Annotated in this window: 69 protein-coding genes, 1 other RNA gene and 1 pseudogene (1 of these 71 running past the window's edge); 49 read left to right on the forward strand and 22 right to left on the reverse strand. The window is 56.5% G+C overall.

Annotated elements, in window-relative coordinates; all coding sequences use genetic code 11:
* Positions 1-141 precede the first annotated feature (141 nt).
* Both KF767_00270 and KF767_00275 read right to left on the reverse strand, forming a co-directional pair.
* The gene (locus KF767_00270; protein ID MBX3016292.1) at positions 142-879 is read right to left on the reverse strand and encodes a matrixin family metalloprotease; all 738 of its coding nucleotides are present in this window, start codon (positions 877-879) and stop codon (positions 142-144) included.
* A gap of 3 nt (positions 880-882) precedes the next feature.
* Positions 883-1494, reverse strand: a complete 612-nt coding sequence (locus tag KF767_00275) for a hypothetical protein (GenBank protein ID MBX3016293.1) — start codon at positions 1492-1494, stop codon at positions 883-885.
* Between the two features lie 160 nt (positions 1495-1654).
* On the opposite strand from KF767_00275, the gene ssrA reads away from it, so the two are divergent.
* Positions 1655-2010, forward strand: a transfer-messenger RNA (tmRNA) gene (gene ssrA / locus KF767_00280).
* Between the two features lie 131 nt (positions 2011-2141).
* Here ssrA and KF767_00285 read toward each other — a convergent pair.
* Genes KF767_00285 through KF767_00295 form a run of 3 tightly spaced genes read right to left on the reverse strand, consistent with a single transcriptional unit; the run spans position 2142 to position 5904 of the window.
* Positions 2142-4631 carry a cation-transporting P-type ATPase gene (locus KF767_00285; GenBank protein MBX3016294.1) on the reverse strand — a complete coding sequence of 830 codons (2490 nt, stop codon included), beginning with the start codon at positions 4629-4631 and terminating at the stop codon, positions 2142-2144.
* Positions 4609-5151, reverse strand: coding sequence for a hypothetical protein (locus tag KF767_00290; GenBank protein ID MBX3016295.1), 543 nt, complete (start codon positions 5149-5151; stop codon positions 4609-4611). Before KF767_00290 ends, KF767_00285 begins: the two co-directional genes overlap by 23 nt.
* A 12-nt stretch (positions 5152-5163) precedes the next feature.
* A complete protein-coding gene (locus tag KF767_00295; GenBank protein ID MBX3016296.1) occupies positions 5164-5904 on the reverse strand; it encodes a cytochrome b/b6 domain-containing protein in 741 nt (246 codons plus the stop codon).
* A gap of 176 nt (positions 5905-6080) precedes the next feature.
* On the opposite strand from KF767_00295, the gene KF767_00300 reads away from it, so the two are divergent.
* Together KF767_00300 and KF767_00305 are read left to right on the forward strand one after the other, a co-directional pair.
* Positions 6081-6341 carry a PepSY domain-containing protein gene (locus tag KF767_00300; protein MBX3016297.1) on the forward strand — a complete coding sequence of 87 codons (261 nt, stop codon included), beginning with the start codon at positions 6081-6083 and terminating at the stop codon, positions 6339-6341.
* A gap of 50 nt (positions 6342-6391) precedes the next feature.
* On the forward strand, positions 6392-6619 hold the full coding sequence (locus tag KF767_00305; protein MBX3016298.1) for a hypothetical protein: 228 nt from the start codon (positions 6392-6394) through the stop codon (positions 6617-6619).
* Positions 6620-6777: 158 nt separating this feature from the next.
* On the opposite strand, the gene KF767_00310 is transcribed toward KF767_00305, so the two are convergent.
* The gene (locus tag KF767_00310; GenBank protein ID MBX3016299.1) at positions 6778-7041 is read right to left on the reverse strand and encodes a recombinase family protein; all 264 of its coding nucleotides are present in this window, start codon (positions 7039-7041) and stop codon (positions 6778-6780) included.
* Between the two features lie 215 nt (positions 7042-7256).
* Here KF767_00310 and KF767_00315 point away from each other — a divergent pair, with 215 nt between their 5' ends.
* From KF767_00315 to KF767_00325, 3 genes and pseudogenes are all read left to right on the forward strand, one after another.
* On the forward strand, positions 7257-7700 hold the full coding sequence (locus tag KF767_00315) for a hypothetical protein (protein ID MBX3016300.1): 444 nt from the start codon (positions 7257-7259) through the stop codon (positions 7698-7700).
* Positions 7701-7773: 73 nt separating this feature from the next.
* Positions 7774-8010, forward strand: a complete 237-nt coding sequence (locus KF767_00320) for a hypothetical protein (protein ID MBX3016301.1) — start codon at positions 7774-7776, stop codon at positions 8008-8010.
* 36 nt (positions 8011-8046) lie between these two features.
* A pseudogene (locus KF767_00325) lies at positions 8047-8328 on the forward strand (DUF5519 family protein).
* A gap of 44 nt (positions 8329-8372) precedes the next feature.
* Here KF767_00325 and KF767_00330 read toward each other — a convergent pair.
* Positions 8373-8912: a carboxymuconolactone decarboxylase family protein gene (locus KF767_00330; protein ID MBX3016302.1), complete on the reverse strand. Its 540-nt coding sequence runs from the start codon at positions 8910-8912 to the stop codon at positions 8373-8375.
* Positions 8913-8922: 10 nt separating this feature from the next.
* Positions 8923-9399, reverse strand: a complete 477-nt coding sequence (locus tag KF767_00335) for a TlpA family protein disulfide reductase (protein ID MBX3016303.1) — start codon at positions 9397-9399, stop codon at positions 8923-8925.
* Positions 9400-9504: 105 nt separating this feature from the next.
* Between KF767_00335 and KF767_00340 the strand changes: the two genes are divergently transcribed.
* From KF767_00340 to KF767_00365, 6 genes are read left to right on the forward strand one after another with little or no spacing between them, the layout of a single operon-like run.
* A complete protein-coding gene (locus KF767_00340; protein MBX3016304.1) occupies positions 9505-9837 on the forward strand; it encodes a helix-turn-helix transcriptional regulator in 333 nt (110 codons plus the stop codon).
* Positions 9834-10481 carry a dihydrofolate reductase gene (locus KF767_00345; GenBank protein MBX3016305.1) on the forward strand — a complete coding sequence of 216 codons (648 nt, stop codon included), beginning with the start codon at positions 9834-9836 and terminating at the stop codon, positions 10479-10481. Before KF767_00340 ends, KF767_00345 begins: the two co-directional genes overlap by 4 nt.
* A complete protein-coding gene (locus tag KF767_00350; protein MBX3016306.1) occupies positions 10478-10834 on the forward strand; it encodes a VOC family protein in 357 nt (118 codons plus the stop codon). The genes KF767_00345 and KF767_00350 overlap by 4 nt, the downstream gene beginning before the upstream one ends.
* A gap of 33 nt (positions 10835-10867) precedes the next feature.
* Positions 10868-11350, forward strand: coding sequence for a tetratricopeptide repeat protein (locus tag KF767_00355; protein ID MBX3016307.1), 483 nt, complete (start codon positions 10868-10870; stop codon positions 11348-11350).
* A gap of 19 nt (positions 11351-11369) precedes the next feature.
* A complete protein-coding gene (locus KF767_00360; GenBank protein MBX3016308.1) occupies positions 11370-11978 on the forward strand; it encodes an NAD(P)H-binding protein in 609 nt (202 codons plus the stop codon).
* A gap of 42 nt (positions 11979-12020) precedes the next feature.
* Positions 12021-12497, forward strand: a complete 477-nt coding sequence (locus KF767_00365) for a VOC family protein (GenBank protein ID MBX3016309.1) — start codon at positions 12021-12023, stop codon at positions 12495-12497.
* Positions 12498-12543: 46 nt separating this feature from the next.
* On the opposite strand, the gene KF767_00370 is transcribed toward KF767_00365, so the two are convergent.
* Both KF767_00370 and KF767_00375 read right to left on the reverse strand, forming a co-directional pair.
* Positions 12544-12846 carry a helix-turn-helix transcriptional regulator gene (locus KF767_00370; protein ID MBX3016310.1) on the reverse strand — a complete coding sequence of 101 codons (303 nt, stop codon included), beginning with the start codon at positions 12844-12846 and terminating at the stop codon, positions 12544-12546.
* Entirely contained in the window at positions 12836-13117 is a 282-nt protein-coding gene (locus KF767_00375; GenBank protein ID MBX3016311.1) for a type II toxin-antitoxin system mRNA interferase toxin, RelE/StbE family, read from the reverse strand. Before KF767_00375 ends, KF767_00370 begins: the two co-directional genes overlap by 11 nt.
* Before the next feature lie 239 nt (positions 13118-13356).
* Between KF767_00375 and KF767_00380 the strand changes: the two genes are divergently transcribed.
* From KF767_00380 to KF767_00415, 8 genes are all read left to right on the forward strand, one after another.
* Entirely contained in the window at positions 13357-14010 is a 654-nt protein-coding gene (locus KF767_00380) for a TetR/AcrR family transcriptional regulator (protein MBX3016312.1), read from the forward strand.
* Positions 13991-14407, forward strand: coding sequence for an SRPBCC family protein (locus KF767_00385; GenBank protein MBX3016313.1), 417 nt, complete (start codon positions 13991-13993; stop codon positions 14405-14407). The genes KF767_00380 and KF767_00385 overlap by 20 nt, the downstream gene beginning before the upstream one ends.
* A complete protein-coding gene (locus KF767_00390; protein MBX3016314.1) occupies positions 14407-15057 on the forward strand; it encodes a glutathione S-transferase family protein in 651 nt (216 codons plus the stop codon). The genes KF767_00385 and KF767_00390 overlap by 1 nt, the downstream gene beginning before the upstream one ends.
* A 62-nt stretch (positions 15058-15119) precedes the next feature.
* Complete coding sequence (locus KF767_00395) at positions 15120-15563, forward strand: SRPBCC family protein (GenBank protein MBX3016315.1); 444 nt, start codon at positions 15120-15122, stop codon at positions 15561-15563.
* Between the two features lie 218 nt (positions 15564-15781).
* Positions 15782-17428 carry a microtubule-binding protein gene (locus KF767_00400; protein ID MBX3016316.1) on the forward strand — a complete coding sequence of 549 codons (1647 nt, stop codon included), beginning with the start codon at positions 15782-15784 and terminating at the stop codon, positions 17426-17428.
* Between the two features lie 87 nt (positions 17429-17515).
* Positions 17516-18400 (forward strand): hypothetical protein, encoded by an 885-nt coding sequence (locus tag KF767_00405; GenBank protein ID MBX3016317.1) that lies wholly within the window; start codon positions 17516-17518, stop codon positions 18398-18400.
* Positions 18401-18407: 7 nt separating this feature from the next.
* The gene (locus tag KF767_00410) at positions 18408-20945 is read left to right on the forward strand and encodes an FHA domain-containing protein (GenBank protein ID MBX3016318.1); all 2538 of its coding nucleotides are present in this window, start codon (positions 18408-18410) and stop codon (positions 20943-20945) included.
* A gap of 31 nt (positions 20946-20976) precedes the next feature.
* A complete protein-coding gene (locus KF767_00415; GenBank protein ID MBX3016319.1) occupies positions 20977-21351 on the forward strand; it encodes a DUF2200 domain-containing protein in 375 nt (124 codons plus the stop codon).
* Here the strand turns inward: KF767_00415 and KF767_00420 are convergent.
* Both KF767_00420 and KF767_00425 read right to left on the reverse strand, forming a co-directional pair.
* Positions 21338-22423: a metallophosphoesterase gene (locus KF767_00420; protein MBX3016320.1), complete on the reverse strand. Its 1086-nt coding sequence runs from the start codon at positions 22421-22423 to the stop codon at positions 21338-21340. The genes KF767_00415 and KF767_00420 overlap by 14 nt on opposite strands.
* A gap of 61 nt (positions 22424-22484) precedes the next feature.
* Positions 22485-23099: a rhomboid family intramembrane serine protease gene (locus tag KF767_00425; protein MBX3016321.1), complete on the reverse strand. Its 615-nt coding sequence runs from the start codon at positions 23097-23099 to the stop codon at positions 22485-22487.
* A gap of 98 nt (positions 23100-23197) precedes the next feature.
* Here KF767_00425 and KF767_00430 point away from each other — a divergent pair, with 98 nt between their 5' ends.
* From KF767_00430 to KF767_00440, 3 genes are all read left to right on the forward strand, one after another.
* Positions 23198-23392, forward strand: a complete 195-nt coding sequence (locus KF767_00430; protein MBX3016322.1) for a hypothetical protein — start codon at positions 23198-23200, stop codon at positions 23390-23392.
* A gap of 70 nt (positions 23393-23462) precedes the next feature.
* Entirely contained in the window at positions 23463-26264 is a 2802-nt protein-coding gene (locus KF767_00435; protein ID MBX3016323.1) for a response regulator, read from the forward strand.
* Positions 26265-26858: 594 nt separating this feature from the next.
* Entirely contained in the window at positions 26859-27479 is a 621-nt protein-coding gene (locus KF767_00440) for a heme-binding protein (protein ID MBX3016324.1), read from the forward strand.
* 27 nt (positions 27480-27506) lie between these two features.
* On the opposite strand, the gene KF767_00445 is transcribed toward KF767_00440, so the two are convergent.
* From KF767_00445 to KF767_00460, 4 genes are all read right to left on the reverse strand, one after another.
* Positions 27507-27890, reverse strand: a complete 384-nt coding sequence (locus KF767_00445) for a hypothetical protein (GenBank protein MBX3016325.1) — start codon at positions 27888-27890, stop codon at positions 27507-27509.
* A gap of 8 nt (positions 27891-27898) precedes the next feature.
* Complete coding sequence (locus tag KF767_00450; GenBank protein ID MBX3016326.1) at positions 27899-28966, reverse strand: NAD(P)H-dependent oxidoreductase; 1068 nt, start codon at positions 28964-28966, stop codon at positions 27899-27901.
* Complete coding sequence (locus KF767_00455) at positions 28963-29784, reverse strand: ion transporter (GenBank protein MBX3016327.1); 822 nt, start codon at positions 29782-29784, stop codon at positions 28963-28965. Before KF767_00455 ends, KF767_00450 begins: the two co-directional genes overlap by 4 nt.
* 173 nt (positions 29785-29957) lie before the next feature.
* Positions 29958-31055 carry an FAD-dependent monooxygenase gene (locus KF767_00460; GenBank protein ID MBX3016328.1) on the reverse strand — a complete coding sequence of 366 codons (1098 nt, stop codon included), beginning with the start codon at positions 31053-31055 and terminating at the stop codon, positions 29958-29960.
* Positions 31056-31184: 129 nt separating this feature from the next.
* Here KF767_00460 and KF767_00465 point away from each other — a divergent pair, with 129 nt between their 5' ends.
* From KF767_00465 to KF767_00475, 3 genes are read left to right on the forward strand one after another with little or no spacing between them, the layout of a single operon-like run.
* The gene (locus tag KF767_00465) at positions 31185-31751 is read left to right on the forward strand and encodes a TetR/AcrR family transcriptional regulator (GenBank protein ID MBX3016329.1); all 567 of its coding nucleotides are present in this window, start codon (positions 31185-31187) and stop codon (positions 31749-31751) included.
* On the forward strand, positions 31748-32827 hold the full coding sequence (locus tag KF767_00470; GenBank protein MBX3016330.1) for a Pr6Pr family membrane protein: 1080 nt from the start codon (positions 31748-31750) through the stop codon (positions 32825-32827). Before KF767_00465 ends, KF767_00470 begins: the two co-directional genes overlap by 4 nt.
* A 57-nt stretch (positions 32828-32884) precedes the next feature.
* Entirely contained in the window at positions 32885-33382 is a 498-nt protein-coding gene (locus KF767_00475; protein ID MBX3016331.1) for a cation:proton antiporter, read from the forward strand.
* Between the two features lie 194 nt (positions 33383-33576).
* Here KF767_00475 and KF767_00480 read toward each other — a convergent pair whose 3' ends face one another.
* Positions 33577-34053 carry a GyrI-like domain-containing protein gene (locus KF767_00480; protein MBX3016332.1) on the reverse strand — a complete coding sequence of 159 codons (477 nt, stop codon included), beginning with the start codon at positions 34051-34053 and terminating at the stop codon, positions 33577-33579.
* A gap of 192 nt (positions 34054-34245) precedes the next feature.
* On the opposite strand from KF767_00480, the gene KF767_00485 reads away from it, so the two are divergent.
* The 3 genes from KF767_00485 to KF767_00495 are packed head-to-tail and all read left to right on the forward strand — an operon-like array spanning position 34246 to position 35619.
* On the forward strand, positions 34246-34746 hold the full coding sequence (locus KF767_00485; GenBank protein ID MBX3016333.1) for an FBP domain-containing protein: 501 nt from the start codon (positions 34246-34248) through the stop codon (positions 34744-34746).
* A gap of 23 nt (positions 34747-34769) precedes the next feature.
* Complete coding sequence (locus KF767_00490) at positions 34770-35186, forward strand: DUF3617 family protein (GenBank protein ID MBX3016334.1); 417 nt, start codon at positions 34770-34772, stop codon at positions 35184-35186.
* A gap of 31 nt (positions 35187-35217) precedes the next feature.
* Complete coding sequence (locus KF767_00495) at positions 35218-35619, forward strand: hypothetical protein (GenBank protein ID MBX3016335.1); 402 nt, start codon at positions 35218-35220, stop codon at positions 35617-35619.
* Here KF767_00495 and KF767_00500 read toward each other — a convergent pair.
* A complete protein-coding gene (locus KF767_00500; protein ID MBX3016336.1) occupies positions 35616-36758 on the reverse strand; it encodes a hypothetical protein in 1143 nt (380 codons plus the stop codon). The two genes, KF767_00495 and KF767_00500, sit on opposite strands and share 4 nt — an antisense overlap.
* Positions 36759-36931: 173 nt before the next feature.
* Here KF767_00500 and KF767_00505 point away from each other — a divergent pair, with 173 nt between their 5' ends.
* From KF767_00505 to KF767_00535, 7 genes are all read left to right on the forward strand, one after another.
* On the forward strand, positions 36932-37159 hold the full coding sequence (locus tag KF767_00505) for a DUF2945 domain-containing protein (GenBank protein MBX3016337.1): 228 nt from the start codon (positions 36932-36934) through the stop codon (positions 37157-37159).
* A 75-nt stretch (positions 37160-37234) separates the two neighbouring features.
* The gene (locus KF767_00510; GenBank protein ID MBX3016338.1) at positions 37235-37459 is read left to right on the forward strand and encodes a hypothetical protein; all 225 of its coding nucleotides are present in this window, start codon (positions 37235-37237) and stop codon (positions 37457-37459) included.
* Positions 37460-37574: 115 nt separating this feature from the next.
* Complete coding sequence (locus tag KF767_00515; GenBank protein ID MBX3016339.1) at positions 37575-38174, forward strand: BON domain-containing protein; 600 nt, start codon at positions 37575-37577, stop codon at positions 38172-38174.
* Positions 38175-38206: 32 nt separating this feature from the next.
* Positions 38207-38698, forward strand: a complete 492-nt coding sequence (locus KF767_00520; GenBank protein ID MBX3016340.1) for a BON domain-containing protein — start codon at positions 38207-38209, stop codon at positions 38696-38698.
* A 46-nt stretch (positions 38699-38744) separates the two neighbouring features.
* The gene (locus tag KF767_00525; GenBank protein ID MBX3016341.1) at positions 38745-39116 is read left to right on the forward strand and encodes a hypothetical protein; all 372 of its coding nucleotides are present in this window, start codon (positions 38745-38747) and stop codon (positions 39114-39116) included.
* Positions 39113-39727, forward strand: coding sequence for an FMN-binding negative transcriptional regulator (locus KF767_00530; GenBank protein MBX3016342.1), 615 nt, complete (start codon positions 39113-39115; stop codon positions 39725-39727). Before KF767_00525 ends, KF767_00530 begins: the two co-directional genes overlap by 4 nt.
* A 27-nt stretch (positions 39728-39754) precedes the next feature.
* A complete protein-coding gene (locus KF767_00535) occupies positions 39755-40489 on the forward strand; it encodes a DUF4097 family beta strand repeat protein (GenBank protein ID MBX3016343.1) in 735 nt (244 codons plus the stop codon).
* An 11-nt stretch (positions 40490-40500) separates the two neighbouring features.
* Here the strand turns inward: KF767_00535 and KF767_00540 are convergent, their stop codons facing one another.
* Positions 40501-40890, reverse strand: a complete 390-nt coding sequence (locus tag KF767_00540) for an STAS/SEC14 domain-containing protein (protein MBX3016344.1) — start codon at positions 40888-40890, stop codon at positions 40501-40503.
* 146 nt (positions 40891-41036) lie between these two features.
* Between KF767_00540 and KF767_00545 the strand changes: the two genes are divergently transcribed.
* The 4 genes from KF767_00545 (at position 41037) to KF767_00560 (ending at position 44665) form a co-directional block, all read left to right on the forward strand.
* Entirely contained in the window at positions 41037-41354 is a 318-nt protein-coding gene (locus KF767_00545) for an HPF/RaiA family ribosome-associated protein (protein ID MBX3016345.1), read from the forward strand.
* Between the two features lie 74 nt (positions 41355-41428).
* Positions 41429-43396 carry a response regulator gene (locus KF767_00550; GenBank protein MBX3016346.1) on the forward strand — a complete coding sequence of 656 codons (1968 nt, stop codon included), beginning with the start codon at positions 41429-41431 and terminating at the stop codon, positions 43394-43396.
* Positions 43397-43450: 54 nt separating this feature from the next.
* The gene (locus KF767_00555) at positions 43451-44206 is read left to right on the forward strand and encodes a hypothetical protein (protein MBX3016347.1); all 756 of its coding nucleotides are present in this window, start codon (positions 43451-43453) and stop codon (positions 44204-44206) included.
* Positions 44207-44272: 66 nt separating this feature from the next.
* A complete protein-coding gene (locus tag KF767_00560; protein MBX3016348.1) occupies positions 44273-44665 on the forward strand; it encodes a DUF1801 domain-containing protein in 393 nt (130 codons plus the stop codon).
* 18 nt (positions 44666-44683) lie between these two features.
* On the opposite strand, the gene KF767_00565 is transcribed toward KF767_00560, so the two are convergent.
* A complete protein-coding gene (locus KF767_00565; protein MBX3016349.1) occupies positions 44684-45034 on the reverse strand; it encodes an alkylphosphonate utilization protein in 351 nt (116 codons plus the stop codon).
* Positions 45035-45127: 93 nt separating this feature from the next.
* On the opposite strand from KF767_00565, the gene KF767_00570 reads away from it, so the two are divergent.
* The 3 genes from KF767_00570 to KF767_00580 all read left to right on the forward strand — a co-directional run bounded on the left by KF767_00570 (position 45128) and on the right by KF767_00580 (position 49138).
* The gene (locus tag KF767_00570; GenBank protein ID MBX3016350.1) at positions 45128-46000 is read left to right on the forward strand and encodes an alpha/beta hydrolase; all 873 of its coding nucleotides are present in this window, start codon (positions 45128-45130) and stop codon (positions 45998-46000) included.
* Positions 46001-46072: 72 nt separating this feature from the next.
* Positions 46073-48385 carry a phosphoenolpyruvate carboxylase gene (locus KF767_00575; GenBank protein ID MBX3016351.1) on the forward strand — a complete coding sequence of 771 codons (2313 nt, stop codon included), beginning with the start codon at positions 46073-46075 and terminating at the stop codon, positions 48383-48385.
* 3 nt (positions 48386-48388) lie between these two features.
* Complete coding sequence (locus KF767_00580) at positions 48389-49138, forward strand: DUF481 domain-containing protein (GenBank protein ID MBX3016352.1); 750 nt, start codon at positions 48389-48391, stop codon at positions 49136-49138.
* On the opposite strand, the gene KF767_00585 is transcribed toward KF767_00580, so the two are convergent.
* Complete coding sequence (locus KF767_00585; protein MBX3016353.1) at positions 49132-49677, reverse strand: SRPBCC domain-containing protein; 546 nt, start codon at positions 49675-49677, stop codon at positions 49132-49134. The two genes, KF767_00580 and KF767_00585, sit on opposite strands and share 7 nt — an antisense overlap.
* Before the next feature lie 47 nt (positions 49678-49724).
* Between KF767_00585 and KF767_00590 the strand changes: the two genes are divergently transcribed.
* Positions 49725-50276: a glutathione peroxidase gene (locus KF767_00590; GenBank protein MBX3016354.1), complete on the forward strand. Its 552-nt coding sequence runs from the start codon at positions 49725-49727 to the stop codon at positions 50274-50276.
* A 71-nt stretch (positions 50277-50347) separates the two neighbouring features.
* On the forward strand, positions 50348-50902 hold the full coding sequence (locus tag KF767_00595) for a hypothetical protein (protein MBX3016355.1): 555 nt from the start codon (positions 50348-50350) through the stop codon (positions 50900-50902).
* On the opposite strand, the gene KF767_00600 is transcribed toward KF767_00595, so the two are convergent.
* Complete coding sequence (locus tag KF767_00600) at positions 50855-51655, reverse strand: DUF72 domain-containing protein (GenBank protein MBX3016356.1); 801 nt, start codon at positions 51653-51655, stop codon at positions 50855-50857. The two genes, KF767_00595 and KF767_00600, sit on opposite strands and share 48 nt — an antisense overlap.
* Positions 51656-51788: 133 nt before the next feature.
* Between KF767_00600 and KF767_00605 the strand changes: the two genes are divergently transcribed.
* The 4 genes from KF767_00605 to KF767_00620 all read left to right on the forward strand — a co-directional run.
* Positions 51789-52901, forward strand: a complete 1113-nt coding sequence (locus KF767_00605) for a mechanosensitive ion channel family protein (protein ID MBX3016357.1) — start codon at positions 51789-51791, stop codon at positions 52899-52901.
* Positions 52902-52992: 91 nt separating this feature from the next.
* The gene (locus KF767_00610) at positions 52993-53196 is read left to right on the forward strand and encodes a hypothetical protein (protein MBX3016358.1); all 204 of its coding nucleotides are present in this window, start codon (positions 52993-52995) and stop codon (positions 53194-53196) included.
* 18 nt (positions 53197-53214) lie between these two features.
* Positions 53215-53445, forward strand: coding sequence for a hypothetical protein (locus KF767_00615; protein MBX3016359.1), 231 nt, complete (start codon positions 53215-53217; stop codon positions 53443-53445).
* 35 nt (positions 53446-53480) lie between these two features.
* On the forward strand, positions 53481-53749 hold the 5' portion of the coding sequence (locus tag KF767_00620) for a DUF1440 domain-containing protein (GenBank protein MBX3016360.1). 88 nt of this gene lie beyond the right edge of the window; the window shows 269 of its 357 coding nt (coding positions 1-269); the start codon lies at positions 53481-53483; its stop codon lies off the right edge, out of view.

Here is a 53749-nt window from a genome sequence, read left to right on the forward strand (position 1 = left end):
CTTCCCTTTGGTGTCGCAGCTGCGTTACGGAAGGTACCTTCTTCCTTTTGGTGTCGCAACCGCGTTATCGGACGGGCTGGACGAGCTGGGCGGCTTGGGGGAGGGCGGTGGTGGCCGCTCTGCGTTTCGAGAAGTGAGCGGCTACCTTTTGGCGGTCTTGAGTCTTTGCGCGACGGCGAGCGGGAGCAGCATCAGGAACAGGAGCGCGATCATCTGCCCGGCCGAGGGCGGCTTCGGGAGTGTCATCGAGTGCACGGTGCCGCAACCGCCGAGCATGGGATCTTTCCCGAGCTCGTTGCGCGGATAAAGATAGGCGATCCCGTCGATGTCGTCCTGGCCCAGGGTGAAGTTCGTTTTGTAAGCGACGTTGTAGTACATCAGCGCGTCCATGTCCTGCGAGTGGCCGAGGCCGATGGCGTGCCCCATCTCGTGAGCGAGAACGACCTTCACTTTATCGAGGCTGAGACGCGCGATATTCGCATTGCCGGCCGAGGCGTTGAGCGAGATGAGTGCGCTCGTGATGTACTCGCCGGAGCCGGGCGCGGTCGACGCCACACCGGGTGAGGAGTCCTGCGCGGGCCCGCCGCTCGCGTAGTTCGTGTCGCAGATGATCGGGATGGGGTATCCGCGCGTGGTGGCGGAGGTGTCTTCATCCAGAACGAGTTTCAGTCCCGAGTTCGAGATCGAATTCCAAAGCGCGATCGAGTCCTCGATCAGTCCGCGCACGTTCACGCCGTTCGGACAGTTCGCGGGGTTGAAGGTGAGTTTGATTTCGTTCGTCTGCCAGCCCTTGAAGCCGGGGGTGGTCCACACGAGCGTGTAGGCGTGGGCCGTGAAACTCGAAAACAGAAGGGCGAAGGTGAGGATCAGTTTGCTCATGATTTAGTCCCGCAGGTTGTAGCCGTAGGCCAGGAAAAGGTTGAAGCTGCGACGGCTCGAGGCGAGCCCCTCCGTGATCAGGTCAAACGAGACGCGATGGGCTTTCTTCGAGTAGCCGACTCCGCCGGTGAGCGTGAGGGTTTTCGTTTCCACGCTGCGATCCGGAAGCCCGAAGGTGGACATGCCGCTGCCGTTGTTGAGCTGAACGGTGCCGCCCTTGCCTTTCGAGGAGCGGCTCAGAATCCCGGGCCCGAAGGACCAGTCCCAACCACCGCGCCCCATGTTCGAGCCGTAGGGAAGGCTCAGGTGCCAGGTCGTGATGTCGGCGGCCTCGCCTTGGGCTTTGCGCGGGACGAGCGTGTAGGCGAGCGAGGGCGAAACGTAGCTGTCGCGCCCGAACTCCCAATCGTATTTCAGAAAAAGGGGATAACTGGAGGTGCCAAGGACCGAAGGTTTGCCGTCGATGGTGTTCGTGATCTTGCCGATGGAGTTTTCGGAAAGCAGTCCGAAGCCGAGGTAGAAGGCGCTCCGCTGAAACGCATGCGCTGGGGGCGCGAAGGCCGTGGTGGAGGCGAGCAGAAGGAGCGCGGCGAGGGCCGAGAGGTGGTGAGTCATTGAAACTCCCATTCTCCGGGAGTCTGGGGAGGGCGCAAGGCCAGGGCGGCCGAAGGTCGAGGCTTGCGTTTCGCCGAAAAGCCCCTATATTCAGCGGAGTTCACTGGTTGAGCGGCGGAACGAAGTGCCCGCGCCGGCAAGACTGGGGAACGCACACGGTGGGGGCGACATGGCTTCGACGTGGGTGTTGAAACATCAGGAGCATTCCGGGGAGTATGAGGACCTCGTTAAAAACATGCACACTGTAATTGGCAACGATTACGCACTTGCTGCTTAATTAGTTTTAAGCGCACGGAGCCCACAGATTCGGACTGTGATTTGTGAAGCACCGTCATTATGCAGTCTCGGGTTCAGTTGCTCTCTGAAGGGCTGAACCTTAAATACACTTTGGGGAGGGTCCTCACAGATTTTGTCTGTGGAAGCTGAGGGGACTAACTATCAAAACATAGACTAAGAATGTAGCGCCTGATCGCGGATCGCTTGCGGACGCGGGTTCGATTCCCGCCGCCTCCACCAATTTTTTAAACGCATTTTCGTCCGCAGTTTGTCCGCCAGCTCCAAAAGAAAAGGAGCTGGCGGTGATTATTGCTTGTGCGTCTGATGTTGCTCCGCCTGTTGAGTTGGCGAGAGTCGAACAAGAACGGGTTCTACCTAGAAGAGACTCTCCTTCGCAGAATGAAGAAAATCGCCATCGCGGCAGCCACCGTGCCGCATACTTTTAACCAATCCAGGCCGCGCAGAGGCGTTAAATGAAGCGGCTCTGCCAGCCACTTGGTTTGAATGAGCAGTACGGAGCACAGGAGCGATACGGCAGCGACGATGTTGGCCGTTCGTGATTTTCCTTTGGTTAGAAAAACGGCAAGCCCCGCGCTCCAAAGGGGCAGAAGGGCCATTATCTTGGCTCGTCCATGATTTGCGTCAGAGTTTTCCGAGAGTCCCGTCACGAATGAAATGATGAGTGCGGTCGTTACAGCCAATCCGACAAGTAAAACAAGTAGTGCATCCCTCCTATCGAAAAATGAAACTCGCCGCTCCGGCGCGCCGTCGTTCTCGGAGGTGGCTGCCTGCTGGAACGCGAACAGTGCCGTCGGATGAATTATCAATTCTAACCAGACAATGTGCGCGGGCCGATATAGGAGCGGATAACCCAATAGAGGAACAATTGCAGCCGACAGCACGAAGGGGATATGGAACAGCAAAAGATACTCGAAGCTCAAACGTAGATTCGAGAAAAGCTGACGGCCCTCTCGAATCGCATTGACGATCGTGCTGAAGTTGTCGTCGCTCAAGATTATGGAAGAAACTTCTTTTGCGCTCCTCGATCCTCTGACTCCCATCGCGATCCCAATGTCCGCAGCCTTGAGAGCCGGAACATCGTTCACACCGTCGCCCGTTACGGCGACGATCTCGCCGAACGACTTTAGGGCTTCGACGACCCGAAGCTTTTGAATTGGATTGCAGCGAGCAATAACATCCGCGCTCCGGAGGAAGTCGGGGTTTGCCTTGAGCCAATCCGCCTCAAACTTTTCAGGATCAGATTCCGCTGAAATCACGATAGGCTGACCTTTTCCTAGCCCGATATCCTTGGCGATTGCAGCTGCTGTTTGAGGGTGGTCGCCGGTAATCATCAAAACTCTGATTCCATTTTTCCCGCAGTATTCGATAGCCGGGTGAACCTCGGGGCGCGCAGGGTCCTCGAAGGCAAGGAGACCCGCGAACTGAAACCCGGAATCTGGCTCTTTCCCGTTACGCAGCTCTGTGGCCGTCACTTCACAAAATCCGACCGCTAAAAGCTTATGCCCATCCCGCGCCCAACTCGAAGTTCGGTCGAGCCACTTGTTTCTTTCTTCGCTCAAAAGCGTGCACTTCGACAAGATCGTTTCCGGCGAGCCTTTCATGGCGCAAAAAGCGCGGCCTTGATTTTCGAAGAAGGCCGTTTCCCTCTTGCGGTCTTCAGTGAATGGAATCACGCGCGTTCGCAGCGGAGTTTTTAGTTCTCGTTCCTTTGATAGGGCAAAAATCGCCTGATCAACTGGATCAGTTCCGTCAGGGTTCGATGCCGCGCCCGCATAGAAAAGGACTTCTGGCTCCGAGAGTGGACTGGCTGCATCGACATGGGTCAGCTTGAGCTGGCCAGCAGTAATCGTTCCAGTTTTATCGGTACAAATTTGAGTGATTCGCCCGATATTCTCGACGGAGACTGCGCGCCGAACTAAGGCTCCTCGTTTCGCTAGCCGGTAAACACCGACTCCGAGGAAGAAGGAGAAGACGACTGGAAACTCCTCCGGGATTGCGGCCACCGCGAGGGTGGCGGCACTTAAGAGAGCATCCAGCCATCCGTGTCCCTGATAAACTCTGATAAAGGCGAGAATCAGGCAGAATGCGGCAGCGGCGTAGATCAGCCCTTTGGTTAACTTCGCGATGGAATGCTGGAGGGCAGTGCGTTCGTGAGTGATGGCGGAGACCGACTGCACGATTTCGCCATAGGAGGTCTCTTTTCCCGTGAACAGGACGCGGAGGAGGCCGCTTCCCGTAAGTACCCGCGTTCCGGCAAAGCCCAGCGAATCGGAATCAATGAGTGCCTCTTGTGCGGATCGAAAAGCATCGAAGGGAATCGTTCTCTTGGTGATCGGAAACGCTTCTCCGGTAAGCACCGACTCATCCACTTGAAGCGATTCAACGCGTTCCCAGAATCCATCCGCAGGTAGAAAATGATTCTCTGAATCCAGGACAACCAAATCGCCAGGAACGATATCGTGCGAGTCAATCCGCAGGCGTTTCCCGTCACGGATCACCACGGCTTCCGCAGCTAACTGGCCCTTGAGGGAGGCGGTGGATGCCTGGGTTCTCCAGTGGAGAAAGGCATCCATGAAAAGCAAAGGAATGGTCGCCACGAAAAGAATGATCGCCTCCTGGCGATCGCCGACAAAAAAGAAAGCCGTGCCGATACCAACCAGGAACCAGATCATCGGGTCCTTGATGGTATCCAGTAAAAGCTCAAGCCAGGGATTTCCAGTGCGTTCAATGATCGCATTGGGTCCGAAGCGCGAACGTTGGGAAGAAACTTCAGCAACGCTCAGGCCAGTGGGCGCGCCGTTCAGCCCGCCTAAATTCTCAAGAGAGATTTTCTTTTTCACGGCCTTCCCTCTCCTCGCTAGGTCCTAAAAGATCTTCCAGGAAAAATGCCGCGAGTTCGGAGCGGCCCGATAGGCCCGACTTCTCGTAGATGGCGGTGGACTGCGTCCGCGCGGTTTTTTCTGATGTCTTTCGAATCTCCGCGATTTCTTTGAGGCTCAATCCTTTCAAGAGAAGAAAGGCGACTTCCTTCTCGGAGATTGTCAGTTTCCAAGACGTCAGTTGACGCTCGATTTCTTGGGAGAGGCCTTCAATGTGGACTCGGGCTTGTTTTCGCCACTGTTCGGCTTCCGCTTGGAGGCCGCTCGACTTGAGAACTTCAGCAGCCAAGGACCGCTTCAGTGCGAATGAGCCTCGAAGAAGGAAAACAACGCCTGCGAGAGCCGCTAGAGCAACAAATCCTTCCGCAGCCAAATGCCACCAACGGACGCCTTCCCTGGAGTCAGTGAAGAGGTCGGTCCCAACAAAGATGGCGGTTCCCAGGAGGATCGTGATTATGACCCAGCGTTCTCGGTTGCTCATGCGGGCGCCTTTCTAGTCGTCATCGTCTTCGTGCTCGGCGCCTTCCTTCGTATTTCCCTGATGCTCCTCGGACTCATTCTCTCCAAGTTGGAGTTTCACACCAAAGACGCTGGTCGTTGCCTGGGCGGCATCGTAGTTCTTATAGATGTGAAAGGCAAATAAGCCAATGATTCCCGCCATTCCCATGGCCACAAATCTGTGGGAACTTGCGATAGGTGACGCTCCCTCTTCGTTGTCTTTCCTTCCGTGAATCATACTGAGGGCGATTCCATCCCGGTGGCGAAGGCTGTGCAGAACAAGGCCGGCAACGTGCGCCACCACGACAAAGGCAAAGGCGTTGGCCATGAGCTCGTGGATGTCTTCAAAGGCCTCCTTTTGACCCGAAGCCATCAGGTAGCCGGTGACGCCGAGCCCGAGCGCGAGGCCCATCATGGCGACCGCGGCCCAGGCCGAGGCCGGATTGTGCGCGAAGTAGGTTCGCCCTTTCGTGCTCAAAATCTCGCGGAAGTACCCCATCAGCCGCAGGGGATTCAGCGGGAACGAGGAAAAGCGGGCGTAGCGAGATCCAAAGATTCCCCAAACTACGCGAAGCAGCGTTGTGACGAACAGGATCATTCCCAGCAGCATGTGCTGGGAAAACCAGGGGGATTCGTCATCGGTCAGTTGTGCGATCGCATAAGCAGCGACGAATAGACCGGCAAAAAGCCAGTGAAAGAGTCTTGTAGGTAGATCGTAAACTTTTGATTTGTTCATGGAGCCTCCCTTTACCTGTCTCAATCATGGGCCTGACTCAGGGTTCTGGCCATGGGACAAATGCCCAATGGCCAGTAAAAACAAAAGCTTAGGGCTTTTGCCCTATGGCTAGATCGAGCCATCGGAAGCATCTTTGGTAAAGGGCAACGGTGCCCCAATAAACCAAGGAGTGATCCATGAAAATCGTAACCTTACTGACCGCCCTGCCGCTTCTGCTGAGCTCCCCGGCCTTCGCCAAGAAGAACTGCACGGAAGAGCCCCAATCCAAGTGGATGACCGAGGAGGCCTTCAAGAAGAAGGTCACGGGGGAGGGCTACAAGATCAGAAAGTTCAAGCAGCCCGGCACCTGCTACGAAATCTACGGCACCGACAAAGAGGGCAACGAGGTTGAGATCTATTTCAATCCCGTAGACGGCAGCATCGCGAAGAAAAAGTGAAATCATCGGCGGGGGCATTGCCCCCGCCATTCTCCTAAGGAGGGAACGCTATGTTGATTGCGATTTTTTTAGGTGTGTTTGGAATCTGGATGGCCATTCTGACTGCGATTCGGATCTCTCTTGAAGGTGGTTGGAGCCGCAGAAAAGAGGGCGATGAACCTCGTGGTCAAGCGATGCCGACGAAAGAGCGGGCTGGCTTGAACTTGCATCTCGCCGCGAAGCCCTCTGTTAGGCAGGCATTCAGCGATCTCTGGCAGGAGATCCTGAAAGGCGCGTAGCGGAGGGTTTTTCCCGAAGCAAAAATGCCTGACCCCATTTGGAGGACTGCGAGTCCTTGATGAGCTGAAGTTGCGCGATTCTGACCGTCTGGACAAGGCGCGGGAGGTGCCCTGCCGCTGCGGCGATCAAGACGATGATAAGAGCTGCTTCTACAAGTTTATTGAACCCCATTGGGACCTCCTTCGGTTTGTTGGTTTTCTTCTAGATGGCGTTTGACGATTGCTCCGATGGAGCTGTGAAACCATTTCTTGCCATTTCGTGTAGGCACCCGTTGGTCATTTAGTGCGCGAGCAATGGCTGTGAAGCTCTTCCCTGCCTGCCAGAGGCAGATGACCTTGAGGACGTTTTTGTATTCGCGGGGTTCCTTGACGAGCTTGCCTTCGAGCCAAGCGAAGCCATACGGGATGATCGGGGAGCGCATTTTCACTGGCGGTTTGATTTTGGACGCTTTGGTTTTTGAGGCGTTTCTAAGTGGCAGGCCCCGGCGGTTCAGTGCCTCGCGAATCGAGGATTTTGCGAAGCCAGTTTTCTCTTCGATCTCGCGTAAGGAGTATCCGGCCTCGTAAAGAGGGGCACAAACGTCAAAGATGCGGTCTTTCGTCTTTGGGAAAAATCGAATAATATCGTGAGGGATAGGTGGCCGCCGGCATGGTGTACTTAGCCGTGCTCCGCCTCCACCAGTTTTGTTTTCGCCCGCTAGAAAACCCTAAAAGGCTTTCATCCGACGAGGTTTCCTCCAGAGGAAATGGGCGTTTTGAGTTAGAGTGTTGCCTCATGAAAAAGACATTTAGCCTCAGATCTGAAGTTCACCGCCCGGACCGGGTCGTCGAATCCGTCAAAGCCGAAATCAATAAGTACCTCGCTCGCGAGCGCCGCAAGAATTTGCCCGAGGGAGCCGATGTCTGGGACTTCGACTGCAAGTGCGGAGTCTCGGCCGAGACCGCCGAAACTGTGTTTGTCGGCGAACTTGGAAAATCGGTGGATGCAGTTTTCGCGACGGATTCTGAAAAGGTCTACGTCGAGATTCTCGCAAAACCTGCGGTTCGCACCAGAAAATCTTCAGCTCAACGAGATGAGTAAGGATCATTCCGTGCAACAAGTAAAAGACGAGAGCGCAAAGCTCATCAGAGCGCATCTCCAAGAACTCCAAAAAATGAATGAAGAACTCGGCGGAGTCCACATCGCGCGCCTCGACGGATCCGTCGCGGTCATCGGGATCAAGGGTGGCGAGAAGAACATCATCTTCAAAACGAGTTTTGTGAGCGACGTTGAGGGTAAACTTCTCGATGCGCAGATCCTGATTCAAGACTTGCTGGAAGAAGAAGGAATCGAGGCACTCTCGGAGTTCGACCTCAATTTGGCTTTGAACGACACCGGAAGAAAAAGCTGATTCCATGTCCAAACTGCGCAAGGAGCTCGTCAAAAAGTTAGAGCGTATCCCGGGCCTGGAAGATCGGCCACCGAAAGTCCCTGGGGCTCAGCGGTTCTTTATAAAGACAAAGAGATCGCCCACTTTCACGACGACAACGAGATCGATGTCCGCCTGACCAAACAACTCATTCGCAGCGAAGGTCTGATCCATCCCACCGATTCCAAGATCCACAAGAAAAGGGCACCGAGCTCGCAATGGATGGAGCTTCGATTCCTCAAAGCCAAAGATGTGGATGAGGTCGTAAAACTCTTCAAATTGGCTCTCGAGCAGTATTGATTCGCATAGGCGAACTCCGTGGAGGAGTCCGCCCTCTATCTCTACTAGTTGCGTAGAGGAACTTGCGGGAAGTCAACCGGCACTCCGAATGCGTTGTTCGTGTAGTTCGTGAACACGTTCAGTGCCACATGCGCCAAGATCTCTGCGACTTCTTCATCATTGAAGCCAGCTGATTTCACCGACGCAACATCAGCATCAGAAATTTGACCGCGTGTTTGAACCAAGCGGCCTGCGAAAGTCAGCGCCGCCTGAGTGCGGGCATCGCTTGCCTCGCCGGCTTGGGCGGCCTTTATCTCGGTCGGAGTTGCACCTGCTTTGCCGCCCAGGACCGTATGGGCCGCCAAGCAGTACTCGCAGCGGTTTAGGTCCGCCACGTACACCGCGATTTTTTCGCCCAGCTTCGCTCCTAATTTGCCTTTGCTGAGTGCGCCGAATGCGCCCCACATGCTTTCCAGTGCCGCCGAGGAATTGCCGATGGCCAGGAACATGTTCGGCACTTTGCCGAACGCCTTTTCGATTTGCTCGAACGTCTTTTTGTGACTGCCTGTCGTCTCTTGCGGGTTTTTCAAATTGATTCTGCCCATATGCTGCCTCCTAGGCTTGTTTTTGGGTTTGTGTTCTTTCAGAAAGTTTCGTGACGATTTCGACCAGTTGTTCCGTTTGGATGATCCCGAAGTGCTTCACCACGAGCTCGCCCTCGCGATCGATCACGAGCGTGCTCGGTGTGCCCTGCAGGTCGTAGGACTTCATCGTTTCTGGGAGGCGTTCGCCCGCTCGCGGTTTGTCGATCGCGACCGGAAACGGAAGGCGCCACTCATCGATGAAAACTTGCAGCGCGGCCTCGGTCATCACGTCGTGATGTTCGAAAACCGTGTGCAGTCCCACCACCTCGACATCCGTTCCGCGGAATCGATCAAACAGCTCCACCGTCTGTGGAATTCCGTAGTACACGCAGCCGGGGCACAGCATCTGGAACGCATGGATCACCTTGACCTTCTCCGACGCCAAATCGAGGTCGTATCCCGCCGGAGCGTTCAGCCATTTCTCTATTTTCAGTGGAAGTGCTTTCATGTTTACTCCTCTCCACGGCTTCGATTATTGTGAAATCGCCCGCGAGAACAAGTGGCTACAAAACGGTAGGGTAGGCACCAAACGGTGCATCTTGGGGATTCGACAGTGGATAAAAAATTTGAGGTCAAATTTCTGGTCGAGGACATCGTTGGATGCAAGTGGTCGATGTCGATCCTCGATATGGTCGACAAAGGTATCAACCGGCCCGGCGCCATGGTGCGCGAGCAGGACGGACTCACCACGAAAGTTCTTAACGAGCGACTACGCAAACTGCAGAAATATCAAATTCTCGATAAGATCGAGCATCCCGAAGTTCCGCCGCGCGTGGAATATGTCTACACCGACTTCGGACGGAAGTTTCTAGACATCGTGATCGCCATTCGTAAACTCGAAGACGAGATCGCCCCCAAGAAAACCTCAGCCGGAGAAGCCCCATGAGTCGTTTGCGCGTCGAGAGTTTTGCGATATCCATGGACGGATACGGGGCCGGTCCCGACCAGTCCCTGGAAAATCCGCTCGGCATCAACGGCAAAAACTTGCACGAATGGGTTTTTCCGACCCAACACTTCCGGAAAATGATCGGTCAGCCCGATGGCACCACCGGTATCGACAATCAGTTCGCCTCGCGTGGATTCGATAACATCGGCGCGAACATCATGGGGCGCAATATGTTCGGTCCCATCCGCGGCGATTGGCCCAATCACGAATGGGAAGGGTGGTGGGGCGACAACCCTCCTTACCACTCTCCGGTTTTCGTACTGACCCACCACGCGCGTCCGCCGCTGGAGATGGACGGGGGAACGACCTTCCACTTCGTGACCGACGGTATCGAATCCGCACTCGCGCAGGCGCGCAAAGCCGCCGGGGGGAAAGACATTCGCCTGAACGGCGGCACCTCCACCGTTCGTCAGTACCTGCAGAAGGGGCTCGTCGACTACATGCACTTGGCGGTGTCCGCGAAGCTTCTGGGCGCCGGCGAAAACCTTTTTCACGGACTGGATTTGCCGAAGCTCGGCTACGCGGTCAAAGAGCGCGTCCACGGCGAAAACGCGACCCACGTGATCATCGAGAAGACGTCATGACGCTCAACCACGTTCATCTCGGCACGAAGGATCTTTCGCGGATCTGCCGCTTCTACGAAAGCTACTTCGGCTTCACGAAGAAATTCGATCACGGCTCCGGCGTCTTTCTGACTGACGCCAAAGGTCTTCTGATCGCCATCGACCCCGTCGCGGAACTGCCGCAACTTCCCGAATGGTACCACCTCGGATTCTGCCTCGACTCTGCGGAGCAGGTTTTTTCGATCTACGAGAAAATGAAATCATCCCGGGAAAACATCGTCCGCGACATGCGCGCCGAGGACGGGGAGTTCGCCTCTTTCTTTGTCAAAGATCCCGACGGCAACAAACTCGAAATCAGCTGGCATAATGAGTAGACCCGTTGAATGAGTTCCGGCCAACGAGGATTTATGGAAAAGAAAATCGAAGAAGCGAAACGACTCCGCGAAAACAAACAGCCGGAAGAAGCGATGCGACTTCTGGAAACGCTTCTGCAATCCCACCCGAACGACCCCGATTTGAACTACCAAATGGCATGGACCTGCGACTCGATGGGAAAAGAGTCCGCGGCCGCGCCCTATTACGAAAAGGCCATCGCGAACGGACTGACCGAAGATCGCAAAGGCTGCTTCCTCGGTTTGGGCAGCACTTACCGCTGCCTCGGCGCGTACCAAAAGTCTTTGGACGTCTTCGACCAAGCGCTCAAAGAATTTCCGGAGGAGCGCTCATTCAAGGTCTTTCGGGCTTTGACCCTCTACAATCTCGGCAAAGCGGAAGAGTCCGTCCGCGAGCTCCTACTTCAGCTGATCGACACGACCACGGACGACTCGATCAAGTCCTACGACAAGGCCCTGAGATTCTATTCCGACAAGCTCAATCAAACCTGGACGTAACCCGGAGGGAACGTAAACGATGCGAATTTTTCTCGCCGGAGCCACCGGGCGTACGGGACGACAGATCTTGCAACAGGCGAGGCCTCGCGGCCACCAAATCACCGCGCTCGTTCGGGGCGGCGCGGATCGTCTGGAGCCCGCGGAGTCTTGGTTGCGGATTCTCAAAGGTGATCTTCTCGATCATCCGAATCTCGCCGAGATCGTCGCGCATCACGACGCCATCATCACCGCGCTGAGCAGTTCGGTGATTGAAGCCGCGACCCTGAAATTGATCGACGCTGCGCAGACCGCGAAGGTTCCGCGCTTCCTCGGCTTAGCCGGCGGGGGAATTTTGCAACTCGATGCTCACAGCTTGCGTCGTGATCGCCCGGGATATCCCGCGTCCTTTCGGACTTCCTCGGAAGGGCACTTGCGAGCGTGGAAAGCGCTAGAGGCCTCGACGCTGGATTGGACCCTCGTCTGCACACCCGATCTGTTGGACACTCCCGCGACGGGACGTGCGACCGCACTCGCGGACTTTATGCCCCAAGGTGGAAAATCGGTACCTCGCGCGGATGTCGCGGCGTTTATGATGACCGAGCTTGATCAACCGCGATTTTCCCGCAAACGTGTCGGTCTGACGGTTTAAGCCCACAAGATCCGTCCACACCGAAAGACCGGAGACCGCATCATGATCCACAAAAACACGATCTGTCTGATGTACGACAAAGACGCCGAAGAGGCCGCGCGCTTCTACGCGAAGACTTTTCCGAACAGCTCCGTCGGCGCCATTCAGCGCGCTCCCGGCGACTATCCGTCGGGCCGGGCCGGCGACGTCTTAACTGTTGAGTTCACCGTGCTCGGCACTCCGTGCATCGGCGTGAACGGCGGAACCTACTTCAAACACAGCGAAGCCTTCTCGTTCCAAATCGCCACCGAAGATCAGGCCGAAACCGACAAATACTGGAACGCGATCGTCGGCAACGGCGGTAAAGAAAGCCAATGCGGCTGGTGCACCGACAAATGGGGACTCTCGTGGCAGATCACTCCGCGCACGCTGACCGAAGCGATGACGAACGGAGGCGACGAAGCGAAGAGAGCCTTTGCGGCCATGATGCAGATGAAAAAGATCGACGTCGCGGCGATCGATGCCGCCCGCCGGGGCTAGGCCCACTTGGTGGGAGCAGGCCGATGAAGAAAGGATCGCACGGGAACTACGCGGACCTGAGTTTCACGTCGTAATGAAATCCTTCTTTGAGCAAAGAGTCGCGCAGGGCTAGCTCGATGAGGCCCGTTTCAGGCAGGCCGAGTTTTTTGGCGATGCGTGAGGCTCGAGTGGGGGAAGGAATCCGCCGACCTTTTTCGAGGTCATTCAAATTCTGTACGGAGAGACCGATCTTTTTGGCGAAAGCGGTTTGGCTCAGCTCTTCTCCTTCGCGCCAAGCCCTCAAGAGGCCGCCAAAGGTCAAAGCGCCGTGCTGTTTTTCCAGCTTTTCGAAGTATGATTTAGTACTCATGTTTGTTCACCTCTAAGAGTTCGATGTGCACGTGGTCCTCGATCACGCGGTAGAACAGTCGGTACGATCTGTTCATACGAACTGATCTTTCGCCGCGACGTTCGCCCCTCAGTGGTTCGTCGTGAAATCCGGGGGATTTCATGACTTCGGCCAAACCTTTCGATTCCACCAAGAAAACCCAGAAAACCACTTTCTTCCGGATGAGGTCCGGTGCCTTCTTCAGTTGCTTTTCGAAGATTCTGCTCCTCGAAATTTTTGTGAGGACTTTCATCCCACCTCCTGATTTACTTCAATATGAAGTAAAAGTAAAGTTGCTGTTGATGAGGCAAAGCAGTTCCCGAGCCGTTGTAGGTTCGAAGTTCTCAATGAATGGGCAAAAGGAGAGAAGTGAAAGGGCCGAGTATCGGACCTCAGCGTTCCTAGCTTACATAAATATATGAATACTAAGGAGTTTTTAAGCACACCAAAAACTGCTAGATAATAAACCAACCAGTTGGTATATTATTACCCATGGCCCGCCCGACGAAGTCCGCGACACGAAAACCCGCCAACGAAAAGCTGCTCGAAGCGGCCTTCGGACTCATCCGCACGAAGGGGTACTCGGCGACGACCGTCGATGAGCTTTGCCAAGCGGCGGGGGTCACGAAGGGGACGTTCTTCCACTACTTCGAAAGCAAAGAGGCGCTCGCCATCGCGGCCGCGGATCATTGGTCCGCCGTCACCGGAGGGTTTTTCAAAACCGCGCCCTATCATGAGCCCGCGGATCCGCTTGATCGCTTCATCGGCTACATCGAATTCCGCAAACAAATTCTTCACGGAGCCGTTCCCGAGTTCACCTGTCTGGTCGGCACGATGGTGCAGGAGGCCTACGAGTCGCACCCCAAACTTCGTGAGGCTTGCGCGAACAGCATCTTCACCCACGCCGCCGTCGTCGAAGAGGACATCCGCGCGGCGAAAGCGAAACATTGTCCCGACGCGGATTTTGATCCGCGCAGCCTTGCGGTTCATACGCAGGCCGTGCTTCAAGGCGCGTTCATCCTGGCGAAAGCGACCGAGAGTAACGCCGTCGCCGTCGAAAGCCTGGATCACCTCATCCGATACGTTCGATTCTTGTTTTCCGAACCCCAGCCCAAAGGAAAAACTCGTGAGCAAATCGCAAATTGAAATCGAAGCGACGATCAAAGCTGACGCCAACAAAGTCTGGGAGTATTGGAATCGCCCGGAGCACGTGACCAAATGGAACTTCGCCAGCCCCGACTGGCAATGCCCTTCGGCCGAGAGTGACTTGCGTCCCGGCGGCAAATTCAAATCGCGTATGGAAGCCAAAGACGGAAGCTTCGGCTTCGACTTCGAAGGCACCTACGACGACGTCGTCGCGCAAAAGAAAGTCTCGTACACGATGCCCGATGGTCGCAAAGTGGTGACTACGTTCGAGAAAACCGGCGACGGCACCCGGATCAAAACCCTCTTCGATCCCGAAACGGAAAATCCGATCGAGATGCAGAAAGAAGGCTGGGCCGCGATCCTGAACAACTTCAAGAGCTACGCCGAGTCGCATTGATGAATCCCACGATCACGGCGTTTAAGAATTCTCCGGATCGCGGTCAGGGGCTGGCGCGCGACATGGGCGTGCGCTGGGCGCTTGAGGAAGTGGGGCAGCCGTACGACGTGCGGCTCGTTCCCTTTCAGGAAATCAAAGAGGCTTCCCACCGCGCGGTCCATCCGTTCGGAAAAATTCCGACCTACGAACAGGGCGCGCTTGTCCTGTTCGAATCGGGCGCCATCGTTTTGCAGATCGCCGACTCGAAACCGGGTCTTTTCCCGAAAGACCCGAACGGGCGGGCCCGCGCGATCATGTGGATGTTCGCCGCGCTCAGTACCGTAGAGCCGCCGATCGTCGAACTGAGCGCCGCATTTCTGATCGAACGCGATAAGAGCTGGTACGCGGAACGTTTGCCGATGTTGCAAGCGAATGTTCGGCTCCGCTTGGGAGAACTCTCCAAATACCTCGGCGAAAGTGAGTGGCTGGAGGGCGAATTCAGCGCGGGTGATCTGATGATGGTCTCGGTCCTCAGGCGTCTTAAGCGTTCGGGTCTTCTAAACGAGTTCCCCAATATCGCCTCATACGTTGAGCGGGCGGAACAACGTCCCGCGTTTCAGCGCGCGTTCGCGGCACAGCTCGAAGTCTTCAAGGAAAACGAGAAGGCGTGAGCGATTCAGTTTCGAAAACAACCAAAACCAGAAATAGCCGATCACCCCATTAAGGAGACCCCATGTCGAATACCGTTCGCCTGCATCGAGTTCTGATGGCCCCTCCCGACCGTGTTTACCGCGCTTTCGTCGATGCCGATGCCATGTGCCGGTGGCTTCCGCCGAACGGTTTCACCGGCAAGATCCACAATATGGATGCGAAGGTCGGCGGTGAATACAAGATGTCGTTCACGAACTTTACGAACATGAAAAGCCATTCCTTCTTCGGCAAGTACGTGGAGCTGACGCCCGGTGCGCTCGTGAAATACACGAACCGATTCGAAGATCCGAATCTGCCCGGCGAGATGCAGGTCACCGTGCGCATGAAAAAGGTGATGATGGGAACCGAGATCGAAATCACGCAGGAGGGCGTTCCCGCGATGATTCCGCTCGACGCCTGCTACGTCGGCTGGCAAGAGTCGCTCTTGGCGCTCGCGAAGTTGGTCGAGCCCGAGATCAATCAGTAACGATAAGATTCTTGGCGATCCGGTCGATGGGCCGGATCGTCTTTTTCCGGGACGTCATCGCCTGGACTCTCTAGACTCTGGTCATTCTGTCCAGAAGCTTGGCGAAAAAGCGAAAATTCGCCGCGCATGAGCGCTCGGAAAACCGCTCCCAGGTTCGATTTCCCCAACATTTTCTGGCCCTTTCTGACGATAAAGAGGATCGACGGAGAGGAGCCCAAATGAGCTTAAACTATCAGAAAAAGAAAGATTCCGATGATCACGGCAGTCTATGGACGTCGTACTCGGATCTATTCATGGGGCTCTCGTTCGTCTTTCTGCTTTTGTACGTGACCGCCAGTCTGCGCGCGGGCACCAGCGGAATTCAGCAGCAAATCATGGCCCGCAAAGTGGCGATGGAAAACGAAGATCTGAAGAATCAGCTCAAAGTCTACGATGCGCTGAAGAAGGACTACCTCGAAACCGACGCCTCGGCGGATGAAGCGAAGATGTACGAAGATCTGATGGGAAAATTGGATCTGCTGCAAGATGAAGCGAAGACCGAGAAAGAAAAACTGCTGCAGGCCTCGAAAGAAAACGCCCAGAAGGAAGTGGCGCTCAACAAATACCAGCAGATGATCCGCAACGTGATCAATTCGAACGCGGTCGCGAAAGCGCGCATCAAAAAGCGGAACGTGATCATCGACGCCCAGGACGAAGAGATCCTCGAGCAAGGGGCACAGATCGAAGATTTGGAAAGTTCGGTGGCGGAAAAGCGCAATCAAATTGCCGCGCGTGAAAAACAAATCGAAGACATGAACGCGTCGCTGACCGAGCGCATGAACGACCTGAAGAAAGCCTTCGCCCAGAATAAACTCACCGAGAAAAAGTACCAAGAGCAGCTGAAAAATGCCAAAGCCGCGCACGCCAAACGTATGGGTGAGCTAGCCAACCAGCAGAAGGCCGCCGAGCAGCAGCTGTCCGCGATGAACGCGCAGCTCGAACAAACCGAAGGTCTGTTGGGCCAAGCCGAAGGGAAAAACCGCGCCTTGGCGTCGCAACTTGAAGGGGAGCGCGGGGCGTTCGAAGCGAAAGTGGCCCAGATGCAGGGAGAGTTCGCAGCCCAGCAGGGGCGCGATCGCGCGGCCTTCGAAGCCGAGCTCGGAAAAGAAAAGCTGAACGCCCAAGGCCGCGCGGCCAAAGAAGCCGCCTACCGGGCGGGGGTCGCCAAGAAAGAGCGTGAGCTGGCCGACAAGATCGCGGGTTTGAAGAACGAACTCATCGGCACCTCGGCGGAGCTCGCGAAGGCGAAAGCCGAAATCGACGCGCGCAAGAACGTCGCGAAACAGATGAAGGATGCCTTTGCGAAAGCGGGCGTGAAGGCCGAGATCGACGGCGTGACGGGCGACGTGACCCTCGACTTCGGCGACAACTATTTCGATACCGGGCAGGCCGACATCAAACCCGAAATGGCGCAGATCCTGCGCAAGGCCTTCCCGGTCTACGCGAAATCCCTCATGGAGAACAAGAACCTGAGCGGCAAGATCGAGTCCGTCGAGATCGTCGGTTTCGCCTCGCCCACCTACCAGGGACGGGTCATCGATCCGCGAAGCATGAAGCCCGAGGACCGCAAAGCTGCCGAATATAACATGGATTTGAGTTACCAGCGCGCGCGCTCGATTTACCAGTTCGTCTTCAACCAAGAGAAGATGCAATTCGGTCACCAGAAGGACGTCCGCAACCTCGTGAAGGTTTCGGGGAAGAGTTTCTTCGAGGCGAACAAAGTCGATCGCAACGTGGCTTCCGAGAGCGTCGGGAGCTTCTGCAAAAAGTACGACTGCAAAAAGTCACAAAGAGTTTTGATCAAGTTTAATGTGAATCCGAAGTAAACGAGGTGTTTTATGTTCTCTGAGATGGTTACGAATCTCATGAAAAGCGGCATTCTGACCTTCGCGGTCGAAATGCTTCTGCCGCTGATGGTGCTGACGTTCGTCGTCGGTTCCGTCGCGCGCATCCTGGTGTGGTACACGGTCAGCCGTCATGCTTGGTTCGCGAAAGAATTCGAGAAACGGGTCAACAAATTCATCGAGTCCGAGCAGCCGGGCGACGTGAAAAACGTCTCGTTCTACGCGCTGACGAAACAGCAGCTCGAGAAAGCCTTCTACGAGGCCTTCGAGATCCGCGATCGGATGCATCGTCGTAAGGGCGATAAGATCATGATCGCCGCCGACCGCATCTATTTGGTTAAGCAGGGCTGCGCGTGGCTGGTCCGGGATATCCTGAAACAGGTGAAGTTCCTGAAATGGCACGACAACAACCCGAAGCTGATCAACATCACGAAGGCGACATTTCAGCAGAACCCCTGCTTCAACCGTCTGTTCGGTTTCATCCCGGTGGGTAGCCTGAACGACGTTTTGAGCATTCTTCCCGGTATGTTCGTCATCGGCGGGATCTTCGGAACGTTCATGGGGATCGTGAACGGTCTGCCGAAACTCGGCGGTATGGACATCAACGACGCCGAAATGTCGAAGCAGATCATGGACGGTTTCCTGTTCGAAGTCTCGTTCGCGATGAACAGCTCGATCATGGGGATCTTCCTGTCCGTTCTGATGACGTTCCTGAACACGATTTTCTCTCCGGACAAGGTGTTCTCGAATATGGTCGATCGCTTCGAAAACTCGCTCGATCTTTTGTGGTACCGCAGCGATAACAACGACTATCCCCGCGACGTCGAAGCTTTCGACGAGCACCGCGATCCGGCCGAAGCGCTGGCGAGTGAGTCGCTCAACCGCGAAATTTCGAAAGGCGCGCGAAGTCGCGATTTGGATGATCTCAAGACCCGGAAGACCAAAGCCTCGTAGGACCTGAATGTCGAAGTTCCAGACCGTTTGCCTTATTCAAACCGGTGTCGCCGAAGAGGTGAGCTCTCGTATTTACGAGAGCTTTCCTATTTCTATCGGTCGCTCCAGCGAGACGGCGATCGGAATCGCGGATCCCGGCATCAGCCGGATGCATGCGGAACTTCGCCTGAAGAAAGGGCAAATCTGGGTCGTCGACATGGGATCGGCGAACGGCACTTTCGTGAACGGGGAGCGGATCGAAGCGCAGACGCCGGTGTTGTGCAATCCCGACGATCTGATCGAGCTGGGTACGCATCGTATCCCGCTCCGTCTACAGGTTTTCGAGAAGGCTTTTGAACGCAAACAAATCGCGGATGCGAACATTTCAAGCGAAGAGAAGAACCGCATCCTTGGCCTACTGGATGCCGCCCATGCGGAAATCAAACGCATCGGGGAGGTCTTCCAGGCGAATCAGGCGCAAGCCCAAGCGCTGACGGAAGAAAAGATCGCCAATCAATTACGAGAGGCGCAAGAGAAGGCCGACGAAATCATCCGCTCGGCACAACTGGACAGCGAAAATATCCGTCAGGTGGCGCGCGCGCAGCATGACTCCGTGGTCGGCGCGGCGGCGGGGGATGCGCAGGCGACCGTTGACCAAATGATTCGCGAGGCGACGGAGCAATCCGAAATGATCGCCAACAGCATCATCGACCAAGGCGAGGCGAAGCTGGCGGCCATCACCGAAGCCCGTCGCCAGGAATTTGAAACCATGATGAGCGAAGGCCGCGCGCAACTGGCGGAGTTACGTCGCCAGGACGAGGAGCGCGCGGAACAAGCGGCCCTCATCGCCGCCGAAGAAATCGAAGCGCGTCGGACCGAGATCCTGCGCGTCGCCGAAGAAAAGGCCACGGCGACTCTCGGTGCCGCGGTCGCGGAATCCGAGCGCGTGAAATCGCAAACCGAAGCCATTTACCAAGCCGAAGTCGATCGCGGGATGCGCGTCGTGGCCGAGCATAAGCTACGCACCGAAGAGGAGATGTCCGCCCGGGTCGAGCAATCGCAGGTCATGCTCAAGAATGCGGTCGAGAAGTCCGCCGAGCTCATCGGCAATGCCGAGCGAACCTCGAAGGCTCAGCTCGAAGACGCCGAAATGAAGTCGACCGCGATGCTGAAGGTCTCGCGTGAGGATTCGACGCGGCTTTTGGAGAAAACACAGAAAGAGATTCTTGAGCAGTTCAGCGTTCACCAGAACGATATGCAGCGACTGCGTCAGCAGACCGAGGCAGACCTTGAAGAAACCACGGCCAACTTGAAATCTTTGAAAGAGGCCGTCGACATCGTGACCTCGGAGCTGACAGAGCTTGAAGAGAAACTTGGAAGCACGCGCGAAGCGCTACAACGGACGACGGCTTCGCTGACCGCCAAAGAGTCCGAAGAAGTCGCCATCGACAAGAAACGGGCCGCGGCCGAAAAGCAGGTGGGCGATCTCGAAGCACGTCGGGAAAAGCTGAGCGCGGAGTTCGCCGAACTTCAGAAGCGCCACGGCGATGTGGCGGCGGTCATCAATTCTAAACAGGAAGAGTGGGACGCGAAGCAGGCCCGCTTGGAAGCAGAATTCGCGCAGCAGCAAGCTAAAACGCGGGACGAGGTCGCGGCCTACCGCGAACGCGAGATGGGCATCGTCGACAAGCTGAAACTGGAAGAGCTCGAAGCCCTGGCCGTCACTCGGAGTGAAGAGGCGGCGAAGATCGACAATCACCGGGCCGAAGTCGTTTCCGAGCTTCTGAAAGTCACCGAGGGGCACTTCCTGGCGAAGTTGCGCCCCGTGCTCCCGAGCTCGTTTGACTGGCGTACGGTTTCGGATCCGCTGCACGCCGAGATGAAGGATGAGCTGGAACGCTTGGTTTACGACATTTCCCGTCGTGAGCGTGCGCCCGTGGAAGAAGTTCAGCTGACGGCGAATCAGCAGCGCCTCTTGAAGCGTACGAAGCAAACCGGTCTGGCGGTGGGTCTGGCTTTGGTTTTACTACTGCTGATTCCGGGAACGCGCGGGATTTTGCTCGATGCGGTTGGCCTGGGATCGGGTGCATCGGCGGCCGACAAATACGCGCACGAGATGCAGGTCGAACGCGAGCGCCGCTGGCAGCCCGAAAAAACGCGTGCGTGGAAAGAGTCCTACACCGACTCGGTCCTGTTCACGGAAGGTTACGTGCAGATGAAGCTCGACTCCCAAAGCCAAGAGAAGTGGATTCGTGAGCTGCACTCTTATCTTTACGGCAAGTTACGGGTCGACGAAGACTCGATCATCAAGATCGTTTCGCTCGAAGCGGCCCTGATCGCGAATCTTAACGAGCAAGCGGGGCAAATTCACCCCGATTACGTGGCGGAAAAGACGGCCCGCATGCGCGAAACCGAAGCCGAAGCCCTCGTCGAGATCAAGAAGCTGCTGGGCAAAGAGCGAAACGTCGAAAAGTTCCAGAAGTTCTCGCAAGATTACTACTACAACGAATACTTGCTGCGTCTGCCCGCGAACGAAACGCCGGAATCGCCGCCAGAGTCGCCGTGACAAATCCTCCTCGGACGGGGAGGATCGACTTATGAAAACGGACGACAACAATCACCGCATCTACAAAATGAGCTTCGCCAAAGTCTATCCGGCCTACGTCGCGAAGGCGGAGCGTAAAGGGCGTACGAGAGCCGAGGTCGACGCGATTATCCGGTGGCTGACGGGTTACACTCCGGCCGGTTTCAAGAAACAGCTTCAAAGCGAAGTCGATTTCGAGACGTTTTTCGGGAAAGCACCGAAAATGAATCCGAAAACGTCGTTGATCCACGGCGTGGTTTGCGGAGTTCGCGTCGAGGACATCAAACATCCCCTCATGCGCAAGATCCGCTACCTGGACAAGCTTGTGGACGAACTGGCCGCCGGTAAAACGATGGATTACATCTTGCGCAAATCTACTTCCAAGTGAATTCGACGATCTCGCTGCTGGTGAACCAGCGCATCGGCGGCCCCCAAAAGCCCGTGCCTTGATGCGCGAAAACGCGAATGCCGTTCACCGTCTTGAAACCCGCCGTCACGGGCTGCTGTAATTTCACCAGCAAGCTGAACGGAAAGATCTGTCCGCCATGCGTGTGCCCCGCCAACAGCAGGTCGCAGCGTTCCGTCTTCACGTCGAAGACGCTCGACGGTTCGTGCGCCAGGAGCATACGGTAACCGACGGTCACCGAGGTCGACAGCGCGCGGTCGGGCGCTGACTCGAGGCTTCCCCGCGAGAAGCGGCCCACGCCGCGATCGGGGACGCCCGCGATCAGGAGCGCTCCGCCTTCGCGTTCGATGACCGCGTTCGTGTTGTGCAGGCATTCGAAACCCAGTTCTTCCAGCCGCACTTCCCAGCTGCCGCCGCGGATGTATTCGTGATTTCCCGTGACGTAGAACTTGCGTGCGGTCACGCGCGCCAGTGGCGCCAGCATCGGCGAGGTCGTGTCGAAGTGTCCATCGGCGAGGTCGCCCGTGACCGCGACGATATCGGGACGCAGGGCCTCGATCCGGTCGACGACGCGTGCGAGCCATTTTTCACCGAGGATCGTATGACCCACGTGCAGATCCGAAATCTGGACGACCCGCAGCCCGCGCATGAACTCGGGACCTTCAAGCGCGTGTTTATTGATTTTCGGTCCCGTCCAGTTGATCCGCAATGCCCACGAGGCGATGAGTGGAGTCACGAACAACATCCAACCCGGATACATCTCGGCGCCCGCGATCACGAACACGCTTTGTACGAACGAGAAAAAGATCGCGATCGCGAACGTTCCCAGCCAGGTGTATCCCGCCATGATGAGTGGCAGCAGCCGATGGGACAGCGACGTCATACTTAAAAGAAGAGAGGTCGGAATTAAGAGCCAACCGACGATCATAAACACGATCAGCGAAACGGGTTTCTCGGACATCTCCCAGGTCGCCATGGTGAAAATGAACCAATGAAGCACACCCAAAAAGGTCGTAATGATCACGAGTGGAATCAGCAGTGAGCGCAAACGCATAGGATATTACTACCCTTCGCCCAAAGGGAAGCGAGTCCAGTTCGGAGAGGACATCCGACGTCTACGCGAGCGTGCGGACCCGTCGGCGGAAATAAAGCAGGTAATAGATCAAGCCCGTCAGCGCTCCGCCCAAGTGCGCGCCGTGGCCGATAGGCAGACCGCCACCCTCGGCCTGCGCGACCAATCCCCAAATATCCAGACCGACGAACAAAAGTGCGCCGAAGATGGCCGGAATGGGGATGATCCCCAAGATCAGAAGTTTTTCGCGGGGAAACAGCAGCGAGAAAAGTAAAATAATCCCCGCGATTGCGCCCGACGCTCCGTGGGCGGGAAGGTCGGGATTCCCGATGATGAACGCCGACACGGCCGCATGACAGAACGAGCCGATGATGCCCGCCACGAAATAGAAGCGCAAATAGCGGAACACCCCGAGCGAACGTTCCATGACCGCGCCGAAGCTGCTGAGCGCATACATATTCAGAAACAGGTGCCACAGCAGATTGTGCGAAAAGACCGAGGTCACGAGAGTCCAGGGACGGCCTTCGGTGATCGCGGTCCAGCTCACCAAAAAGTTGTCGATCAGGAATTGGGGCATTTCGCTCGACGCATCCGCGAACGTCCACATCGCGAAGACGGCAAGATTGATAGCGATGATGATCGTGGTGACGAATCCCATAAACGCCCCATCAGTATCGTGAGCGGCGCCGGAAGCCACGCCGCCCATGGCCAAATTGGGTTAGCGCCGAAAATCAGGATTTCGGTTATGCTCTGCTCATGGATGAATCTGATTTTGAAGGTACGCTGGTTCTGGAGAAAATGGCCGAAATTGGCAAGGTTGAAGCCTTTTTCGAGGCGATCGACGCCGACGATTTCGAACGCGCGAAGTCCTTGATGAAACGCGCCGGAGTCGAGGCGGAGACTATCGCCATCGTTTTGAAAAAGATGGGTGACGCGGACGGCGAGCACTGACTCCCGATCTGCCGCTTTCAGGGCGGAAATTCTTGTCATCCCGTCTCAGTTCTTTAATCTCTTGGGTGGCATGACTTTGCTCCGTCAACTTTTCACTACGATTCCACGCAATCCTTGGATCGGTTTCACCGTCTTCGCGATTCTTGGCGTCTTGGGGAATGCCCTTTCACTGCCGCTTTTTTTCGGCGTGGATGTGGTTTTCGGCAGCATCTTCACGCTGATCGCGATCGCGTGGTTGGGGCCGCGCGTGGGGATCGCGGCCACGTTGGTCGCGGCCAGTTACACTTTCTTTTTGTGGAACCATTTTTACGCGGCGATCGTTCTTGTGGCCGAGGGCGTTTTCGTCGCGCTCGTTCTGACGCGTCTTCGCGGGAATTTGGCGCTCTCGTCGACGCTGTTTTGGTTGATCCTTGGAATCCCGCTGCATGCGGCGCTTTACCACTACGGTTTGGGAATGGATTCGCTGGGAACTCAGCTGGCGACCGTGAAACAAGCGACCACGGGAATATTCAACTCGGTGATCGCGAGCCTGATTCTTTCCTATGCTCCGTACCTGACCGAGACCCGCAAAAGCCAAGTGAACCGGATTCCGGTCTACCAGCACATTTTCAACATTTTCGTCGCGATCGCGCTGGTGCCGGCGGCGATTTTGTTGGTGCTCGATGCCCGTAACGCGCTCAAAAACATCGAAGAATCCGCGATGTCGCGGCTGGAAACCGTCGGCACGGGGATTTCGCAGGCCACGGAGGGTTGGCTACGACAGCAAAAAAATGCGGTCGCTTCCGTCGCGTGGCAGATTGAGATGACCGGATCGATGGATCCGAAACGCATTCAGCCGATCCTCGAGAGCGTCCGCGCCGTGTGGACCGACTTTTATGGGGCCTTCGTCACCGATGCGAGCGGGAACACTCTGGCCTTCGATCCTTTGGTGAATGCTCGTGGAGAATCCACGCTCGGTCTTAACTTCAGTGACCGTCAGTACTTTCAACACCTGAAGGAGGGCGGCAAAGGCCCCTACGTCTCGAATGTGTTTTTAGCGCGCGGCGGAGTTTTCGAGCCGGTTTTCAACGTGGCCGCGCCGATTTATGTCAAAGGCGAGTTTAAAGGAATTGTCGCCGGTTCATTGAATCTGGTGAACGTGATTCAGAAGCTGCACGTCTTGCTGAAGGACTCTGTCTTTCAGGCGACGCTGGTGGATCGAGAAGGCAACGTGATCGTCTCGGACAATCCCGAATATAAGTCGCTCGAGCCCTACGCTCCCCGGAATTTACGCGAGACCGAAGACATGAGCGAGCGTTATTACTACCGTATTCCGAGACCGAACGAAGTCGCGCCGATGACCCGTTGGAACAATTCGTATTTGGGAATGGGAATCGATCTTGGTGCCGGATCGGGCTGGAAGCTTTACGTCGAGCAGCCCATGTCCCCGATGCGGACGGTTCTTTACGATCGTTACATCCGGAACATGGCATATCTTCTGGGGCTGGCGATGGTGATTTTGTTCGGCTCGATGCTGATCGCCGAAAGAATTTCGAAACCTTTGGCGCAGTTGTCGAACGAAACCACCGACCTTCCCGATCGGTTGGTCCGCGCCGAAGAAATCAACTGGCCCCAAAGTCGTATCCTTGAGCTCAATACCGTAACCGAAAACTTTCAGTCCATGGTCCGCGAGTTCAAGACCCGTTTTTTGGAGCTCGAGACCTCGCGTAATCAACTGAAGCTGGCCAAAGAGGAAGCCGAAACCGCGAACCGGATGAAGAGTTCTTTCCTGGCGAATATGTCCCACGAAATTCGGACTCCGCTTGGGATCATGGTGGGTTTCACGGATCTGTTGATCGACGAGCGGACCGATCGAGGGCAGCGGGCGGAGTTCGCTTTGGGTTTGAAAAGAAACGCGAGTCAGCTTTCGCTGCTGATCGATGACATTCTTGACCTATCGAAGGTGGAGGCGGGCCACCTTTCCATGGAGTTCAGCGAGTTTTCGCTGCGGCAGATGATGCACGATCTGATCGTGGATTTTTCTCCGAAGGTGCAAGAGAAAAATCTGACGATCGAATTGCAGATCGCCGACGATGTGGCCGAACGGATCGTGTCGGACTCCGTTCGCTTGAAGCAGATCTTGGTCAACCTCGTCGGCAACGCGATCAAATTTACGTCCAGCGGAAGGATCGATCTTTCCGTCAGGAGCAGCGGCGAAATGATCCACATCGACGTGACCGATCAGGGCATGGGGATCTCGGCCGCCGATCAAGAGAAGCTCTTCAAACCTTTCAGTCAGGCGGACGAGTCCCTCACCCGGAAGTTCGGTGGCACGGGGCTCGGCTTGGCCCTTTCCAAAAGGCTCGGGATACTCTTGGGCGGGGATCTGCGCCTTCTGCGCAGTGAACTCGGCAAAGGATCGACGTTCCGTCTTCAGCTGCCGGCACGCGCCGAGCCGGCGCTGGTTGGCGAGCGTCCCCGTGCGCAGGCGGAACGTGTGATTCGTCATTCTCTCGAGAATGTGCGGATTCTTCTGGTTGAGGACTCGCCCGACAATCAAATGCTGATTTCGCATATGCTCGAACGTGCGGGCGCCACCGTCGAGATCGCGAACGATGGCGAAGAAGGTGTGCGCAAGGCGATGTCGGCGGAATTCGATGCCGTTTTGATGGATCTGCAGATGCCGGTGATGGACGGATTGACGGCCGCGCGTATCTTGCGCGTGCAGGGCTACGAAAAACCGTTGATCGCACTGACGGCTCACGCCATGTCGGAGTTCCGTTCGAAGTGCCTAGAAGCTGGATTCAACGATCACGTGGCGAAGCCGATCGACTTCAACGACTTGATCAAAGCCCTGAGCCAAAACGGCAGTCTTCCCGAGACGCAGATTTAACCGCGCTTAAGGGAACCTAATTCTCCGCACTCGCCTTCGATATTTGGAAAAAGTTCCGTTAATCTTCGAATGTTTGTCGCAGAGCAAGGCGGATGGACCTCGTGTTTTTAGGGCATCACTCCGAATCACCTCCGAGCCGTACAATTTACGGGAGGTCTTTCTGACGGATCCACGCAAATCAATATCCCGGACGGGCAATTCAATGCCGCAGGTGGATCGACAACGGTTTTAGTTTCTCGATCCAGAGAAGATATTCCTATCACCGTCACCTGCAATAACGTCACGAAATCCGGCGTGATCAAGACGTCCTACGATCCCTTGGCCGGGGTCGCGGGCAATATCATCTTCGGAGGAATCATCGGCATCGGTATCGATGTCGTTGGAAACAAAACGTACGATCCACCTCGTAACTTCAATCTTGCCCCCCTTTGTGCGGAGGCTAGCGACTCGCAGAAAGGGATTGCGGATGGTCGGGGCGAGGGGCGTACACCCAGCTCCAGTGCTCCTTAACTTGGGGAAATATGGGGCGCGTTCCGGCAAAACGGCCCCACCTTGTCGTGTCCGAAGATTGCTGCTCCCGAGGCGGAGGTCTTTATGGCGACAGTCGATCCCCGCAACGAAAATATCCCCGATCCCAGTCTACCCCTGACGGAAATTCTGAAAACCATTCCCGAGTTTTTCGGAGTCCGGGTCAACGAGGAACCGGCCTATCAAGTCATCGAAAAACACGGGGATGTTGAGATCCGTCACTACGAGGCGCAAGTCATGGCTTCCGTCACGGTCGTGAACGAGGACTTCGACGCGTTTCGCGAACACGCCTTCAAACGTCTGGCGTATTACATCTTCGGTGGGAATTTCGAGAAAGAGAAAATGGCGATGACCGCCCCCGTCCTTCAAGAGAAGTCCGGACGTCATGCGTGGACCATGAGCTTCATTCTGCCGAAGGGCCTTGATCTATCGAACTTGCCGCAGCCGTTGGATGAAGGCGTTCGGGTCGAGGCGCGCCCCGCTCAGCATGTCGCCGTCCTCCGTTACGGAGGCAATAACTCACTCGCCAAAATGAAAGAGCACGAATCGCTTCTGGAGGCTTGGCTTCAAGGGCAAAGCGCTTGGATCGCGATGGGCGACATCTACTGCGCCCAATACGATGCCCCTTTCGTTTTGCCGATCGCGAAACGGAATGAAGTACAAATTCACGTCCGGCACGCGCACTAAGCGCGATCGGAACCCAAATCGACCCGATTACTTGCCCTTGAGTTCGATTCTCAAATCGCCACGGCCGACGTCGACGGGTTTCGCTTCCGCCCCTTCGGGGCCGGATTTGTCCATCGCATCGCCTGTGGGCGAATAGCGGGCCGAGATTTGGTACGCGCCCTTGAACGGCGTGCCCGCGATCATCGCGTGCTCGGCGCTCAGGGTGAATTTTTGCGGGAACTTCGGCTCGACCTGGCGGAAAACCGCGACCGGCATGGGTTTCCCGGATTCTTTCGCCATGACGAACAAAACGCCGCCCGGTTTCAAAGTAACGCCTTTCGCCAGGGTCACTTCGCCGGAAATTTCGGATTTCGCGGCTTGGGATTGCAGGGCGACGAAAACGATGGCGGCGGACAGGATCGCGCGGAACATGGGACCTCCTAGTGCGTGATGAACGAGCCGACCATTTTCACGGAGCGTTCAACCAGTTCAAAACTCTGTTGATGTAGGTATTCACTATCGCGCACCGAGGTCATGTTGTGCTCCATGTCCTCGGAGGACCAGCCCCGCGAGTGCGCGACGAACGGGAAGGGCGGGGACACGAAGCCAAGTTCGCCGAAGAACATCAGCATCTGGCCCGCGACCGCTTGAATATTGTCTTGCCCACCGGTGATGATGAAGCCCGCGACCTTATCTTTGATCAGCACGCGATCACGTAAGGTGATTTGGTTTTGCACGCTGTTCAGTCGCTCGGCCATCTTGTAGTAGAGCGAGCTGGCCGAGCCCCACCGGATCGGCGTACCCATGATGACGACGTCGGCCCAGTGAACCATGGCCTCGTACACTTTCACCATCTCGTCGGCGGGATCGAGTTTGGTAATCGAACACGGCCATGTGCACGCGCGTTCGCTTTTCGAGTAAAACCCCTCGCAGTGACGGAACTTCAGGTCGGCGAGCGCCAGAAATTGGGTTTCGACGCCCAGTTCTTTTTCGGCGCGCGCGAGCGACGATTTCAAAAGATGTTCGGAGGTCGAATACCGGGGAAACTTCGGATCCATCGCCGTGGTGGAAAGTCCCAAGACGCGCACGGGTCCCGCGGCCCTTACGGGGTCGCGTGCGACCGGATGCATGGGATTGTATGAGGGGCGGACGCGCTCGTTTTCGCCCGCGATGTCGATGAACAAGGTTTCGTTTTCAATTTTCAGAGGGAAGCTGGGGACGACTCCGCCGTTGGATGCCAAGGGTTCGTAAGAGCGGTTCACGCCGGCGCCGCTGCGATGGTCGAACTCCCAGTAGTGCCACGGACATTGGATGCGGCCTTCGACCATGCGACCCTGCGCCAGTGGGGCACCCATGTGATTGCACTTTGCGTTCAGGGCGCCGAACTCCCCGTTGAAATAGGAAAGCACGAAGCGACGTCCATCGACTTCGATTTCCATCAGTGAACCGCGCGCGTCCAGATCGCGGCGTAGGTCGGCGACGTTCCCGAGGGCGGTCCATTGATTCATTTCGTCTCCCTATTCAAAATCGATCCACACAGTCGGCAGTACTTCGCGTCTTCGGAATGGGCGAGCTCTTGGCAAGCGGGGCAACTGCGTCCGTCCAACTTGAAATAACGCGAGGCCCGAGTCAATTCCGACGTCACGATGCCGGTGGGCACGGCGATCACGCCGTAGCCCAAAATCATCAATCCGGATGCGAAGAGCTGACCCAAGGGCGTTTTCGGGGTGATGTCCCCGAAGCCGACGGTCGTCATGGTGACGATGGCCCAATAGATTCCGGTGGGGATGCTCGTGAAACCCGACGCCGCGCCTTCGATGACGTACATCAGCGCTCCCATGGTCAGGACGGTCGACAGTACGACGACCAAGAAGACCGTCACTTTCGCGCGACTGGCTCGAAGCGCGGCCAGGAGCATCTGCCCTTCGCCCAAGTACTGCGCGAGTTTGAAGATGCGGAAGATCCTCAAAAGGCGGAAAACCCGGATGATCAAAAGGGACTGCGCCCCCGGGATGAATAGACTTAAGAACGTCGGCAAAATGGCGAGGAAGTCGATCACACCGAAGAAGCTGAAGACATAGCTCAGCCGATTCCGCACCGAAAAAACGCGCAGTAGATATTCGACGAGAAAAAGCAGGGTGAAGGCCCACTCCGCCACGTAGAGCTCGTAACCGATCCACGCGCGAATACTTGCGACGCTTTCGAGGGTGACGAGCACGACGCTGATGAGGATGGCACCGATCAAGACGAGGTCAAAGACCTTGCCGCCCCAGGTGTCGGATTCAAATACGATACGGGCGATTTTCTCGCGCGAGGACATGGCCATCGCACGAGTATATGAGGCGGGCGCGGAAACTCAAATGGATGTTGCCGCGCCGATAGCGAATTAAAGCTCGTTCTTGAAACGTTCCACGACGAGGTCTTCGACCCAGTTCAACTGCTCCATGACCGCAGCTTTGAATTTGACGGGATCGATCTGTGCCCTGTTTAAGGGGTGACTTAGGAGGTCGTGAGCATCCGCCGCAGATTGCCTTCCATAACCGAGGCCGGAGTCAGACGAAGTAGCCTGTCCCGTGACCAGCGCACGAAGGGATGGCGTAGTTGACCCGCGCGACCGATGCGGCGTGATTGATTCGCGACCCAGCGAACGCGCGGTCCTCGCTCTTCTCGTAAAGCCTGGGCGAAATCAGTGTGTCCCATTGCCAAAGTACGGGCCAGAAACGCGGCGTCTTCAATTCCCATGGCGGCGCCTTGTCCCAGATTTGGCGTCATGGCGTGGGCGGCATCGCCGATTAAGACGATCGTGTCTTCGCCCCAGATAGGGGCGGGGAGTTCTTCGATGTCGCTTTGTATGATGTGACCTTCCTCGAAGATAGCGCGAAGGTAGTCCCGGTCGACGAAATCGTGGAAGTGCGGAAGGATATCCTCTGCGCGCAGGCCGCGGCCCTCGCCGGCCTGCGCGTTGAGGGTGGCGTACACGTAGGTTTCGTTCGCCGATACAGGCACGGTCCCTAGGCGACAACCGGCGCCCCAGGCTTCGGTGACTTGGGACGGGACGGGAAGATGGTGTACGAGTCCACGCCAGCAGGTGTATCCGGAATAGCGGAGCGGTGTCGTGGACTTCAAAAAGCGCGTTCGCACTTCCGAGCGGATGCCGTCGGCGCCGACCAAGAGGTCGAACGAGAAATCTTCACCATTGGAAAGAAAGGCTGTTCGTCTTTCGATTTTTGCGATGGAAGTTCCCAACCGCAGAGAAGTGGGATGGATCGCGCGAGCGAGCGCGGCGTGCAGCTCCCCTCGCTTCAACGCGAGGCCCGGTGATTGATCCTTGGTCAGGCGCGCGGGCACTTCACTGAGCACGACACCGCCCGCATCGCTTAGGTACATTCGTTCTAGACTGACCCCACGAAGACGCAGATCATCCAAGTCGAGAAATTTGGCCAGACATCCCAGGGCATTCACGCTTAACGTGATTCCCGCGCCGATGGGTTTTAATTCAGTCGCGCGCTCCACGATTCGGTGTTCGATACCAAGAAGACGGAGCTCGGCCGCTAGGCTAAGGCCCGCGATGCCGGCCCCTTGAATCAATACTTTCATTCGGCCTCCGATAACTTTAGAATACGAGTAATTGCTTACATTTTACACTCGCAATGGGGGAGGCCCATGCCCGCCTCAAGAAGAAGCCTAAGTCCGCGAAAACAGCCAACTCAGCAACGTTCGCGCGAGATGGTCGAGCTTCTGCTAAAATCGACGACTCGCATTTTAGTGAAGGACGGGCTGACCGGATTCAATACGAACAAGCTCGCGCGGGTTGCGGGAGTTTCGGTCGGTTCGGTTTACCAATACTTTCCGAATAAGGACTCGCTGCTTTCAGCTTTGATTGAGGCGAAAGTTGCCGCCGACGTCGAATTTTTCATAGAGTGGATGAAGGACGCGGAGGGTTGGAGTGTGGAGCGTCGCTTTGAAGAGCTTCTTCTAGCCGGAATCGAATTGCATCGCCGCGATCACAAGCTGATGAAGGTGATCTTCGCGCAGCTCGGAAGTTCGGGACAATTGGGCTTGGTTGAGCGCACGCATGACCGTCTTTTCGATATGATTCGCGCCATGATCCGAGAAAAGCGAAGCCTCGGCGAGGCCGATTTGAACGAACGCACTTACGTCGTCGGGCAACTGGTTCTTGCCATTTGGCATTCGCAGGTCGAAAAAGATTGGATGAAACTCGACGCGCGTTCGGTGGCGCGCCGAGCGTTAAGTATGATTCAGGTCTGCATTCAAGACGGGGGACGGTCGTGAACAAAGAGAAAACGCTGGCGCTGATCGGGGCCGTGTTCGGTGGTTTCGCCGTTGTCGCGCAGTACTATCTGATCTTGGAGAATCGGGTCGTCGATCCCTTCGAAACGACCGTCCGCTTTTTCAGCTTCTTCACGATTCTGACGAACGCGCTGGTGGCGTTGTTCTTCACTTTCCAGCTCGTCAAAACCGATTCGTGGTTGGGGCGTCAGTTCGCCCGTCCGGGAGTTTCGACCGCATTGACGGTCTACATTTTCGTGGTGGGGGCGGTTTACTTCTTTCTGTTACGTCATCTCTGGACGCCGACGGGTTTACAAAGGGTCGTCGATGAAATTCTGCATTCCGTGATGCCCGTGTTGATGCTCGTTTATTGGTTCGGGTTCGAGGCGAAACGTCCCGTGCGCTGGACGAAAATTCCCTCGTGGCTGCTTTTTCCGACGGGTTACCTGATTTACGTTCTGGTGCGGGGCTCGTATGCCGAGTGGTATCCTTACCCCTTCGTGGACGCGGCGAAATTAAGTCCCGCACAGTTGGGCGGAAATATCTTCGGGTTGGTGGGACTTTTTGCGGTGTTGGCTTTCTTGTTCGTCGGGATCGGGAAAATCATGGCGCGTCGGCGCTCGCCCGGTGAGTTTTTCTATATGATATTGAAAGCGCCGCGCGCGCAGGTGTTTCGGGCCTTGACGGACGCGCAGGCGATTGCGCGCTGGCGCGTTCCCGAGGGCATGCGGTCCGAGATCCATGAATTCGAAGCGCGACCGGGCGGTCGTTTTCGCATTTCGCTGATCTACGAGCAAAAAGATCTGGCCGGTAAAAGCTCTGAACACGCGGATACTTATCACGGGCGTTTTCAGGAGTGGCTCGAGAACGAAAAAATCGTCGAGGTCAGTGAATTCGAGTCCGAAGATCCCGGCTTCAAGGGCGAGATGGTCATGACCTATCGTTTGCGTGCGATTCCGGAAGGCACCGAGCTGACCGCCACCCACGCGGGGCTTCCGCGCGGGATCAAACCCGAGGACAACGAAGCCGGTTGGACGATGTCGTTGGCTAAACTGAAAGCTTTCGTTGAGCGGTCCTGAAAATTGGAATAGCGTTCGGGTCCTATGGAGCTCGGCGGTTTTTCCAACCTCGGCATTTTGCTCGCGCAAATTCTGATCATCGTGGTCGCGTCTCGACTGGCCGGGCGGCTGATGCGCGTCTTCGGGCAACCGGCGGTCGTGGGAGAGATGATCGCGGGCATTGTCCTCGGTCACTCCGTTTTTGGCCTTGTCTGGCCGGCGGGTTTTCAGGTGGTCTTTCCGGCGGCGTCGATGCCGAATCTATACGTTCTGGCGCAGCTGGGGCTTATTTTGTTCATGTTCGTGGTCGGGATGGATTTGCGGATCGAGCACTTGAAATCTCGGGCGAAGACGGCGGTCGTGATTTCCCACGTGAGCATCGTGGCGCCGTTTCTTCTGGGTGTGGGCGCGCCGTCACTTCGAAAGCGAGCTTTTTGTGACGGGCAACATCGGATCGGCCAGCCGTACGGACGAAGAGAGCGAGAGCGGAGACGGCGGGCAAACCTGCAAGGTCATGCGTTCGATGGCGTTCACCATCACGCGTTCCGCGGCGAGCGCCGCGACCGTCGTCGTTGAACAGTCGATGGCGCGTAAGCCGGGCGCGACGAACATGGAATGGAACGAAACCGCGTGCATGGGACCGAACGGATCGGACTGGCTCAAGCGCGAGATGGATAAGGTTTTCCGTTTCAAAATCAATCTGACCAAATAATCGGGGACGGGCTCAAACTTGGAACCGGGGCTCGCCGCAATTCCGCGGCGGGCCCTTTTTATTGCATCTCGATCGGCAAAAGAATCTCCGTCAGCAGCTTGTCCTCGGGAACTTGCGCGGGACTGTTGAGGTAGTGCTCAATGCAAAACTCGGGGCGCAGCCGTACCCGTCGATCCGCTAAAAGTTGAAACGCATCCGCGAACGCGGTGCCGATCTTCGCGTAGGTTCCGCGCAGCAGAAAGCTGGCGTATTGTCCTTCGGGGATGGTGCGTTCGCGAAAGCCCGGCGGCAGTTGCATCGGCGATTTCAGAACGACGCCCGCTTGATAGATTTTGGCTTCGTCGCCGGATTTTCCGGGCTCCATTCCGCTCAGGCCCAATGTTTGGGTCACGGCCTCGCGACCGATGGCGGGAAAGTGGTTCCAGAAGGCGGGCCACAACGCTCCGGCCGTCTGCGGAAAGTCGCCGCGCCCTTCGATGAAAATCACATGAGTTGCGGGACGCAAGACTCGATCAAAATTCGCGAACGTGCCCATGGAAGCCTCCTCCAAGAAAATTCTAACGCCGGCCCCTTCGTGAAGCGAGCCGCCCATGGTCAAAAGTGGGACGCGTTCTTGCAATATCCGCTGAGGGCGTCCGGATGGGGCGAATTGGGTATTGGATCGGGGCATTGAGCGCGTTAGGATGATTTCGCGGAGCCGTATTTCGGCCCGTCTCAAGGAGCTTTCATGGAAAGATTCCCGTCATCGACCGCGCTTCAGGATCACTCTTTCCAACTCGCTTCGGCGGAAGAGGTCTTGGAGTGTTTTCGCGAGAAGGAACGACGCAAGGTTCTGTTACCACGCCTGATGCCTTTTCCGGTCATCGCGGATTATTACTACGCCTGGAGCGAGGCTTCGGGCGTGTATCTGTATCTGATTTTCCGCCGACCCGATTGGAAAAAACCGCGTGGGGTCGTTTTCAAACGGATGCACGCGATGGCGGAAGGGCAGACGGGACGGATGTGCGATTGGTGTCACGCGTATGGCGGGAGCGACAAGGTCGGCATGATGACGACGGCTCTGGACGCCCAACGTTCGGCGGGTTTGGTTCTGTGTTTGGATCTGGCCTGCTTCGACAAATTGGAAACGATTTCGAATCAATCCAAAAAGCCCATCGAGAAGCTCGCGGGTGGTCTTTTGGAACGGATGGGCGCGTTCGTGACGAGCGCTCGTCACGACGAGGAATAGACGACGAATAACGGAGGTTTTGGATGAAGACGGTTATCTTTTTGGGCTCGTTGATCGTGGCGAATTTCGCTTTCGCGCACGCCATTCAACCCGGAATGTGGCGCGCCGAGAACAGCGTGAAGTTGAATGGGGTACCGCTCCCGGGCTCTGAAAACGAAGAATGCATTTCGAAGTCGAAGGCCCGCGATTTGCGCGCCACGATCACGAAAGATCTGAAAGACAAGGGTTGCGAACTCACGCGTTGGAAGGTGAAGAGCAAAAAACTCGACGCCGCTCTTCGCTGTAAAAACGACGATATCGACGCCAACGGAAATCTGGTCGGCGCGGTCACCGACAAAATGTACGATCTGAAGGGCGAGGCCAACGGCAAATGGAAAGCCATTCCCGCGACGGTCGCCGTGCACATGAAGGGAAATTGGGTCAGCGATTGCCCACGCTGATCTTTCAGAACTGCCGCTTTTCAGAGGAAATATGACCAATTGGAAACCCCGCGGGTATAACGTTTTGTCGCCTTACCTGCTGACGAATCGCCCCAACCAGCTACTGAAATTTCTAGAGAAAGTCTTGGGCGGCGAGCGTCGTCACGTTCAAGAAGACGACGAGGGCCGCGTGATGCACGCCGAAATCAAGATCGGCGATTCCGTTTTGATGATGGGGGATCCCGGTGACGGCTCCTCTGATCACTGCCACATTCACGTTTACGTTCCGAACGCCAAGGCCGTCTACGCGAAGGCCATCAAGGCGGGGGCGAAGAGCGTGCGCAAAGTCGAGCAAAAACAAGATGCCGACCAACGCGGTGGATTCACCGATCCCACGGGCTCGGTCACCGTTTGGGTGGGCACGCACGTGGGTTTGAAAAAGAAGAAACGTTAACGACAGTTGTTCGCGCGCACGTAGACCGTCGGGTCTTCGTTCGGCAGCGTTTGCGGCTGTCCTTGGCCCGCGCCGCCGATCGGTTCGCTGGAGGGGCGGAACGTATCGAAGGTCGCGAAACGTGCGATTTTCGATACTGCGCGGTCCAGGGCTTTGTCCTGCTTCGGGGTGCCGTGGGAACCGTGACCTTGGTGGCCGGCGTGGTGATCGTGACCGCTGCCCCCGCGGGGTTCGCTGCTGACGCCGTTCCAACGGCTTTGCCAAGGATAGCAGTAGCGATCACCCACGGGACAATTGAATGAAATGCGGGTGAACCCGTTGGCGCGCAGCCAAGCGGCGACCACCTGATCGACCCAACCGTGCAGCTTCCAGAAAACGGGGTTCACGTGGGCGCTGTAGGAGTTCCCTAGATAGTTGAACTCGGGCGAAGCGAATTGCGTGCCCAGGAAATTGGGTGTCAGCACTTGCGCCAGGTTTTGGGGAAAGTCGTCCCCTTGACGGGGCGTGGCCGCCCACCGCATGTGGAGCATGTTGTGGATGGTGAACTCCAGAGCGTAACCGACTTCGCTGAGCGTATGCACGCGCAGAAAGTTCGGATCCATGAACCACTCTTGCCAAGCGTCGATGTAGGCGCGTGCGGTCGGCCCTTTCGGATCTTGCGGCTGCGTGCTCCACGGATTCGCGTTCGGCACGGGCCAAGTGGCGTCGTTATCCGAAGGGATTCGCGTCCACGGCGCGATACAAGGAAGTCCCTGCGAAACGAGCGTCGACTGAAGTTGATCGATCATCATGTGGTGCATGAGCAGGAACTCTTCGCCGGCGGGATTGTAAGTCGCGCTCGCGCCGGGCATCGGGCAAAGACGCGCGTGGTTTCCCCATACGGGAGAGTTGCGGCGAAGCGCGGTTTGTTCGTTCGCGCTGAGCTGATCCCAACCGCCGCGAGTGGCGTGCCACAGGAAGTGATATTGGCGATGAACCGCCGATCCCATGAGCTGATTGATGATGTTTTGTTGCTGGGGCGTGACGGCGTCCGTAAAGGCGAAACAGCGGGCGCGGTCGTCCGCGAAGAGTTCTTGATTGAATTGCGCGTGCGCGTTCACGCCAACGATCGCGATCAACGACACCAAAATCTTTTTCATGTCGCCAATATTAATGACTTTTATCCCGTTTCTCGCCTGTCGAGTTTTTGGACGGTAAGTCTTTCCCACCGGTACGTCCGGATCTCGCCCCAGGAATCAGCCTGCGGTCGGGGCTTTCGGTTTTGGAGGCGGCTTCGGGATTGCGACGGCTTCGTTTCACAAAGGAGAACCCCATGAAAGCGAAACCCAAATTACGTCCCGGTAGCTCCGTTTGCTGGAACTGGCGCGACCTTGTCGTCACCGGGACCGTGAAACGCGTTTACCACGAGCGCGTCGAGCTGGAATTACGTGGCACGCGTTATGTCCGCAATGGCACGCCGGAGCGACCCGCGTATCTAATCACTTCGGCCGCCGGGAATGACGTCTTGAAACTCGCCAGCGAGGTGCGTCGCGCGAAATAGTGGGGCGAAAGCGGAAGGAACGTTTATTGCGGCCCAACTCGAGTGAGGGGTCACGATCAACAAAGGAGAAGCCTCATGCCTCGCGGAGATAAATCAAGTTACACCAGCAAGCAAAAGCGCCAAGCCCGTCACATCGAAGAGAGCTACGAAAAGAAAGGGGTTTCCACCAAGGAGGCGGCGAAGCGCGCCTGGGCCACCGTGAACAAGGAAACGGGTGGCGCCGGCAAAAAGGTCTCGAAGACGGCGTCCTCAAAAAAGGCCGCGCGCACTCGTCGCCATGAAGGTCACGCCCACGCCTGAATCGGGTCCGAAAAAAATCCCCGAATCCGTCCCCGTACGGGCCGGAATAGGGTTTGCTGCGCAATTGAGGAACGCCGAGGACGGCGTTCCTCAATTTCTTCTGAAGGAGCAGCACATGGCCAACATCCGCTACGATCGCTTTTATCAATACAATCCCTACAACCCCGAATACCCGACGTCCCCCTTTTATCACGGTGCGGAAGATGGATACGGTCGCAATGAGCCGGTCACGCGTTACTCGGATGAAGGCCATATCTCCTACGCGGATCGCGCGGGCAGCCGTCCCTATCAACCGAACTTCAGCGCGGATTACGGACGTGACGACTTCCGGGCGATGAGCATGCCGGAAGGCGGAATCTACGGCGAAACGATTCGCGGATCGCATGCGGGCAAAGGCCCGAAAGGCTGGAGCCGTTCGGACGAACGCATTCGGGATCAAGTTTGCGACACTCTCGAGATGGATGCCTACATCGACGCGAGCGAAATTGAGGTCGAAGTGAAAGAAGGCATCGTCACGTTGAGCGGAAAGGTCGATCATCGCTCAACCAAACGCCGTGCCGCCGACCGAATTGAAAATCTACCCGGAGTGCGGGACGTCGACAACAATCTGACCATCGATCAAAGCTTCTTCCAGCAAGCCAAAGAAATGCTGACGGGCGAGCCCGAGGCGCGCGCGACTCACCGAGGTCAAGGACCCAAATCGGCCCGTCACTAGTCGCGCGAAATTCGCCAACCGAGGAGGTCTTCATGGCACGTCGAAGTTATCCCCAAAGTGTTCCACCACCTTATGCGGACGCCGGCGAGTACACGCGTACGACTCCGCCCGAGAACAGTCGACCTTACCAAGGAGATTTGCTGGGCTCTTACGGCGAAGAACGCTTCGGTGCGCGTTCGTCCGCGAAGACGACGGACCGCATGGTCGATCCTTGGGGAATGCGGCCGGGGGCGCAGCCCCAGCGGATGAACTATCGTGGTCGTGGCCCGAAAGGTTGGAAACGCACGGATGAAAGCATACGAGACCGGGTTTGCGATCTTTTGGACGCAAGCCCGGACGTCGACGCTCGCGAGATCGACGTCAGCGTGAAAGACGGTGAGGTCACGCTGAAAGGTCATGTCGAAAACCGCGAAGCGAAGCGCCGCGCAGAGGACATCGTGGGCGATCTTCCGGGCGTCACCGATGTCCACAATCGGCTGCTGATCGACCATCGTCTTTTCGAAGCAACGGTTTCGCCTTCATAAAACCTGCGCTTGCTCCAGCTGGGGATTTGCATTAGCCCTGAAGCGCATGAACTACCGTTTGCGGCGCGCCGAGCGCCAAGGTCTTGAGCCGGTGAACGGCCTCATCGCGCGTGCGAAATCGGGTTGGGGTTATCCCGAGGACTATTTGCGGGCGGCCCTTCCGCTTTTACGGGTCGATGAAAATTACCTTTTCGCGAATCTATGTTTCGAAATCGAGCGGGACGGCGCACGTTGCGGGTTCGTCGCGGTCACCGAAGTCGAGGGCGAGAAATATCTCGATCACCTTTGGATCGATCCGGGGGCGCAGAATCAAGGCGCCGGAAGGTTCGCGCTCTTTCGTCGCTCTTTCGATCGGATCTCCCACGGCCTCGTGGAGGATTCGTGCCGATCGGTCGGCGAACCCGGAGAAACGACATGACCATGTATTCACCGCCGTTTTATCGGGAAGAGCGTTTGGACGTGATCCATCGTTTGATCGATGAAACTCCGTTTGCCATGTTGATCGCCGACCACGATGGATCGATCAGTCATTTGCCGCTCTTGCGCGAGGGTAACGAACTTCTGGGTCACATGGCGCGCGCGAATCCGCAATGGCGAGGCCTGCGCGAGAAGCCCGGCTGTCGTGCGATTTTCCAGGGGCCCCATGCCTACATCTCGCCGGCCTGGTATCAACCGCAAGCCGACAATGTTCCGACCTGGAACTATGCGGCCGCGCACGCTCGCGCACGGTTTACGATCGACGAAGACCCGGTGTCGGCGTATGTGGCGATGGAGCGGATGGTGAATCACTTCGAAGCCAAATACCGGACGGGGTGGGTACTTCCCCGCGGTGAAGCCGCGATTGAAAAGCTGATGAAAGGCATTGTGGTCTTTCGCTTGAGGGAAGCGACGTATGACGCCAAGCTGAAGCTCGGCCAAAAACTCGATCCTGCGGATCGTCAGCGTGTGATCGACGAGCTCGATCAACGCGGGTGTGAAATGCGGGATGTCGCGCGTTGGATGAATGACAACCCACTGACGGATCGCTAGAAACTTTAAAATCCAAGGAGAACAACCATGAAAGTCATGATTCTGCTCGTCGCTTTTTTCCTAAGTGGTGGCGCCTTTGCGGCTGCCGAGACCAAAGAGTTCGACGGCAATGGACTGCAAAATTTGAAAATCAAAAACTCCAGCGGCGACGTCCGCATCACCTTATCGACCGATCAAAAAGCGATCGTGATCGCCGATAAAGTGAAATTCGACAAAGACTGCAAACTCGAGATGAAACGTTTCGGTGACGATCTGTTGATCTCGGTCGAGGGCGATTCGTGGATCGGCTCGTGGTTCGGCGGGAAGGACTGCAAAGTGAATTTCGAAATCAAAGTCCCGTCCAAAATTGCGGCGAGTATTAAAAACGGGTCGGGCGATGTTGAACTGATCGGTACGCAGGGTGCCGTGGACATCTCGGTGGGCAGCGGGAATGTGGCCATCAACGCGGATTCGAAGGACGTGAACGTGAAAACCGGTAGCGGATCGGTGCAGGCGAAAGGTCTATCCGGAAACGCCTTCGTCAAGACGGGCTCGGGCGACATCACGTTGGCCTACGCGGTCGCTCCCACAAAAGCCGAGGTCGATGTTAAAACGGGAAGCGGCGACGCGACCTTGACCGTTCCCGCGGCCACGAAGCTGCTCTCTGATTTCAAAGCGGGCTCGGGCCGACTCGTCAACGAAGTCGGGGATACCGCGAACGCCGATTTCAAGGTTTCCATGCGCGCCGGTAGCGGCGACTTGACGATCAAAAAAGCGGAGTAGGGGCTTCGTCCCTAGTGGAGGGCGACGGGCGAATCACCGGCCAAAAGCCACTCGCGCGCCTCGGCAAGTTGGTCGGGGCGGAAGGCGCGTACTTCCGCGCGTAGAAGTGGGTCGGCCGCACGACTGAGCGCCCGGAGCCACTTCTCGTCCGCCACGACCGCGCACTTTTCAAAATGTTTGAAGAGCCCCAGATTTTTCATCGCGAAACGTAGATCTTGAATGAGCGCTTCGCCATCGACCCCTTCGAGATTTTCGACGATTTCCAGGATGCGGATGTTTCTCCAGTGCATCATACGCGGTTTGATTTTCTCGACCGCTTCCGCGAAGTCCTCTTTGGTGACGTGGCCGGAAACTTTGATTTCGATATATTTACGTTCCGCGTCTTCATGATACAGGATCATCGCTTTCCTCCTGGGGATCGGGACTTCAAGAAGCAGACCGCCCCAAAATTCCCTATTTTGCGGAGTCTGTGCTTGGTCGGCATTTCGCAATGCTGCTCCTCACGGAACCGGATCAAGGCGATTCGGTCCTCACTCCAGGAGGAAATTTGCAGATCTTGGTTCGTACGGACAAAAACGTCAGTGGCCGCGAGGCCGTCACCAGTTACATCGAAGGCGTCATTGACGCCTCATTGTCGCGTTTCGGCACCCACCTCACTCGTGTGGAAGCGCATCTCAGCGATGAGAACGGCCAAGGTAAAGCCGGCGGCAAGGACATTCGCTGCGTTCTAGAGGCGAAAATTCAAGGGCGCCAACCCGTCGCGGTTTCGAACGACGCGGGAACCGTCCATGATGCCGTTCAGGGCGCGGCAAGCAAAATGGAAAGCGTTCTGTCGACGGCCATTGATAAGTTGAAACACATGTGAACGTCCCGTGAACCCGTACCAGGGCGAAGAATTGATTTGCCAAGAAATCCGCTCGCCGGGAAATTGGACCGCCCATGATGAACTTCCAGAGTGAAAAACCCGCTCTCCAATTCGCGAACATCGACGATCCGCAGGACGTCCTCTTGCGCTGGCGCCAAGAGCGCACTCGTCGCATCGCGAGCACGTTCGGCTGGGGCGGGGCCTTCCTCGCCGCGATGGCATTTCTGGCTGACAGTTTCTTCGGTAGCGCGTGGGCGGTGATCGCGACGGACGTGACGTTGTTCCTCGCGTGCCTGGTCTGCCTTGCGATCATGCGTCGCTGGCGCCACAACTACTACGCTTGGCTTCCGATTTACGTCGCCCTCTGGATCAGCTGTTTGCCAAGCTTTTGGACGACCGGGGGCCTTTGGAGTCCGTTCTTCGGCGTTTCGATCGCGGCGCTGTATGTTCTGGGCGCCGTCATGGATCCACGCGGTCGTAGTCTTTATTTTTTCTTCGGGATTTTGCACTTCCCCGCTTTCATGCTGCTCGAAAACTACTTTCCGCTGTCCGAGGCTCCGCGCTCGGCACCGGAGCTTATTGCCGCCGTGAATATCTTGTTTATCGCGGCCATGTTTTTGTGCGTCCGGGCCATGCTGAAAACCGAACAAGACCTTTCGCACGAATTCACCGAGCACTACCAGACGTTGGCGGCGGCGGAACGTGAGCTGAAAACATCGGAAGCCCGGCTGCGCGAGGCCCACGACGAATTGGAGAAAAGGGTCGAGGAACGCACGCAAGAACTCGCGAACAGCCTCGAGCGCGAACGGATCGCGAAAGAGATGGCGGAAAACGCGAATCAGGCAAAGATGCAATTTCTGGCGCAGATGAGTCACGAGATCCGGACGCCTATGAACTCCATTTTGGGGTTTTCGGATTTGATGGCGTCGGAGCGGCACTCGCCCGAAGAGAATCGGCAATATCTGGCCCGGATACGCGCGAACGGTCTTCACCTGCTGCATTTGATCGACGATATTCTCGATCTTTCGAAGTTCGAGGCCGGGAAGATGCCGATTGAACGCGTTCGCTTTTCAATCGCCGAGATGCTGAACGAACTTCGGCAATCGATGCGTCCGATGGCCGACTCGAAACGGATTGGTTTGCAGATTCGCCTGCAAAGTCAAATTCCCCAGTCGATTTATGCGGATCCGACACGTATGCGACAGATTCTCGTGAACTTGATTGGGAACGCTCTGAAGTTCACGGAAAAGGGCGGCGTCATCGTCAGCGTCGCGTACGTTCCTCAAGATGAGACCATGGGGGAAATGATCATTGAAGTCGCGGATACCGGTATTGGTATTTCTCGCGAGCAGCAGTGCCGGTTGTTCCAAGCATTCGAGCAAGGCGACCGCTCGACCAGTCGTAAATTCGGCGGCACGGGGTTGGGATTGGCGATCTCTCGTCGAATCGCGCAGGCGCTTTCCGGAAGCTTGGATCTTGTTTACAGTGGCGAGGAGAAAGGGAGTTGCTTCCGTCTGCGGATTCCAACCGGGGACATCAGCCAGTCCGTCTTCCTTTCGAGTTTGAACGAGACGTCGGGAACGACGGCGCAACCTTCAACGCACGCTCGTACGTTGAAACCCCGTCTGGCGGGTCGGCGGGTGCTCTTGGCGGAAGATTCGTCGGACAATGCCGATCTCGTCACTCATTATCTCAGGGATGAAGGCGCGGATGTTTCGTGGGTCGAAAACGGCTACCGCGCGGTTGAAACCGCTTTGGGAAGCGGCTTCGACTTGGTTTTGATGGACGTCCAAATGCCGGGGAAAGACGGGTTGACGGCAACGCGAGAGCTGCGAGCGGCAGGTTACACGAAACCCGTGCTGGCGCTGACCGCGCATGCGTTGAAAGCGGATATTGATCGATCGCTGCAGGCGGGTTGCGACGCCCATGTTTCCAAACCCGTCAATCGCGAAGAACTCGTTCAAGTCATGTTGAAGGCGATTGAAAGGGACGACGAGTATTTGTCTTATCGTCCGGCAGTCAGTTTTCCGGATCTTTATTAGCAGATCTTGTGCGGGCTTTGGCTCTTCGTTAGCATAGGGCTTCAGGAGTGCCGCATGAAGTTTCGTCTTTTAGTTCTGTCGATGACCGTGATCGTGAGTTGTGAATTTCGTCGGAAAAATGAAGCTTCTCCCCCCGTGCCCGCGCCGACCGCGGTGGCCGTGGCGGCCACTCCCGCCCCTTCGACGGCGGACGCACCGACGGCGGCCGTGAACGCCCCGCCGGTCGCCTTGCCAGAGAACGCCGATCTGAAATTGGACTCCACCGCCCTTGGCAAAGAGTGGTCGGCGCTCTGGGAGTTGAGTGATCCCTATCCGGCCCTGCGCGATTTCGTACGCAAGAACGGTTTGTTTTTGGAAACTTCCGAAAAAGTCGGCGAATACTCGGTTTTGGGAAGCGAGGGGCCTTGCGGCGACGAGTATGTCAGCCTCGTCAAGGATACGGCCAAGGTCGGCGAGCATGTTTGGGAAATCGATCCGAAGGGCAAAATTCTGCGCGAGTGGCGGTCGGGTAATAACGAGGTTTTGCGTATCGAGAAGAATCGTTTGTACCGCGTGATCGATCTCAATCGAAAGATCTCCGACTTCAATATGGCAAATCCGAAGCGCGACCCCGCCTATTCCAGTTTCATCTTGGGGATCGATTCCAACGGAAAGTTCGAGGTCCTAAGCGACGACGCGGACAAACCGAAAAGTTGGAAGGTGTCCGAGGTTCCCTGTCCGAAGGGCCTCCGGATCGAGTCCGACTACAAATACTGCGTGCACGAAAAGGCGACGAAACGTACGTTCGTGCTTCAGCGCGAGTGTACTTAGGACGAGGGTCTAGCGGGCGGTCTGGACGCGTGGAGGTCTAAGATGAAAATATCGAAAATTGCGGACGTGTCGGAGTATATTGCGATCTTCCCCGCGCCGGTTCGCGCGAAACTCAAGAAAATCCGTGCGATCGTGCGCAAGAACGCTCCGGGCGCGCTCGAGAAGATGAGTTACGGTATGCCCGCGTACAGTCTGAACGGCGTACTTGTCTATTTTAACGCGTTCGAGAAGCATATCGGCATTTACATCATGCCTTCGGCGATCACGCATTTTCAAAAAGAGATTGCGGGATACTCGACCTCGAAAGGGACGATACGATTGCCGCTTGAGGGACGTCTGCCCGAGGGGCTCATCGCCCGTATCGTCAGGTTTCGGGTGAAAGAAAATGCCGCAAAGAAAAACCAGAGCGCGGCAAGTTATCACCGGGCCAAGAAAAAGGCGCGTAAAAGCAAAGTCTAAAAAAGAAGGGCCGAGTGCTTAGGCCTTGCGAACAAATTCCGACTTCAGATTGATGGAGCCGATGCCGTCGATCTTGCACGCGATATCGTGTCCGTCACCGGCGTCTTGCAGGCGGATGTTTTTCACCTTGGTGCCGACCTTAACGACGCTCGAGGCGCCCTTGATCTTCAGTTCTTTGATGACCGTGACGCTGTCGCCATCTTGAAGGATATTTCCGTTCGCGTCTTTGACGACATGGGCTTCGGGCGCGGCGTCCTCTACCAATGTTTGGGCCGGATCCCACTCGTGAGCGCACTCGGGGCAAACCCAGAGGACCATGTCTTGATAGATATTTTCGGATTGGCATTTCGGGCAATGAGTCGGTGTCATAAATTATCGTTCGCACTTCACCACGCTTCGGGCAACTGAATATTGCCGTGTTTTCCCGCTCGACACTCAGCTCGAGCGAACGCACAATGAGGCATGAAAAAAATTGTCCTGTTTTCCGGCATGTTGTTTTTGCTCGCTTGTGCGTCGCGCCCCACGCTTCCTCATCCCGATGAGGGTTCTTCCGAGAACGCATCGGTCGTACGCGCGAACGCCGTCGTGAACGGCCTTTCGCTCTACTATGAAATTCATGGCGAGGGGCCGCCGCTCGTACTGATTCACGGCGGGGGATCCACATTGGACACGACCTTCGCGAAGGTCATTCCTTTGCTCGCGCGCCGGCACAAAGTTATCGCCATCGATGAACAGGCTCATGGCCGGACGCCCGACATCAGCCGTATGGTTTCATTTGCCAATACCGCGGACGATATTGCCGCTTTGTTGACGCATCTTCAGATTCCCAAAGCCGATGTCTTCGGTTTCAGTAACGGTGGGACCACGGCCTTGCACTTTGCCATCCGCCATCCCGAAAAAACGAATCGCGTGATCGCCGCGTCGGCGTTGACTCGCCATGCGGACGCTCCCGCCACCTTCTGGAAATTTATGAAGACCGGAACCTTCGACCAGATGCCGGAGGTTTTGAAGCAGGAATTCCGCAAGGTGAACGCGGATCCCAATGCCCTCTTGGTGATGTTCAAGCGTGATTCCGATCGGATGAACGCCTTCAAGGATATTCCCTCGGATCAGCTGCGTTCTTTGAAAGCGCCGGTTCTGGTGATCGTAGCCCAGAAAGATGTGATGTCGGTGGAAAGTGCTTTGCGCGTCAGTCAGCAAATTCCACAGGCGCGCCTGTTGGTGCTTCCGGGCGGTCATGGAAATTACCTAGGGGAAGTCTCGGCGGGGCCGCCTATTCCCCAAGGACCGGAGTTCACCGCCGCGAGCGTGAGTGAGTTCCTGCTGGCAAAATAAGGGTGAGAGTTTTGCCCCGAGGGACGCCGTCGACTTGATGTTGGCGGAAATCTGCATTAGTTCTTCAAGGTGATGGCGACGGACAATCCACGACAACTTCCGGAAGAGCTGCGACACCTCGTACATATCGCCACGGCGATTTTGGGTGACACCATTCGTGATGTCGAAGGCGCCGCGGTTTATCGCAAGGTCGAAAGTTACCGTCGAAAACTCAAGTCCACCCGCGGGCGCGAGAAAAGCAAAAATCTGCCCGCGATTCTGAAGCAGCTACGCCGTGAGTCCCCGGCATTGCGGCTCCATCTTTCGCGCGCGTTTTCACTGCAACTTGAACTCGTGAACTGTTGTGAGGCCGCCTACCGAACGTGGCGGGTGCAGCGTCGGCCAGTGCATGATGAAACGCGCGAAAAAACGGTCATCAACTTGGTACTCACGGCGCATCCGACCGAAGCTCGTTCGCTCGAGACCGTGCGTTGGCTGAACGACATCACCGCCGTGCTTTTGGGCGGGTTGACGCGCCAATTTCACTTCGATGACGTGCGGATGCGCAGTCTGGTGCGATTGTTGTGGCTGCGTGCGCTTTCGAAAGCGACGAAACCCGCGGTCACGGACGAAGCCGATTACATTTTTTCGCTCGCGTTATCGGATGATTCGCTGAATTTTCTGCTGACGGAGCATCCCGACTTCAGCCTGCGCCTGCGGACTTGGGTCGGTGGCGACAAGGACGGTCATCCTTTGATCGATCACCGCGTGATGCGTGCCTGCCTGCAGCGTTCGCGGCAACGGATTCTTCACCACCTGAATCTGCGGTTGGATCGGATTGCCGACGACTTTGAAGGATTAAGCCATCGTCAGCGCGTGGGGCTTGGTGACGTTCGCGACATGCGTGCCTTGCGCGCGGCGACTTCAAAATTCTCGCAGGTTGAAAAAGGGGACGGCCGCCGCATCAAGCAGTGGACCGAGCGGTACCTGAAGGTTGCGAAACGTTTGGATAAGGTCATGGGTACGCACCATGAACACTTGGCCATCCTGCAGCTGCTGCAAAAGTTCCCGGCGATCGTTTTGCCGATCGAGATGCGCGAAGACTCGGGTCTGGTTCATGAGGCATTGAAGAAAAAGAACGCGGCGATTCGCCAAATGCTGGGGCATCTGGCGCGGATCGCGGGACCTCTGGAAATCACCTCTTATGCGCGCGGATTCGTGATCTCTCATTGTGAAAGCGGTGCCGATCTGACGGCGGCATGTGACTTGATCAAATTGGCGACGGGAGCTTCGAATCTGCCGGCGATTCCGCTTTTTGAAACCAGCGAAGCCTTGCGCGGCGGCCGTGATATTTTGAAAGCTTGGCTCAGCGAACGCAAGAATCTGTCGCTAGTGAAAAAGAACTGGCGTGGTCGTTTCGAGATCATGCTGGGCTATTCGGATTCGGCGAAACAAGTGGGTGTTCTTTCGAGCCGTTACTTGCTGTCGAAAACGATGGTCGAACTGGAGCAAACCATCAAAGCGCGAAAGCTCTTGCCGATTTTTTTCCATGGTTCGGGTGGAAGCGTGGATCGTGGCGGCGGCTCATTGAAAGAGCAGATCCAGTGGTGGGCGGATGCGGCGGTGGCGACGCCGAAGATGACCGTGCAGGGCGAGATGATCCAGCGCTGGTTCGCGAATCCGGAAATCTTGAATTCGCAATGTTCGCATCTGGCAGACGAAGTCCGGGCCCGCCGCGAAGGTCATCACGAGCCGAAACGCAGCGGCGCGCTCGAAAAATTCGCCGGTCTGCAGGAGCTGGCCTATCGGGAACTGACGGGCGACGGCGGGCGTATGGGGCAGCTGTTGGGCGCGACGCCGTATCGCTTTCTGGAAGTTCTGCATATCGGTTCGCGGCCCGCGAAACGCGCGAGCGGCGAATTTTCCTTAAATTCCTTGCGCGCGATCCCTTGGGTCCTGTGTTGGACGCAGACCCGTATTCTGTGGCCGACCTGGTGGGGGCTGGGCTCGGCGTGGAAGCTCATGGGGGCGACGGACCGGCAAGAGCTGCGCCGTCTCTATCGTCGGGATCCATTTTTCAGCTCGTTCCTCAAAATGTTGGGATTCACTTTGGCCAAAGTCGAAATGGAAATCTGGGAAACTTATTTTCAGCCCGAGGCGAGCCACCGGGATCTCTCTCGTCAGATTCGGAATGAACTGGCCGGAGCGCGTGCGTTTCTGGCTGACGTCACGGGGGAAGACGATCCTTTATGGTATCGTCCTTGGCTTCAAGAAAGTATTCGGATGCGTAACCCGCACATCCATATTTTGAATCTGCTGCAGGTCTTGGCGATCGAAGATAACGACGCCGACCTGATGCGCTCAACCCTCGTGGGTATCGCCTGCGGGATGATGACGACGGGATAGTTCATGCGAAATTACATCCTGGCGCTGACGGTGACGGTGACGGTACTGGCGTCGCCGGCATGGGCATTTATCAATATCGAATCCGTCCGCATGGGAACCAAAGATCCATTTGTCGGAAAGGCGCAGCTGCTGTTGAGCGGGAACGGTGGCAATACCAACAAAAGTACCGCCGCTTTCTCTTCGGTGAATATTCGACGTTGGAGCAATTCCGAGTTCTTGGCATTGATCGACTACAACTACGAAACGACGAACAGCGCGCGCAACGTGAACAACGGTCGCCTGCATTTACGCCAGACCTTCGCCAGCCGCGAAGTGCTGGCTTATGAATTCTTCGTGCAGAACGAGTTCGACGAATTTCAAAACTTGAACGCGCGGCGCTTGGCGGGGGCGAACTTACGTCATGAAATCTTCCGCGATGAGACGAACGCCTTTTTCCTGGGGACGGGTCTTTTCTATGAAGACGAGGACTACAAGTTGGTCGAGGACCGTTACGGAACGCGCGGTAACTTGTATTTGTCCTACACGGAAAAAATCACGGAGGCCTTGCAGGGGTCGGCGACGATTTATTATCAGCCGTCATTGAGCCGCGCGAATGATTACCGCATCCGTCTGCAATCGGGGCTGCATGTGCGGATGACGGAGCGCTTTGCCGTGAATTTAGAGTTTGAATTGAAGCACGAATCGAATTTGCCCGATCCGCGCCTGCAGTCGACCGATACCCGCTACCTAGCGGGCTTTTCGGTCACTTATTGAGGCGGCAAAACCTTTTCGAATTTGTCGAACTGCTGCTCCCAGCCCATCTTCGCGAACAGCGACATGATGCGGGGGATACCTTCTTCGACGATGGTGATCTCGGTCTGACGGCCCATGTCTTTGAATTCGACCGTGACGCGAACGAAGGGCGGCCAATCCCCAGGGATTCCGTAGTGACCCGCCGGCACGGGGTTTCCCTTTTCGTCGGCGAAGGCCATTTGCGAGACGAGCTTTTTTAACGGTTCGACTTCGACGTAAGTTCCTGAGTTGTATGAGATCTTGCCGTCCGGTGCCTGCATCGCGAAAAGGAAGCGGCCGCCGGTGCGGGCGTCATTTTCGATCACGGGGGCGGTGAAGTCTTTCGGGCTCCACCACGTTTTCATCGCTTCGGCGCTGGTAAAGTTCTGCCAGACGACGTCAACCGGTTGATCAAAGACCCGGCTGACGCGCACGACGCTGGAAGTCTTATTTAGGAAGAGGAGCAAGAAGCCCAGGGCGACGACAAGAATGGCCAGACTGATCAAGATTTTCTTTTTCATGGCCCATGATAACGACTAGGTTGTCCACATTTCAACGGAGGACTCTCATGGCTAGCCCGATTTATGAATTCCAAGTCAAAAAGATCAACGGAACTCCCGCCTCTATCGCGGACTACAAAGGCAAAGTGCTTTTGGTCGTCAATGTGGCCTCGAAATGTGGGCTGACACCCCAGTACGACGCGCTGGAAAAGATCCACGAGAAGTATCACGAGCAAGGCCTTGAGGTTCTTGGATTTCCGGCCAACGAATTCGGCGCGCAGGAACCCGGCACCAACACCGAAATCCAAGAGTTCTGCCGCGCGAACTTCGGCGTGAAATTTCCGATGTTCGAAAAAATCGTCGTCAAAGGCGAGGGCCAGCATCCGCTTTATAAATTTCTGACGGATACCAAGCCGACGGCGGAAGTGAAGGCGGGCACCGATTTCGAAGGCAAACTCAAGGGCTACGGACACACGCGCGAAAAGGCGAATGACATTCTGTGGAACTTCGAAAAATTCCTGATCGGACGCGATGGACAGGTCGTCGCGCGCTTCAATCCCGATATCGCTCCGGACGACGCGATCATCACCGGCGCCGTGGAAAAAGCGCTCAAGGCATAGACTTGAGCGAGAAGCTGGCCGAATTGTCCCGTATTCACCGGCGGCTCCGCGATTGTCGCCGGTGTCCTGCGATGTGCGACCGTGCGGTGCATGGGCCGGCGCTCGATACGGAGATCATGATTTTGGGCCAAGCTCCCGGCGTGCACGAGGGAGCGCGCGGCCGTCCGTTCGCGCATACCGCCGGTAAAACCCTCTTCAAATGGCTGAAGGAAGCGACCGGCAACGACGAAGAGGACGTGCGCGAATTGATCTATTTCTCGGCGGTGGCACGCTGTTTTCCGGGCAAGGCCAAGTCGGGCTCGGGAGATCGCGTCCCTTCCCGTGCCGAAATCGAGAACTGCCGTCCGCATTGGTTAGGCGAGGTCGCGGCCCTACGGCCGAAGTTGATTCTTGCCGTCGGCAAACTCGCGATCGCGGAATGCTTTCGTGCCGCAGGGATCACCGAGCCCGCGACGCTTGATGCGGCGGTGGGAAGCGCTTTTGAACTTGAAATCGCGGGCGTGAAAACGCGCGTGATCCCATTGCCCCACCCCAGCGGAGTCTCGCGCTGGCCCCAGACCGAGCCCGGAAAAACGCTTTTACATCAGGCGCTCCGCCGGATTGGCCGGGAATTCCGTACGCATTAATATCTCGTGGTGTCCGGTCGCTTCGTACTGATTTGGCATTTCGAGTAGGGCACGCAGCTCCAGCGCATTGCGAGTCGCGCAGCCGAACGTGGTGTTATCGAAAATACACCAGTTCTCATTCGTGCGGGACCGCAGGCGATTCGCTTGTTCCTTCAGGAAATCCGCTTCGTAGTTGCTACGATAAATTTTCGGCGAGCCATGCCATCGGTCGTAGCGGACCGCACTCTCCGGAGCGTCCCGATGCGGGCAAGGCTCGGGGTCCGCCCAGATGCGCGGAAAATCGTGTCGCGCGAAGAAGTGTTCGGCTTCCGCCCACGCCCATGAGAGATGGCGTGGTTCCCAGAAAATGCGGACATTCCTTGGTGTCGATTCTTTGAGCGCCGTTAGAAAGTTCTCCGCGACCTTCGCGTCGAACATGAGGCTCGGGGGAAGTTGAACGAGAAGCGCGCCCCATTTTTTCCCGAGGGCGGAGATGGCATCGAGGCTGGCGCTCAATGCCGGACCGGTTTCGCGTAGCCGAGCTTCGTGGATGAACTCCCGCGCCAGCTTTACGGAAAATCGAAAATCCTCGGGGACCGAGTCCGCCCAGCGTCGGTAAGTGTCCGCGCGGTGTTCCCGATAAAACGAAGAATTGATTTCAACGGCATTGAAAACCTGCGCGTAACGTTCCAGATGAGTGCCTTCGATCGGGAAGGCCGACTTCAAAAATGATGGAATCGTCCATCCCGCGGTTCCAATGTAAATCTTCGTCATGCGGAAAATCTCCTCCGTGATCCTTCAATCAGCAGCGTTCGTGCCAAGCGCCCCGATTCCCGTTCCATAAATCCCCAGTCATGGGGGCATTCGCCTTGCTGAGGTCAACTCACGGTTACACCGGGAGGACGTTTTGAATTTTGACGAATTGACCACATCGATTTCCGAAGGCGGCGCGATTTCAGCGGTTTTCGCGCTGAGCGCGACCCTGTTACTGACCTTTCTCATCATGCTGGGGGTGAAGGCTCTTGCGGGCCTCGCGCGGAATGCGACCCAACGCACACAAACGAAGTGGGACGACTACGTACCCGTCGTGCTCGAGAACATGCGCTCTTGGGTCGTCGCGATTTGGGTGTTCGGAGCGGTGATCAGCGGTTTGAACTTTCACGACTCGGTCTACGCGGCGTTAAAAACCCTGACCATCGCCGCCACGACTTATCAGGTCATCGTATGGACGGTGCAGTCCATGCGCGCTTGGCGGGATCGCAAGATGCAGTCTTCCGCCTCCGCCGAAGAGCAGGCTCCCATCGGATTGCTGACCACGGTTGCGGAAACCGTCGTCGTCATCATTCTTGTCATGGCGGGACTTTCCAATCTGGGTGTCGACATCGGCGCGTTGATCGCGGGTCTCGGTATTGGCGGGATCGCGGTCGCTTTGGCCGCGCAGAATATTTTGGGAGACCTCTTCGCTTCGTTCTCGATTATCTTCGATAAGCCGTTTCGCGTGGGCGATTTCATCAAGGTCGGGGACGATTCGGGAACGGTGGCGGCGATCGGTTTGAAAACCACGCGTGTGAAAAGTCTGACCGGCGAGCAGCTGATTTTCGCGAATAAGGATCTATTGGAAAGTCGGATTCGCAATTTCAAGCGGATGAATGAACGCCGCGTGGTTCATCGTTTCCGCGTCCCGTTCAAAACACCGTCCGAAAAAATGCGGAGGATTCCCCAGATCGTCGAAGCCGTCGTGAGATCGTTTCCCCATACCCGTTTCGATTACTGCAAATTGACCGAGATGACCGAGTACGCTTTCAGTTTCGAAGCGGTCTATTGGGTCGACAATCCCGACAACACCATGCACTTGCAGATCCAAGAGAAGTTCATCTTGGGCGTCGTGGATGGACTTCGTCACGAAGAGATGAATTTGGCGGTTCCGGCGCAGTACCAGTGGATCGACGACGTCACTCCGGACGATGGCCCTGCGCAGATCGCCGATTCGGGGCGCTTGCGCGGAGCAATGACGGAATAATTCCCGGAATCTCGGAGTTTCTGACCGGTGCCGGGGATGGCTCGATCTTGCAGTTTTAAATGGATGAGGCTGAACGCCCTGGAGGTTCCGAATGAATAAGCATGAACAAAAGCCGGATGTGTCGCCTTCGCAGAATCCGCCGGCGCCCAACAAAGATAAAAAACAAACTCCGCAGAACGACAAAGGCCGTCGTCCTGATGTCTCGAAGGGCGTGGATCCTTCGGTCAGCAGCAACAGCACGGTTCGCAATCCCGAGGCGGATCTGCAGGACAAACACATCGTGGGTCAAGACTAAGACCTGAAGGAGGAGCCCATGCCGAACGTCTCTTCAAAAAGCCAAGTGGTTCGCAGCGGTAATCACAACCGCGCGGATATCCACCGTGAGCACACCGCCGAAAAGGCCCGCGACGACCTGCGTACCGCGTACGCGGGCGACGAAAATAAAGGTCCGGCGGCCGACAAGAAAGCGAATCATGTCCGTAGTACCTCGCTGAGCGGCCGTCGCATCGACCAGAAGCGCGACGATAAGGAACCGGTGCGTTGATGAATACGATGAGCACGGGAGTCATGGCGGGGTGAATGGCGAATGGACCGGTGACGCTCGGGATGATGAAAGTCCGCGAAGCTGAAACCGGCGTCCGGGGTTCAGAAACGAAACCCGATATGAGTTTCCTGTCGCACCTGGCATACGGAACCGCCTTCGCGGTTCTGTACGCGATGACCGAATCTAGAGTGAAAGCCAACCCGATGGTGAAGGGCGGCGTTTTGGGTTTGGGCGTGTGGGGCCTCAGTCGAATGGGTTTGATTCCGTCGCTCAAACTTCCGCCGGCGGGCGCGAGCGTGGGGCT

It is taken from the genome of Pseudobdellovibrionaceae bacterium, from assembly GCA_019637875.1.
GTDB lineage: Bacteria > Bdellovibrionota > Bdellovibrionia > Bdellovibrionales > Bdellovibrionaceae > JAHBUW01.

Coding starts and splice junctions, on each gene's coding strand:
- KF767_00565 (MBX3016349.1), bottom strand. CDS start 45,034: ATGACACCGACTCATTGCCCGAAATGCCAATCCGAAAATATCTATCAA.
- KF767_00520 (MBX3016340.1), top strand. CDS start 38,207: ATGGCACGTCGAAGTTATCCCCAAAGTGTTCCACCACCTTATGCGGAC.
- KF767_00405 (MBX3016317.1), top strand. CDS start 17,516: ATGGTGCTGACGTTCGTCGTCGGTTCCGTCGCGCGCATCCTGGTGTGG.
- KF767_00555 (MBX3016347.1), top strand. CDS start 43,451: ATGAAGTTTCGTCTTTTAGTTCTGTCGATGACCGTGATCGTGAGTTGT.
- KF767_00295 (MBX3016296.1), bottom strand. CDS start 5,904: ATGAACAAATCAAAAGTTTACGATCTACCTACAAGACTCTTTCACTGG.
- KF767_00455 (MBX3016327.1), bottom strand. CDS start 29,784: ATGGCCATGTCCTCGCGCGAGAAAATCGCCCGTATCGTATTTGAATCC.
- KF767_00490 (MBX3016334.1), top strand. CDS start 34,770: ATGAAGACGGTTATCTTTTTGGGCTCGTTGATCGTGGCGAATTTCGCT.
- KF767_00440 (MBX3016324.1), top strand. CDS start 26,859: ATGGCGACAGTCGATCCCCGCAACGAAAATATCCCCGATCCCAGTCTA.
- KF767_00500 (MBX3016336.1), bottom strand. CDS start 36,758: ATGAAAAAGATTTTGGTGTCGTTGATCGCGATCGTTGGCGTGAACGCG.
- KF767_00495 (MBX3016335.1), top strand. CDS start 35,218: ATGACCAATTGGAAACCCCGCGGGTATAACGTTTTGTCGCCTTACCTG.
- KF767_00420 (MBX3016320.1), bottom strand. CDS start 22,423: ATGCGTTTGCGCTCACTGCTGATTCCACTCGTGATCATTACGACCTTT.
- KF767_00360 (MBX3016308.1), top strand. CDS start 11,370: ATGCGAATTTTTCTCGCCGGAGCCACCGGGCGTACGGGACGACAGATC.
- KF767_00415 (MBX3016319.1), top strand. CDS start 20,977: ATGAAAACGGACGACAACAATCACCGCATCTACAAAATGAGCTTCGCC.
- KF767_00370 (MBX3016310.1), bottom strand. CDS start 12,846: ATGAGTACTAAATCATACTTCGAAAAGCTGGAAAAACAGCACGGCGCT.
- KF767_00510 (MBX3016338.1), top strand. CDS start 37,235: ATGCCTCGCGGAGATAAATCAAGTTACACCAGCAAGCAAAAGCGCCAA.
- KF767_00535 (MBX3016343.1), top strand. CDS start 39,755: ATGAAAGTCATGATTCTGCTCGTCGCTTTTTTCCTAAGTGGTGGCGCC.
- KF767_00380 (MBX3016312.1), top strand. CDS start 13,357: ATGGCCCGCCCGACGAAGTCCGCGACACGAAAACCCGCCAACGAAAAG.
- KF767_00425 (MBX3016321.1), bottom strand. CDS start 23,099: ATGGGATTCGTCACCACGATCATCATCGCTATCAATCTTGCCGTCTTC.
- KF767_00445 (MBX3016325.1), bottom strand. CDS start 27,890: ATGTTCCGCGCGATCCTGTCCGCCGCCATCGTTTTCGTCGCCCTGCAA.
- KF767_00485 (MBX3016333.1), top strand. CDS start 34,246: ATGGAAAGATTCCCGTCATCGACCGCGCTTCAGGATCACTCTTTCCAA.
- KF767_00350 (MBX3016306.1), top strand. CDS start 10,478: ATGACGCTCAACCACGTTCATCTCGGCACGAAGGATCTTTCGCGGATC.
- KF767_00580 (MBX3016352.1), top strand. CDS start 48,389: ATGCGAAATTACATCCTGGCGCTGACGGTGACGGTGACGGTACTGGCG.
- KF767_00460 (MBX3016328.1), bottom strand. CDS start 31,055: ATGAAAGTATTGATTCAAGGGGCCGGCATCGCGGGCCTTAGCCTAGCG.
- KF767_00530 (MBX3016342.1), top strand. CDS start 39,113: ATGACCATGTATTCACCGCCGTTTTATCGGGAAGAGCGTTTGGACGTG.
- KF767_00310 (MBX3016299.1), bottom strand. CDS start 7,041: ATGCGCTCCCCGATCATCCCGTATGGCTTCGCTTGGCTCGAAGGCAAG.
- KF767_00480 (MBX3016332.1), bottom strand. CDS start 34,053: ATGGGCACGTTCGCGAATTTTGATCGAGTCTTGCGTCCCGCAACTCAT.
- KF767_00365 (MBX3016309.1), top strand. CDS start 12,021: ATGATCCACAAAAACACGATCTGTCTGATGTACGACAAAGACGCCGAA.
- KF767_00410 (MBX3016318.1), top strand. CDS start 18,408: ATGTCGAAGTTCCAGACCGTTTGCCTTATTCAAACCGGTGTCGCCGAA.
- KF767_00335 (MBX3016303.1), bottom strand. CDS start 9,399: ATGAAAGCACTTCCACTGAAAATAGAGAAATGGCTGAACGCTCCGGCG.
- KF767_00300 (MBX3016297.1), top strand. CDS start 6,081: ATGAAAATCGTAACCTTACTGACCGCCCTGCCGCTTCTGCTGAGCTCC.
- KF767_00290 (MBX3016295.1), bottom strand. CDS start 5,151: ATGAGCAACCGAGAACGCTGGGTCATAATCACGATCCTCCTGGGAACC.
- KF767_00355 (MBX3016307.1), top strand. CDS start 10,868: ATGGAAAAGAAAATCGAAGAAGCGAAACGACTCCGCGAAAACAAACAG.
- KF767_00615 (MBX3016359.1), top strand. CDS start 53,215: ATGCCGAACGTCTCTTCAAAAAGCCAAGTGGTTCGCAGCGGTAATCAC.
- KF767_00590 (MBX3016354.1), top strand. CDS start 49,725: ATGGCTAGCCCGATTTATGAATTCCAAGTCAAAAAGATCAACGGAACT.
- KF767_00375 (MBX3016311.1), bottom strand. CDS start 13,117: ATGAAAGTCCTCACAAAAATTTCGAGGAGCAGAATCTTCGAAAAGCAA.
- KF767_00330 (MBX3016302.1), bottom strand. CDS start 8,912: ATGGGCAGAATCAATTTGAAAAACCCGCAAGAGACGACAGGCAGTCAC.
- KF767_00585 (MBX3016353.1), bottom strand. CDS start 49,677: ATGAAAAAGAAAATCTTGATCAGTCTGGCCATTCTTGTCGTCGCCCTG.
- KF767_00430 (MBX3016322.1), top strand. CDS start 23,198: ATGGATGAATCTGATTTTGAAGGTACGCTGGTTCTGGAGAAAATGGCC.
- KF767_00450 (MBX3016326.1), bottom strand. CDS start 28,966: ATGAATCAATGGACCGCCCTCGGGAACGTCGCCGACCTACGCCGCGAT.
- KF767_00270 (MBX3016292.1), bottom strand. CDS start 879: ATGAGCAAACTGATCCTCACCTTCGCCCTTCTGTTTTCGAGTTTCACG.
- KF767_00390 (MBX3016314.1), top strand. CDS start 14,407: ATGAATCCCACGATCACGGCGTTTAAGAATTCTCCGGATCGCGGTCAG.
- KF767_00515 (MBX3016339.1), top strand. CDS start 37,575: ATGGCCAACATCCGCTACGATCGCTTTTATCAATACAATCCCTACAAC.
- KF767_00465 (MBX3016329.1), top strand. CDS start 31,185: ATGGTCGAGCTTCTGCTAAAATCGACGACTCGCATTTTAGTGAAGGAC.
- KF767_00570 (MBX3016350.1), top strand. CDS start 45,128: ATGAAAAAAATTGTCCTGTTTTCCGGCATGTTGTTTTTGCTCGCTTGT.
- KF767_00400 (MBX3016316.1), top strand. CDS start 15,782: ATGAGCTTAAACTATCAGAAAAAGAAAGATTCCGATGATCACGGCAGT.
- KF767_00345 (MBX3016305.1), top strand. CDS start 9,834: ATGAGTCGTTTGCGCGTCGAGAGTTTTGCGATATCCATGGACGGATAC.
- KF767_00595 (MBX3016355.1), top strand. CDS start 50,348: ATGTGCGACCGTGCGGTGCATGGGCCGGCGCTCGATACGGAGATCATG.
- KF767_00395 (MBX3016315.1), top strand. CDS start 15,120: ATGTCGAATACCGTTCGCCTGCATCGAGTTCTGATGGCCCCTCCCGAC.
- KF767_00505 (MBX3016337.1), top strand. CDS start 36,932: ATGAAAGCGAAACCCAAATTACGTCCCGGTAGCTCCGTTTGCTGGAAC.
- KF767_00275 (MBX3016293.1), bottom strand. CDS start 1,494: ATGACTCACCACCTCTCGGCCCTCGCCGCGCTCCTTCTGCTCGCCTCC.
- KF767_00575 (MBX3016351.1), top strand. CDS start 46,073: ATGGCGACGGACAATCCACGACAACTTCCGGAAGAGCTGCGACACCTC.
- KF767_00320 (MBX3016301.1), top strand. CDS start 7,774: ATGAATGAAGAACTCGGCGGAGTCCACATCGCGCGCCTCGACGGATCC.
- KF767_00525 (MBX3016341.1), top strand. CDS start 38,745: ATGAACTACCGTTTGCGGCGCGCCGAGCGCCAAGGTCTTGAGCCGGTG.
- KF767_00610 (MBX3016358.1), top strand. CDS start 52,993: ATGAATAAGCATGAACAAAAGCCGGATGTGTCGCCTTCGCAGAATCCG.
- KF767_00435 (MBX3016323.1), top strand. CDS start 23,463: ATGACTTTGCTCCGTCAACTTTTCACTACGATTCCACGCAATCCTTGG.
- KF767_00550 (MBX3016346.1), top strand. CDS start 41,429: ATGATGAACTTCCAGAGTGAAAAACCCGCTCTCCAATTCGCGAACATC.
- KF767_00305 (MBX3016298.1), top strand. CDS start 6,392: ATGTTGATTGCGATTTTTTTAGGTGTGTTTGGAATCTGGATGGCCATT.
- KF767_00540 (MBX3016344.1), bottom strand. CDS start 40,890: ATGATCCTGTATCATGAAGACGCGGAACGTAAATATATCGAAATCAAA.
- KF767_00600 (MBX3016356.1), bottom strand. CDS start 51,655: ATGACGAAGATTTACATTGGAACCGCGGGATGGACGATTCCATCATTT.